General features: G+C 70.9%; 53 protein-coding genes, 1 tRNA gene and 5 pseudogenes (2 of these 59 cut by a window edge). 16 read left to right on the forward strand and 43 right to left on the reverse strand.

All coding sequences use genetic code 11. From position 1 onward, the window contains the following. From DE149_RS03155 to DE149_RS03185, 7 genes are all read right to left on the reverse strand, one after another. A protein-coding gene (locus DE149_RS03155) for a cation acetate symporter (RefSeq protein ID WP_041104224.1) crosses the window boundary here: on the reverse strand, window positions 1-148 show its 5' portion. It extends 1475 nt beyond the left edge of the window; only the first 148 of its 1623 coding nucleotides appear in the window; it begins with the start codon at window positions 146-148; the stop codon falls past the left edge of the window. Beyond that, complete coding sequence (locus DE149_RS03160) at window positions 145-519, reverse strand: DUF485 domain-containing protein (protein ID WP_041104222.1); 375 nt, start codon at window positions 517-519, stop codon at window positions 145-147. The genes DE149_RS03155 and DE149_RS03160 overlap by 4 nt, the downstream gene beginning before the upstream one ends. A 202-nt stretch (window positions 520-721) precedes the next feature. Beyond that, window positions 722-1600, reverse strand: coding sequence for a CoA ester lyase (locus tag DE149_RS03165; RefSeq protein WP_113913941.1), 879 nt, complete (start codon window positions 1598-1600; stop codon window positions 722-724). Continuing rightward, the gene (locus tag DE149_RS03170) at window positions 1597-2127 is read right to left on the reverse strand and encodes a MaoC family dehydratase (RefSeq protein WP_063190287.1); all 531 of its coding nucleotides are present in this window, start codon (window positions 2125-2127) and stop codon (window positions 1597-1599) included. The genes DE149_RS03165 and DE149_RS03170 overlap by 4 nt, the downstream gene beginning before the upstream one ends. A 1-nt stretch (window position 2128) precedes the next feature. Next, the gene (locus tag DE149_RS03175) at window positions 2129-3316 is read right to left on the reverse strand and encodes an acyl-CoA dehydrogenase family protein (RefSeq protein WP_113913942.1); all 1188 of its coding nucleotides are present in this window, start codon (window positions 3314-3316) and stop codon (window positions 2129-2131) included. Window positions 3317-3331: 15 nt separating this feature from the next. Then, window positions 3332-5467, reverse strand: a complete 2136-nt coding sequence (locus tag DE149_RS03180) for a biotin carboxylase N-terminal domain-containing protein (RefSeq protein ID WP_102708376.1) — start codon at window positions 5465-5467, stop codon at window positions 3332-3334. Between the two features lie 7 nt (window positions 5468-5474). Next, window positions 5475-7091 (reverse strand): carboxyl transferase domain-containing protein, encoded by a 1617-nt coding sequence (locus tag DE149_RS03185; protein WP_041104212.1) that lies wholly within the window; start codon window positions 7089-7091, stop codon window positions 5475-5477. Window positions 7092-7204: 113 nt separating this feature from the next. On the opposite strand from DE149_RS03185, the gene DE149_RS03190 reads away from it, so the two are divergent. Together DE149_RS03190 and DE149_RS03195 are read left to right on the forward strand one after the other, a co-directional pair. Continuing rightward, a complete protein-coding gene (locus tag DE149_RS03190) occupies window positions 7205-7852 on the forward strand; it encodes a TetR/AcrR family transcriptional regulator (RefSeq protein ID WP_044660003.1) in 648 nt (215 codons plus the stop codon). 104 nt (window positions 7853-7956) lie between these two features. Continuing rightward, entirely contained in the window at window positions 7957-8430 is a 474-nt protein-coding gene (locus tag DE149_RS03195; protein WP_044660004.1) for a GNAT family N-acetyltransferase, read from the forward strand. Window positions 8431-8535: 105 nt separating this feature from the next. Here the strand turns inward: DE149_RS03195 and DE149_RS03200 are convergent, their stop codons facing one another. The 9 genes from DE149_RS03200 to rpsB all read right to left on the reverse strand — a co-directional run bounded on the left by DE149_RS03200 (window position 8536) and on the right by rpsB (window position 17284). Then, window positions 8536-9963 (reverse strand): dihydrolipoamide acetyltransferase family protein, encoded by a 1428-nt coding sequence (locus DE149_RS03200; RefSeq protein WP_060974170.1) that lies wholly within the window; start codon window positions 9961-9963, stop codon window positions 8536-8538. Continuing rightward, complete coding sequence (locus DE149_RS03205) at window positions 9960-11015, reverse strand: alpha-ketoacid dehydrogenase subunit beta (protein WP_052520122.1); 1056 nt, start codon at window positions 11013-11015, stop codon at window positions 9960-9962. Before DE149_RS03205 ends, DE149_RS03200 begins: the two co-directional genes overlap by 4 nt. A gap of 8 nt (window positions 11016-11023) precedes the next feature. Further along, window positions 11024-12178, reverse strand: a complete 1155-nt coding sequence (pdhA, locus tag DE149_RS03210; protein WP_113913943.1) for a pyruvate dehydrogenase (acetyl-transferring) E1 component subunit alpha — start codon at window positions 12176-12178, stop codon at window positions 11024-11026. A 154-nt stretch (window positions 12179-12332) separates the two neighbouring features. Continuing rightward, window positions 12333-12932, reverse strand: a complete 600-nt coding sequence (locus DE149_RS03215; protein WP_113913944.1) for a DivIVA domain-containing protein — start codon at window positions 12930-12932, stop codon at window positions 12333-12335. Window positions 12933-12981: 49 nt separating this feature from the next. Next, window positions 12982-13818 carry a phosphatidate cytidylyltransferase gene (locus DE149_RS03220; RefSeq protein ID WP_100058556.1) on the reverse strand — a complete coding sequence of 279 codons (837 nt, stop codon included), beginning with the start codon at window positions 13816-13818 and terminating at the stop codon, window positions 12982-12984. Between the two features lie 36 nt (window positions 13819-13854). Further along, window positions 13855-14412, reverse strand: coding sequence for a ribosome recycling factor (gene frr, locus DE149_RS03225; RefSeq protein WP_036314042.1), 558 nt, complete (start codon window positions 14410-14412; stop codon window positions 13855-13857). Window positions 14413-14465: 53 nt separating this feature from the next. Continuing rightward, window positions 14466-15233 (reverse strand): UMP kinase, encoded by a 768-nt coding sequence (gene pyrH, locus DE149_RS03230; RefSeq protein ID WP_002857706.1) that lies wholly within the window; start codon window positions 15231-15233, stop codon window positions 14466-14468. Between the two features lie 208 nt (window positions 15234-15441). Next, window positions 15442-16278 (reverse strand): translation elongation factor Ts, encoded by an 837-nt coding sequence (gene tsf, locus DE149_RS03235; protein WP_010079157.1) that lies wholly within the window; start codon window positions 16276-16278, stop codon window positions 15442-15444. Between the two features lie 103 nt (window positions 16279-16381). Then, entirely contained in the window at window positions 16382-17284 is a 903-nt protein-coding gene (gene rpsB, locus DE149_RS03240; RefSeq protein WP_036382563.1) for a 30S ribosomal protein S2, read from the reverse strand. Window positions 17285-17688: 404 nt separating this feature from the next. Here rpsB and DE149_RS03245 point away from each other — a divergent pair, with 404 nt between their 5' ends. Next, the gene (locus DE149_RS03245; protein WP_041105090.1) at window positions 17689-18363 is read left to right on the forward strand and encodes a M23 family metallopeptidase; all 675 of its coding nucleotides are present in this window, start codon (window positions 17689-17691) and stop codon (window positions 18361-18363) included. Here the strand turns inward: DE149_RS03245 and DE149_RS03250 are convergent. Next, window positions 18299-19495 (reverse strand): glycosyltransferase, encoded by a 1197-nt coding sequence (locus tag DE149_RS03250; RefSeq protein WP_113913955.1) that lies wholly within the window; start codon window positions 19493-19495, stop codon window positions 18299-18301. The two genes, DE149_RS03245 and DE149_RS03250, sit on opposite strands and share 65 nt — an antisense overlap. Window positions 19496-19807: 312 nt before the next feature. On the opposite strand from DE149_RS03250, the gene DE149_RS03255 reads away from it, so the two are divergent. After that, window positions 19808-20692, forward strand: a complete 885-nt coding sequence (locus DE149_RS03255; RefSeq protein WP_113913945.1) for a peptidoglycan endopeptidase — start codon at window positions 19808-19810, stop codon at window positions 20690-20692. Between the two features lie 61 nt (window positions 20693-20753). On the opposite strand, the gene DE149_RS03260 is transcribed toward DE149_RS03255, so the two are convergent. The 9 genes from DE149_RS03260 to DE149_RS03300 all read right to left on the reverse strand — a co-directional run bounded on the left by DE149_RS03260 (window position 20754) and on the right by DE149_RS03300 (window position 28208). Beyond that, window positions 20754-20827: transfer RNA gene (locus DE149_RS03260), tRNA-Ile, on the reverse strand. A gap of 45 nt (window positions 20828-20872) precedes the next feature. Beyond that, window positions 20873-22093: a glycosyltransferase gene (locus DE149_RS03265; RefSeq protein WP_113913946.1), complete on the reverse strand. Its 1221-nt coding sequence runs from the start codon at window positions 22091-22093 to the stop codon at window positions 20873-20875. Window positions 22094-22219: 126 nt separating this feature from the next. After that, complete coding sequence (locus DE149_RS03270) at window positions 22220-22861, reverse strand: CDP-alcohol phosphatidyltransferase family protein (protein ID WP_020624488.1); 642 nt, start codon at window positions 22859-22861, stop codon at window positions 22220-22222. A gap of 153 nt (window positions 22862-23014) precedes the next feature. Beyond that, complete coding sequence (locus tag DE149_RS03275; protein ID WP_020624487.1) at window positions 23015-23938, reverse strand: phage holin family protein; 924 nt, start codon at window positions 23936-23938, stop codon at window positions 23015-23017. Between the two features lie 131 nt (window positions 23939-24069). After that, a complete protein-coding gene (locus DE149_RS03280; protein WP_020624486.1) occupies window positions 24070-24903 on the reverse strand; it encodes an aldo/keto reductase in 834 nt (277 codons plus the stop codon). An 80-nt stretch (window positions 24904-24983) separates the two neighbouring features. Then, the gene (locus DE149_RS03285; RefSeq protein ID WP_020624485.1) at window positions 24984-26054 is read right to left on the reverse strand and encodes a nucleoside hydrolase; all 1071 of its coding nucleotides are present in this window, start codon (window positions 26052-26054) and stop codon (window positions 24984-24986) included. Continuing rightward, window positions 26051-26989: an SDR family oxidoreductase gene (locus tag DE149_RS03290; protein ID WP_043278939.1), complete on the reverse strand. Its 939-nt coding sequence runs from the start codon at window positions 26987-26989 to the stop codon at window positions 26051-26053. The genes DE149_RS03285 and DE149_RS03290 overlap by 4 nt, the downstream gene beginning before the upstream one ends. A gap of 99 nt (window positions 26990-27088) precedes the next feature. Further along, window positions 27089-28045 carry a glutaminase A gene (gene glsA / locus DE149_RS03295; protein ID WP_073116916.1) on the reverse strand — a complete coding sequence of 319 codons (957 nt, stop codon included), beginning with the start codon at window positions 28043-28045 and terminating at the stop codon, window positions 27089-27091. A 61-nt stretch (window positions 28046-28106) separates the two neighbouring features. Beyond that, a complete protein-coding gene (locus DE149_RS03300) occupies window positions 28107-28208 on the reverse strand; it encodes an AbgT family transporter (RefSeq protein WP_199489685.1) in 102 nt (33 codons plus the stop codon). A gap of 132 nt (window positions 28209-28340) precedes the next feature. On the opposite strand from DE149_RS03300, the gene DE149_RS03305 reads away from it, so the two are divergent. Both DE149_RS03305 and DE149_RS03310 read left to right on the forward strand, forming a co-directional pair. Next, complete coding sequence (locus tag DE149_RS03305; protein WP_199489686.1) at window positions 28341-29087, forward strand: DUF72 domain-containing protein; 747 nt, start codon at window positions 28341-28343, stop codon at window positions 29085-29087. 87 nt (window positions 29088-29174) lie between these two features. Further along, window positions 29175-30020, forward strand: a complete 846-nt coding sequence (locus tag DE149_RS03310; protein ID WP_010079170.1) for an alpha/beta fold hydrolase — start codon at window positions 29175-29177, stop codon at window positions 30018-30020. Between the two features lie 476 nt (window positions 30021-30496). Here DE149_RS03310 and DE149_RS03320 read toward each other — a convergent pair. The 6 genes and pseudogenes from DE149_RS03320 to DE149_RS03345 form a co-directional block, all read right to left on the reverse strand. Beyond that, window positions 30497-30790: pseudogene (locus tag DE149_RS03320) on the reverse strand (IS3 family transposase); the annotation flags it as partial. A gap of 4 nt (window positions 30791-30794) precedes the next feature. Further along, a pseudogene (locus DE149_RS03325) lies at window positions 30795-31997 on the reverse strand (IS30 family transposase). A 205-nt stretch (window positions 31998-32202) separates the two neighbouring features. Further along, entirely contained in the window at window positions 32203-32886 is a 684-nt protein-coding gene (locus tag DE149_RS03330; protein ID WP_113913947.1) for a DDE-type integrase/transposase/recombinase, read from the reverse strand. Next, window positions 32883-33182, reverse strand: coding sequence for a transposase (locus DE149_RS03335; RefSeq protein ID WP_002854321.1), 300 nt, complete (start codon window positions 33180-33182; stop codon window positions 32883-32885). The genes DE149_RS03330 and DE149_RS03335 overlap by 4 nt, the downstream gene beginning before the upstream one ends. A 221-nt stretch (window positions 33183-33403) precedes the next feature. Next, window positions 33404-34969, reverse strand: a complete 1566-nt coding sequence (locus tag DE149_RS03340; RefSeq protein WP_113913948.1) for a multicopper oxidase family protein — start codon at window positions 34967-34969, stop codon at window positions 33404-33406. 612 nt (window positions 34970-35581) lie between these two features. Next, a complete protein-coding gene (locus tag DE149_RS03345) occupies window positions 35582-36448 on the reverse strand; it encodes a F510_1955 family glycosylhydrolase (RefSeq protein ID WP_060775534.1) in 867 nt (288 codons plus the stop codon). 157 nt (window positions 36449-36605) lie between these two features. Here DE149_RS03345 and DE149_RS03350 point away from each other — a divergent pair, with 157 nt between their 5' ends. The 6 genes and pseudogenes from DE149_RS03350 to DE149_RS03375 all read left to right on the forward strand — a co-directional run bounded on the left by DE149_RS03350 (window position 36606) and on the right by DE149_RS03375 (window position 43087). Next, window positions 36606-37331 (forward strand): response regulator transcription factor, encoded by a 726-nt coding sequence (locus DE149_RS03350; protein WP_017488138.1) that lies wholly within the window; start codon window positions 36606-36608, stop codon window positions 37329-37331. Next, window positions 37328-38470 (forward strand): cell wall metabolism sensor histidine kinase WalK, encoded by a 1143-nt coding sequence (locus DE149_RS03355; protein WP_113913949.1) that lies wholly within the window; start codon window positions 37328-37330, stop codon window positions 38468-38470. The genes DE149_RS03350 and DE149_RS03355 overlap by 4 nt, the downstream gene beginning before the upstream one ends. A gap of 97 nt (window positions 38471-38567) precedes the next feature. Further along, window positions 38568-38897 carry a heavy-metal-associated domain-containing protein gene (locus DE149_RS03360; protein ID WP_002854303.1) on the forward strand — a complete coding sequence of 110 codons (330 nt, stop codon included), beginning with the start codon at window positions 38568-38570 and terminating at the stop codon, window positions 38895-38897. A gap of 75 nt (window positions 38898-38972) precedes the next feature. Beyond that, window positions 38973-41210 (forward strand): copper-translocating P-type ATPase, encoded by a 2238-nt coding sequence (locus tag DE149_RS03365; protein WP_113913950.1) that lies wholly within the window; start codon window positions 38973-38975, stop codon window positions 41208-41210. 59 nt (window positions 41211-41269) lie between these two features. After that, window positions 41270-41944 carry a DUF305 domain-containing protein gene (locus DE149_RS03370; RefSeq protein WP_060974078.1) on the forward strand — a complete coding sequence of 225 codons (675 nt, stop codon included), beginning with the start codon at window positions 41270-41272 and terminating at the stop codon, window positions 41942-41944. Window positions 41945-42032: 88 nt separating this feature from the next. After that, window positions 42033-43087: pseudogene (locus tag DE149_RS03375) on the forward strand (type II glyceraldehyde-3-phosphate dehydrogenase). 106 nt (window positions 43088-43193) lie between these two features. Here the strand turns inward: DE149_RS03375 and DE149_RS03380 are convergent. Together DE149_RS03380 and DE149_RS03385 are read right to left on the reverse strand one after the other, a co-directional pair. Continuing rightward, window positions 43194-44078, reverse strand: a complete 885-nt coding sequence (locus DE149_RS03380) for a fructose bisphosphate aldolase (RefSeq protein WP_113913951.1) — start codon at window positions 44076-44078, stop codon at window positions 43194-43196. Between the two features lie 96 nt (window positions 44079-44174). Beyond that, window positions 44175-44585: a four-helix bundle copper-binding protein gene (locus DE149_RS03385; RefSeq protein WP_113913952.1), complete on the reverse strand. Its 411-nt coding sequence runs from the start codon at window positions 44583-44585 to the stop codon at window positions 44175-44177. Between the two features lie 340 nt (window positions 44586-44925). Here DE149_RS03385 and DE149_RS03390 point away from each other — a divergent pair. After that, window positions 44926-45237, forward strand: a pseudogene (locus tag DE149_RS03390) (transposase); the annotation flags it as partial. Window positions 45238-45736: 499 nt separating this feature from the next. On the opposite strand, the pseudogene DE149_RS11930 reads toward DE149_RS03390, so the two are convergent. Next, window positions 45737-45833 (reverse strand): annotated as a pseudogene (locus DE149_RS11930) (IS5/IS1182 family transposase); the annotation flags it as partial. 59 nt (window positions 45834-45892) lie between these two features. Between DE149_RS11930 and DE149_RS03400 the strand changes: the two are divergent. Together DE149_RS03400 and DE149_RS03405 are read left to right on the forward strand one after the other, a co-directional pair. Then, window positions 45893-46675 (forward strand): abortive infection family protein, encoded by a 783-nt coding sequence (locus tag DE149_RS03400; RefSeq protein WP_036314019.1) that lies wholly within the window; start codon window positions 45893-45895, stop codon window positions 46673-46675. Between the two features lie 57 nt (window positions 46676-46732). Continuing rightward, window positions 46733-49552, forward strand: coding sequence for a DNA methyltransferase (locus DE149_RS03405; RefSeq protein ID WP_113913953.1), 2820 nt, complete (start codon window positions 46733-46735; stop codon window positions 49550-49552). Between the two features lie 60 nt (window positions 49553-49612). Here DE149_RS03405 and DE149_RS03410 read toward each other — a convergent pair whose 3' ends face one another. The 8 genes from DE149_RS03410 to DE149_RS03440 all read right to left on the reverse strand — a co-directional run bounded on the left by DE149_RS03410 (window position 49613) and on the right by DE149_RS03440 (window position 55516). After that, window positions 49613-50716: an XRE family transcriptional regulator gene (locus tag DE149_RS03410; RefSeq protein WP_051995340.1), complete on the reverse strand. Its 1104-nt coding sequence runs from the start codon at window positions 50714-50716 to the stop codon at window positions 49613-49615. Continuing rightward, window positions 50713-51456, reverse strand: coding sequence for a hypothetical protein (locus tag DE149_RS03415; protein WP_129867028.1), 744 nt, complete (start codon window positions 51454-51456; stop codon window positions 50713-50715). Before DE149_RS03415 ends, DE149_RS03410 begins: the two co-directional genes overlap by 4 nt. 214 nt (window positions 51457-51670) lie before the next feature. Further along, window positions 51671-51988, reverse strand: coding sequence for a PIN domain-containing protein (locus DE149_RS11765; protein ID WP_223247556.1), 318 nt, complete (start codon window positions 51986-51988; stop codon window positions 51671-51673). Between the two features lie 24 nt (window positions 51989-52012). Next, a complete protein-coding gene (locus tag DE149_RS11770) occupies window positions 52013-52243 on the reverse strand; it encodes a PIN domain-containing protein (RefSeq protein WP_222427465.1) in 231 nt (76 codons plus the stop codon). Further along, window positions 52243-52755, reverse strand: a complete 513-nt coding sequence (locus DE149_RS03425) for a helix-turn-helix domain-containing protein (protein WP_036313340.1) — start codon at window positions 52753-52755, stop codon at window positions 52243-52245. The genes DE149_RS11770 and DE149_RS03425 overlap by 1 nt, the downstream gene beginning before the upstream one ends. A gap of 52 nt (window positions 52756-52807) precedes the next feature. Further along, window positions 52808-53386, reverse strand: a complete 579-nt coding sequence (locus DE149_RS03430; protein ID WP_036313342.1) for a recombinase family protein — start codon at window positions 53384-53386, stop codon at window positions 52808-52810. 158 nt (window positions 53387-53544) lie between these two features. Further along, window positions 53545-54216, reverse strand: a complete 672-nt coding sequence (locus DE149_RS03435; RefSeq protein WP_036317499.1) for a metal-dependent transcriptional regulator — start codon at window positions 54214-54216, stop codon at window positions 53545-53547. A 25-nt stretch (window positions 54217-54241) separates the two neighbouring features. Beyond that, window positions 54242-55516, reverse strand: coding sequence for an Nramp family divalent metal transporter (locus DE149_RS03440; protein WP_080694935.1), 1275 nt, complete (start codon window positions 55514-55516; stop codon window positions 54242-54244). A 190-nt stretch (window positions 55517-55706) separates the two neighbouring features. On the opposite strand from DE149_RS03440, the gene DE149_RS03445 reads away from it, so the two are divergent. Continuing rightward, on the forward strand, window positions 55707-56207 hold the 5' portion of the coding sequence (locus tag DE149_RS03445; RefSeq protein ID WP_036317467.1) for a hypothetical protein. The gene runs 96 nt beyond the window's last position; 501 of the gene's 597 nt are visible here — the first part of the coding sequence; the start codon lies at window positions 55707-55709; its stop codon lies off the right edge, out of view.

A 56207-nucleotide genomic window follows, 5' to 3' on the forward strand; every position in this document is an offset into this window, starting at 1 on the left:
AGTAGTCGGCCGAGGACGCGTTCGTCTTGGACGCGCGGATCACGATCACGAGGGTGACCACCACGAAGGCGACGAAGATGCCGATGTTCACGGCGGGGTTGCCGACCGTCTGCGGGGCGGCCTGGAGCAGGGGGGTGAGCGCGCTCATCGCGTGGCCTCCGGGTTCTCGTGGGCGCCGGCGGCCTCGCGCTCGAGGCGCTCACGCAGCGCGGTGGCGCGGGGGTCCAGGGTCCGGTTGGAGAAACGGACGTAGGCGAAGGTGATCAGGAACGTGGTGACGAACTGGAGCAGGCCGAGGATCAGGCCGAGGGTGATGTTGCCGCCGAGGCGGATCGCCATGAACTCGGGGAAGAACGCGCCGACGATCACGAACACCAGGTACCAGACGAAGAACGCCACGGTCATGGGGAAGGCGAAGGATCGGTGGGTGCGCCGGAGCTCGATGAACTCCTCGGACTGCTGCGCGGCGCGGAACTGCGCGGCCGTGGGGACCGGCGCCGTGGGCTCGCTGGATGACATGGGCCCTCCGGGGGTGCGTAGGACGGATCAGTGTGAGACAGATCACTGTGATGACAACCACACTCTGGCGGGCGGAGGGGTGCGCCGTCAAGCGCACCCCTGGGCCGTGCGCCCCTGTGACAGCCCCGGTGCGCAGCCGTGCGGACGCGGACGCGCCCCGACGGCACGGGGCCGCCGGGGCGCGGAGCCGCCGAGGAGCCGGTCAGGCGCTCGCCGGCCGGGGCGCGTCCGCGCGGCGCAGGACCGCGCGGGCCTGGGCGAGGACCACCTCGTCGACCATCGCCCCGTCCAGCTCGAAGGCCCCGTGTCGGCCCTCGGCCGCGGCGAGGACGCGCCGGGCGCGCTCGACGGCCTCCGGGGCGAGCGTGTAGGCGGAGCGCACGACGGGCACCTGGCGCGGGTGCAGGCACACGGTCGCGGTGCAGCCCAGGGCGACGGCGTCCTCGGCCTCGGCGGCCAGCCCGGCCTCGTCGCCGAGGTCCAGGTGGACGGCGTCCCATGCGGCCGCGCCGTGGGCGGCCGCCGCCAGCAGCACCGTCGCGCGGGCGTGCTGGACCACGGAGCGGTAGGCGCCCTCGGGGGTGCGGGAGGAGCTGCCGCCCATCGACGCCACGAGGTCCTCGGCGCCCCACATCAGCGCACCCACGTGCGGGTGGGCGGCCAGGTCGGCGGCGGCGAGGATCCCGGCCGCGGTCTCGCATAGGGCGACGACGCGGGTCTGCGGTCCGAGGGCGGCGACGACCCCGTCCACCTGCGCGGCGGACTCGGCCTTGGCGAGCATGAGCGTGCGCCAGCCCGTCCCGGCGAGCATGGCCAGGTCGGCGTCGTGGTCCGCGGTGCCCGCGGGGTTCACGCGGACCACCACGCGGTCCTCGTCCAGCGGGCCGCCGTCGACCCCGCCCGTCGCCCGCCCCGCCCAGGCCGCCGCGACGGCGTCCCGCGCGGTGGGCCGGGCGTCCGGGGTGACGGCGTCCTCGAGGTCGAGGATCACCGCGTCGGCGCGCTCGAGCGCCGTGGCGTACCGCTCGGGGCGGTCCGCCGGGGTGAACATGACGGCCGGTCCGAGGCTCAGCGCGCTCATGCCCGCTCCCCCGTGCCTGCGGCGTCGGCGGCCTTCGCCTTGGCCTCCGCGTGCGCCTGCGCGGTCCACATCAGACAGGTGCGCTGGGCGCGGACGACGACGTCGCCGTGCTGGTTCTCCCCCGTCATCGCGAACGTGACGACCCGCTGCCCCGGTCGCGAGGAGGACTCGCGGATCGCGGTGACCTCGGAGCGCCCGTAGAGCGTGTCCCCGTGGAAGACCGGCTTCGGGAACGCGATCTCCCCCAGGCCGAGCTGGGCCACGAGCGTGCCCTGCGTGGTCTGACCGACGGCGAGGCCCACCAGGGTGGACAGCGTCAGCATCGAGTTGACCAGTGGCCGGCCGAACGGCTGGGCCGCCGCGTACGCGTGGTCCAGGTGCAGGGCCTGCGGGTTCATGGTGAGGGTGGTGAACAGGACGTTGTCCGCCTCGGTGAGCGTGCGGCCGGGCCGGTGCAGGTAGACCTGGCCGACCGCCAGCTCGTCCGCGTAGCGGCCCCGCTGCTCGATCTCGACGCGCTCCGTCACGTCAGAGGCCCAGCTCGCGGGCGATCAGCATGAGCTGCACCTCGGTGGTGCCCTCGCCGACCTCGAGGATCTTGGAGTCGCGGTAGTGACGGGCCACGAGGGTCTCGTTCATGAAGCCGTAGCCGCCGAACACCTGGGTGGCGTCCCGGGCGTTGTCCATGGCGGCCTCGCCGGCGATCAGCTTGGCCATGGCGGCCTCGGTCTTGAACGGCTTGCCGGCCAGCATCTTCTGGGCGGCCTCGTAGTAGGCCAGGCGGGCGGCGTGCGCGCGGGCCTGCATGCGGGCGATCTTGAAGGACACGGCCTGGAACTGCCCGATCTTCTGGCCGAACGAGGTCCGCTGCTTGGCGTAGGCGACCGACTCGTCCACGCAGCCCTGGGCCGCGCCGGTGGCCAGGGCCGCGATGGCGATACGGCCCTCGTCGAGGATCTCGAGGAAGTGGGCGAAGCCGCGGCCGCGGGCGCCCAGCAGGTTCTCCTCCGGCACGCGCGCGTCCGTGAGGTGCAGGGCGTGGGTGTCCGAGGAGTTCCAGCCGACCTTGTCGTAGGCCTTGGCCACGGAGAAGCCCTCGGTGCCGGCGGGCACGAGGATTGTGGAGATCTCCTTGGCGGGGCGGCCGTCGTGGCCGGTCCTGCCCTCCACGGTGCCGGTCACGGCGGTGACGGTGACGAGCGAGGTGATGTCCGTGCCGGAGTTGGTGATGAACTCCTTGGCGCCGTTGATGCGCCACTGGCCGTCCTCGAGCGCGGCGGTGGTCTGGGTGCCGCCGGCGTCGGAGCCCGCGCCCGGCTCGGTGAGGCCGAAGCCGGCCAGGTGCGTGCCGGCCACGAGGTCCGGCAGCCAGCGCTGCTTCTGTTCCTCGGTGCCGAACTTCAGCAGCGGCATGGCGCCCAGGGAGACGCCGGCCTCGAGGGTGATGGCCACGGACTGGTTGACGCGGCCGAGCTGCTCGAGGGCCAGGGCCAGGGCGAAGTAGTCGCCGCCCATGCCGCCGTACTCCTCGGGGAACGGGAGGCCGAACAGGCCCATCTCGCCCATCTGGGCCACGATCTCGTACGGGAACTCGTGCTGGGCGTCCAGCTCGGCGGAGACCGGGGCCACGACCTCGTCGGCGAACTCGCGGACGGTGTCGGAGAGGACCTGGTAGTCCTCCTCGAGGGCGGGCAGGGTGCGGTGCTTGGTGCTCATGGTCCTCTCCTGTTCTCAGGTGTTCTCTGCGGGTGCTGCGTGCTCGGTGGGCTCGACGACGGCGATCAACGCCTGCGCGGCCACGGCGTCGCCCTCGGCGACGTGGACGGTCACGACGCCGGCGACGGCGGCCGTGACGGGGTGCTCCATCTTCATGGCCTCGACCACCGCCAGCTCCTGGCCCGCGGCCACGGTGTCCCCGGTGGCCACGGACACGGCGACGACGGTGCCCGGCATGGGCGTGCGGGCCTCGGGGGACGCTGCGCCGGCCGGGGCACGACGCGCGGCCGCGGCCGCGCGGGCGGCCTCGACCACCTCGGCCCGGGTGAGGCGGCGGACCTGCCACGCGGCGCCGTCGCGGTGCAGCCACGCTGAGCGCGGGTCCCGCGGGTCACCGGCCAGGAGGTTGACGCCCGCCAGGCCTCCGGCGTCCTCGTCCACCTCGGCGTCGGCGGCGGGGGCGGTGAGGATGCGGTCCTCGTCCCCGACCCGGACGCGCATCCCGGGCTGCGGGGCGCCCGCGCCGCGCCAGCCGTCCGCCCGGGCCCACGCGGTGCCGGCCGCGCGGTGCTCGGCGGCGGCCGCGTCCTCGGACACGTCGGCCAGGGCCTCGGCCGCGAGCGCGGCGAGGTCCTCGGGCAGCGCGGGGGCGGTCCACGCCTCGAGGCCGTCGATCAGCTCGGTGGTGAGCCGGCCGGTCCGCACGTCCTCGCGGGCCGCGAGCTCGCGCAGCCAGCCCAGGTTGGAGCGGACGCCGAACAGCACGGTGTCCGCGAGCGCGGCGTCGAGCCGGTCCAGGGCCTCGGCGCGGTCGGCGCCACGGGCGATGAGCTTGGCGATCATCGGGTCGTAGAAGCCGGTGATCTCGGGCTGTGCGCCGTCGACGTCCACGGGGTCCACGGCGCCGGCGGCGGGGCCAGTCTGCGGTCCGGAGCCGAACGCGCGCTCCTCGGCCGGCCGGGAGGGCAGCAGGAGGGTGTCGACGCGGACGCCCTCGCCGGCGGGCTCGCGCCAGCGCAGCACCGGCCCGGTGGAGGGCAGGAAGCCGTTCGCGGGGTCCTCCGCGTAGACGCGGGCCTCGACGGCGGCGCCGTCGAGGGTCACGTCCTCCTGGGCGAAGCCGAGCGGCCCCCCCGCGGCGATGCGCAGCTGCAGCTCCACGAAGTCCAGGCGCTGTCCGCGCACCCGGACGACCTCCTCGGAGACCGGGTGCTCCACCTGCAGGCGGGTGTTCATCTCCATGAAGAAGAACTCGTCCGGGTTCTCGTCCGAGACGAGGAACTCGACGGTGCCGGCACCGCGGTAGCCCACGGACACGGCCGCGTCCACGGCGGCCCGGCCCAGGCGCTCGCGGAGCTCGGCCCCGTGCGCCAGCCCGGTCAGCAGGGGCGCGGGGGCCTCCTCGATCACCTTCTGGTGGCGGCGCTGCAGGGAGCACTCGCGCTCACCCAGGTGCACGGTGGCGCCGTGGGCGTCCGCGAACACCTGCACCTCGACGTGCCGGGGCGCGGTGATGAGCCGCTCGAGCAGCAGCGTGTCGTCGCCGAACGCCGAGCGCGCCGTGCGCCGGGCCGAGGCGAGGGCGCCGGGCAGCTCCTCGGCGGCGCGCACGGCCACCATGCCCTTGCCGCCGCCGCCCGCGGAGGGCTTGATCAGCAGCGGGAAGCCGACGCGCTCGGCCTCGGCCGTGATCTGCTCGTCGGTGAGCGTGGGGTCCTGGATGCCGGGGACCACCGGCACGTCGTACGCGGCCACGGTCTCCTTCGCGCGGATCTTGTCCGCCATCGCGTCGAGCGAGGCCACGGGCGGGCCCACGAACACGATGCCGGCCGCCTCCAGCGCGCGGGCGAAGTCGGCGTTCTCGGACAGGAAGCCGTAGCCGGGGTGCACGGCCTGGGCGCCGGTGCGGCGCGCGGCGTCGACGACGGCGTCGATGTCCAGGTACGACTCGCGGGCCGGAGCCGGGCCGAGGCGGACCGCCGTGTCCGCCTCGCGGACGTGCCGCGCGTCGGCGTCGGCGTCGGAGTGCACGGCCACCGAGCGGATGCCGAGGCGGCGCAGGGTGCGGATGACGCGCACGGCGATCTCGCCGCGGTTGGCCACCAGCACGGTGTCGAACAGGGGCGTCCCCTGGGCGTGGTTCTCGGTCACTGGTGGCTCACATGCGGAACAGGCCGAACCGGGAGTCCGGCAGCGGGGAACGGGAGATGACGTCGAGGGCCAGGGAGAGCACCCGGCGGGTCTGGCCGGGGGTGATCACCCCGTCGTCCCAGAGGCGGGCGGTGGAGTACAGGGGGCTGCCCTGGTCCTCGTACTGCCGACGGACCGGCGCCTGGAAGGCCTCGACCTCCTCGGAGGACATCGGCTCCTCCCCCGCGGCGGCCCGCTGGTCCTGCTTGATCTGCGTGAGCACGGAGGAGGCCTGCGGGCCGCCCATCACGGAGATGCGCGCGTTCGGCCACATCCACAGGAAGCGGGGTGAGTAGGCGCGGCCGCACATCGCGTAGTTGCCGGCGCCGAACGAGCCGCCGATCACCACGGTCAGCTTGGGCACGCGGGCGGTCGCGACGGCGGTGACCATCTTGGCGCCGTCGCGCGCGATGCCGCCGGCCTCCGCGTCCCGACCCACCATGAAGCCGGAGATGTTCTGCAGGAACAGCAGCGGGATGCCGCGCTGGTCGCACAGTTCGATGAAGTGCGCGCCCTTGCGGGCGGAGTCTCCGAACAGGATGCCGTTGTTGGCGAGGACGCCCACGGGGTGGCCGTCGATCCGCGCGAACGCGGTGACCAGGGTGGTGCCGTAGAGGGGCTTGAACTCGTGGACGGAGCCGCCGTCCACGAGGCGGTCGATCACCTCGCGCACGTCGTAGGGGGTGTTCACGTCCACGGGCACGACGCTGGTCAGCTCGGCCGGGTCCTTGGCGGGCTCCGCGGCGGGGGCGACCTCCCAGGCCGGCGCCTCGGCCGGGGGCAGGGTGGCCACGATGTCCCGGAGGATCTGCATGGCGTGCAGGTCGTCGTCCGCCAGGTGGTCCGCGACGCCGGAGCGCTCGGCGTGCAGCCGGCCGCCGCCGAGGTCCTCGGGCGAGACGTCCTCCCCGATCGCGGCCTTCACGAGCGGGGGGCCGCCGAGGAAGATGGTGCCCTGCTCGCGCACGATCACGGTCTCGTCCGACATGGCCGGCACGTACGCGCCGCCCGCCGTGGAGGAGCCGCACACCGCGGCCAGCTGCGGGATGCGCTGCGAGGAGAGCAGCGCCTGGTTCCGGAAGATGCGGCCGAAGTGCTCGCGGTCCGGGAAGACCTCGTCCTGGCGGGGCAGGAACGCGCCGCCGGAGTCCACGAGGTAGATGCACGGCAGGCGGTTCTCCAGGGCGATCTCCTGGGCCCGCAGGTGCTTCTTCACCGTCATGGGGTAGTAGGTGCCGCCCTTCACGGTGGCGTCGTTGCCGACCACCATCACGAGGCGGCCGTGGACCAGGCCGATGCCCGCCACGACGCCGGCGGCGGGGCTGTCCCCGCCGTACAGGCCGTGCGCGGCCAGCGCGCCGACCTCGAGGAAGGGCGAGCCCTCGTCGAGCAGCGCGTCGATGCGGTCCCGCACCAGCAGCTTGCCGCGGCCGGTGTGGCGCTCGCGCGAGCGCTCGGGCCCGCCGAGCGACGTGCGGGCGACGAGGTCGGCGAGCTCCTGCTCGAGCCGAGCGTGGCCGGCCGCGTTGCGCTCGGCCACGGTGGGCGCGGACTGCGCGGCCGGGGCCGGGGTGCTGGCGGTCATGAGACCCCCTTCAGTGAATGACGACTAACTGAACCGAGCCTCAGTGTAGTGACGATCGTCACTGACGTCGACCGGGCGCCCGGCGCGCCTCGTCTCGTCCTACAGTGGAACCCATGCCCGCCGCCGATCCCGCGTCCCCCGCCGCCCCGGCGACCCCGCCGACCGCCCGGGAGGCCGCCAAGGCCCGACGCCGGGTGGACCTGCTCGCGGCCGCGGCGCGACTGTTCGCGGCCCGGGGCTTCGACGCGGTCCGCCTCGAGGACATCGGCGCCGCGGTCGGGATCAGCGGCCCCGCCATCTACCGCCACTTCGCCGGCAAGGCCGCCGTGCTCACGGCGATCCTCGACACGGCCTCGCAGGACCTGCTCGACGGCGGGCTGGCCGCCGAGGCGCAGCACGCGCCGGGGGCGGAGACCCTGCGGGCCCTCATCGGCTTCCAGGCGGACTTCGCCCTCGCCCAGCGCGACGTGATCCGTGTGCAGGACCGCGACATGTCCGCCCTGCCCGACGGCGCGCGCACGGCCATCACGCGCACCCAGCGCGCCTACATCGACGTGTGGGCGCGCCAGCTGCAGGTCGTCCACCCCCACGAGGACCAGGCCACCGCCGTGTTCCGCGCCCAGGCCGTGCTGGGCCTGCTCAACTCCACCCCCCGCTCGGTGCGGCGCACCGCGGCCGACCGCGCGGCCCGCCGTGCGACCCTCGTGGCCATGGCCTGGGCCGCGGCCACGGCCCCCGGACCGCTGTCCGGCGAGGACTGAGCGGACGGCACCGGCCCGGCGGGCCGACGTCGTGCCCGGTGGTACGGTGGCCGGTACCCGCGACGGCGGACGCCGTCGAACCCCGCCCCGAGAGGTCCACCGCCGTGCTTCTTCGTGACGTCCGACCCGAGGATCTGGACGAGTTCTTCCTCCACCAGCAGGACGAGCAGGCCAACCTGATGTCCGCCTTCGCCCCCCGCAACCCCCGGGACCGCGGTGTCTTCGACTACCACTGGGCCCACCTGCTCGGGGACGAGGACACCGTCGTGCGGACCATCGAGCACGAGGGCCGCGCCGTGGGTGCGCTCGTGTGCATCCAGCAGGACGGCGTGGGCGAGCTGTCCTTCTGGACCGCGCAGGACTACTGGGGCCTGGGGCTGACGACCGCGGCCGTGGACCGGTTCCTGGAGGAGCACACCGCCCGCCCGCTGCGGGCGCACGTCCCCGAGGACAATGTGGGCTCCGTGAAGGTGCTCTCCCGCCGCGGCTTCGAGACCGTCGGCGAGGAGAAGGTCTTCTCCAACGCCCGTGCCGAGGTCATCACCGAGCTCGTGATGGAGCTGCCCGCCGCCGACTGAGCGCGCCCCGCGGCCCCCGCCGTGCCGGCGGCCGCACCGGCCTGCCACGACGACGGCCCCGCCTCCCGGTGCCCGGGTGGCGGGGCCACGGCGCGTCCGGGGCCGTCAGACCATGGCCAGGGTCAGACCCGGGCGGCGCAGGATCGCGCCGACGTCCGCGAGGAAGCGCGAGCCCTGCTCGCCGTCCACGAAGCGGTGGTCGAACGAGAGGGACAGCGTCATGACGTCCCGCAGGGCGATCTCGCCGCGGTGCTCCCACGGCATCCTCCGGACCTGGCCGATCGCGATGATCGCCCCCTCACCCGGGTTGATGATCGGGGTGCCCGCGTCCACGCCGAACACCCCGACGTTCGTGAGCGTGAAGGTGCCGCCGGCCAGATCCGCCGGGGACAGCCGCCCCTCGCGGGCGAGGCCCGTGAGATCGCGGATGGCGTCGGCCAGCTCCCTCAGGCTCATCGCCTGGGCGTCCTTGACGTTCGGCACCATCAGCCCGCGGGGGGTGGCGGCGGCGAAACCGAGGTTCACGAAGTTCTGCTGGACGATCGTCCCGGCGGCCTCGTCCCACCGGGCGTTGACGTCCGGGGTGCGCTCCATCGCCACGAGGCACGCCTTGGCGGCGAGCGTCATGGGCGTGAGCTTGACGTCCCGGAACTCGCGGGAGGCCTTGAGCTCGGCGAGCAGCTCCATGGTCTCGGTGACGTCCACCTGCAGGAACTCGGTCACGTGCGGGGCGGTGAACGCGGACTGCACCATGGCCGCCGCGGTCGCCTTGCGCACGCCCTTGACCGGCACGGCCTCCGTGCGCGGGCGGCCGCCCAGGGTGCGGACGCCCCCGGTCGAGCCCGACTCGGCGCCGGACTGCGGCGGCGCCGCCGCGGCCGCGGGCTGCCCGCCCCCGGCCAGGAACGCCTCGACGTCCGCGCGGGTGATGACCCCGCCCACACCCGTGCCGGTGACCTGCTCCAGATCCACGCCCGCGCGGCGCGCGTACAGGCGCACGGGCGGAGTGCACCGGGGTCGCTCGCCCGGGGCCGGCTCGTGGGCCGCGTCCGCGCGGTCCGGCTCGGCGGCCTCGGGCTGCGGGCGCCCGGCGCCGGCGGGGGCCGCCTCCGACGTGGACGGCGCCTGTCCGCGGGCGGGCTCGCCCGCCGGGGCGGCCGACGTCGCCGGGGCCGCGGAGCCGCGCCGCGCACGGCGGCCGGGCTTGCCGGTGTCCGGCGCGGCGCCGTAGCCGACGAGGGTGGGCACGCGGCCGTCACCCTCGGCGGGCCCGCCGACGTCGGACTCGGCGCCCTCGAGGGTGAAGGTCACCAGGGGCGCACCGACCTCGAGGGTCTCACCCTCGGCGCCGTGCAGGGCCGCGACGACGCCCGCGAACGGGCTCGAGACCTCGACCACGGCCTTGGCCGTCTCGACGTCGGCGAGCACCTGGTTCACGGTCACCGCATCGCCCTCGGCCACGCGCCACGTCACGATCTCGGACTCGGTCAGGCCCTCGCCGAGGTCGGGCAGGCGGAAGGTCTTCTGGCTCATCGGGTCTCCTCCCCGGCGTTCTGGGCGGCGAGGAACTGCTCGGCGGTCTCGGGGGCGGCGAACGCGTCCACGGAGTCCAGCGAATTCGGCCGGCCCAGAGCACGGTCCAGGCCGTCGAGGATGCGGTCGAGGTCCGGCAGGTGCAGATGCTCGAGCTTGGACGGCGGGTAGGGCACGTCCATGCCGGTGACGCGCACCGGCGGGGCCTCGAGCCAGTGGAACGCGCGCTCGGCCACCGTGGCCACGAGCTCGGCGCCGAGGCCGCCGGTGCGGGACGCTTCGTGCGCCACGACGAGCCGGCCGGTGCGCCGCACCGAGGACTCGACGAGGCCGGTGTCCAGCGGAGACAGGCTGCGCAGGTCGACCACCTCGACCTCGACGCCCTCCTCGGCCGCCACCTCCGCGGCCTGCAGGGCGGTCTTCACGAGCGGGCCGTAGGCCACGAGCGTGGCGTCCCGGCCCTCGCGCAGGATGCGGGCGGGGCTCATCGGGGGGATCGCGACGTCCAGGTCCACGTCGCCCTTGTCGTGGTAGCGACGCTTGGGCTCGAGGTAGACCACCGGGTCCTCCGAGGCGATCGCGGCGCGGATGAGGTCGTACCCCTCCTGTGGGGAGGACGGGGAGACCACCCGCAGGCCCGCGGTGTGCAGGAAGTAGGCCTCGGGCGACTCGGAGTGGTGCTCCGGGGAGCCGATGCCGCCGCCGAAGGGGATGCGGATGGTCACCGGCATCGGCACGGCGCCGCGGGTGCGGGCGCGCAGCTTGGCCAGGTTCGCCACGATCTGGTCGAACGCCGGGTACACGAAGCCGTCGAACTGGATCTCGACGACGGGCCGGTAGCCGCGCATGGCCAGGCCGATGGCCGTGCCCACGATGCCGGACTCGGCCAGCGGGGTGTCGAGCACCCGGTCCTCGCCGAACTCGGCCTGCAGGCCGTCGGTGATGCGGAACACGCCGCCGAGGGCGCCGATGTCCTCGCCCATGAGCAGGACCTTGGGGTCGTCGGCCAGGGCACGGTGCAGGCCGCGGTTGATCGCCCGGCTGAAGGTCATGCGCTCGCTCACGCGCCCGCCTCCTCGTCGTCGAACTGCTGCAGGTAGAGGGCGTGCTCGCGGCGCTGCCGCTCGAGCTCCTGGTGGGGCTCGGCGTAGATCTCGTCGAAGAGCCTGTCCGCGCCGTCCTCCTCGAGCGCCTCGAGGGCGCGGCGGACCTCGGCCGCCAGCTCGTCGGCCTCGGCCTGGGCCTGTGCGAGCACGGCGTCCACGTCCACATCGAGGGTGCGCAGGTGCGCCTCCACGCGGGTCAGCGGGTCACGGGCCTTCCAGGCCTCGAGCTCGGCGTCGTCCCGGTAGCGGGTGGGGTCGTCCGCGGTGGTGTGCGGGCCCATGCGGTAGGTGACGGCCTCGATGAAGGTGGGACCGCCCCCGTCGGCCGCGCGCTCGACGGCGGCGCGGGTCGCGGCGAGCACGGCCAGGACGTCGTTGCCGTCCACGCGCATCGACGGGATGCCGAAGCCCCACGGGCGGTCCGCGATGCTGCGGCGGGTCTGCAGGCGCACGGGCTCGGAGATGGCCCAGTGGTTGTTCTGGCAGAAGAACACCACGGGCGACTGGTACGAGGCGCTGAAGACCATGGCTTCGTTGACGTCCCCCTGGCTCGTGGCGCCGTCGCCGAAGTAGACGATCGTGGCCACGTCCGCCTGGTCCCGCTGGACGCCCATCGCATAGCCGACGGCGTGCAGGGCCTGCGCGCCGATGATGATCTGCTGGGTGGCCACCCGCGCCTCGTTCGGGTCCCAGCTCGAGAACGTGGAGCCGCGCCACACCCGCAGCAGGTCCAGCGCGGGGACGCCGCGCAGCAGGGCCACGCCGTTCTCGCGGTAGGACGGGAAGACGAAGTCGTCCGGTCGCAGCGCGACGGCGGAGCCCACCTGGGCGGCCTCCTGGCCCAGCAGCGGGGGCCACAGGGCCAGCTCGCCCTGACGCTGCAGGTGCGTGGCCTCGACGTCGAGGCGCCGGACCACGGCCATCTGGCGGTACAGCGCGGAGAGGGCGTCGGCGTCGACGTCCTCGATCCACGGGTCGAGCTCCGGCTGCGGACGGCGGCGGCCCTCCGTGTCGAGCACCTGGAGCATCACGGCCTCGGCCGGGCCCGCCGGGGGCGGAGAGCCGGCGGACTGTCCGCCGGTGGGACGGGTGTGGTCCACGAGGGTCACTGGACTGCCTTCCGATCGACGCCCACGGTGCGGGGCGAGGGAGTTGTACGCATGCGCGAGCAGGGGTGGAGCGCGCGGCGTCTCGGTGGTGTGATTGTAATCACTTCAGTGTGATCTGCGCCACTCTCCCGGGCCGCCGCGCGAGGGCCGGGTGTCAGGCGCGGCGCAGCAGCACGTCGACGGCGGCGTCGAGGTAGGCGTCGACCTGGCCCTCCTCGTAGCCGGCGGCACCCTCCGCCTCGCCGAACGACGCGCGGCGCACGTCGTCCGCGGTCAGCCCGCCCTCGGCGTCGGGATCCGTCGAGCCCTCCGCACCGGCCAGGGTGATGCGCAGGCGGTCCACGAGCGCGTCCACCTGGTCCACGTCGTAGCTCACGGCGTCCGCGCGGGAGGGGCGGCGGAAGCGCTCCGCCGGGGCCCGGTCGGCGCGGGTCACGAGCTCGGCCACGCGCTCCTCGAGGTCTGCGGCCCAGTCCTCGTCCCCGCGCTCCGCGACGAAGGCCTGACGCTCGGCGGCGGCCAACTCCTCCTCCAGGCGGTCCAGCTCGTCGTCCACCTCGTCGGTGGCGTAGCCGCCGTTGACGGTCGCGAAGCGGGCCTGGCGCACCTCCTCCGCCGTCAGCGGGGCACCGCCGTCGCGCGCCTCACGGGCACGCGCCATGAAGGCGTCCACGTGGGTGGTCTCGTAGCCGATCTCGTCCTGCTCGACGAGCTCGAAGACCGGCTCGGTGTCCGGGGTGGTGCGGGGGGTCATGGGCGTCTCCTGCGGTGCGGGTCCCGGCCGTGCCGGGTCGAGGGGTGGATCAGGTCAGGGGCAGCGCCAGCACGGTGTAGGCCACCGGCGCGGCGAACACGAGGGAGTCCAGGCGGTCCATCACGCCGCCGTGGCCGGGCAGGGCGGAGGACATGTCCTTGATGCCGAGCTCACGCTTGACCATGGACTCAGAGAAGTCCCCCGAGGTGGCGGCGGCGACGGTGGTCACGCCGAGGACGGCGCCGACCCACCACGGCTGGCCGACCAGCAGGGGGACGGCGACGACGCCCACCAGCACCGAGCCCGCCAGGGAGCCGGCCAGGCCCTCCCAGGACTTCTTGGGGCTGATGCGCGGGGCGATCGGGGTGCGGCCGAAGCGGTAGCCCACGATGTAGCCGAACGTGTCGTTGGAGACCACCATCAGCAGCAGGACCGCCACCATGCGGTGCCCCAGCGGCTCGTCCAGGAGCGCCGCGGCGAAGGAGAGCAGGAACGGCGCCCACAGCACGATGAACACGCCCGCGAGCATGAACTGGCCCGCCGGACGCCGCCGCGTCAGCGCCGTCCACACGGCCACCAGCGCCAGGCATGCCACCAGGGCGATGAACAGCGCGGGCACCCCCCACCGCCACGCGGTGAGCGGCAGGACCGCCGCGGCCACCCAGAGCGGGGGCCGCGGCACGTCCAGGCCGATGCCGCGCACCACCGTCGCGATCTCGGACACCGCGCCGACCAGCAGGGCGACCACGAGGAGGACCAGCAGCCAGTCGAGCCAGAAGAGGCCGACCAGGGCCGTCGCCAGCAGCCCCACCCCCACGAGGACGGCGGACTTGAGGTCGCGGCCGCCGCGCGGAGGTGCGGGCGAGGTGGACACGGCGGAGGTCATGGGGAGGTCATGGGGCGAGCGCGGACGGCGGGAGGCTCAGACCTCCAGCAGCTCCTGCTCCTTGTTCTTGGCCATCTCGTCGATGAGCTCGACGTGGCGTTTGGTGAGCGCGTCCAGCTCCTTCTCGCCGCGGGCGCCCTCGTCCTCGCCGACCTCGCCGTCCTTGACGGCCTTGTCCATGGCCTCCTTGGCCTTGCGGCGGGCATTGCGCACGGAGATCTTGTGCTCCTCCGCCTTGGACTTGACCAGCTTCACGTACTCCTTGCGGCGCTCCTCGGTCAGCTCCGGCATCACGATGCGGATGACCTTGCCGTCGTTGGACGGGTTCGCGCCGACCTCGGACTCGGACAGCGCCTTCTCGATGTTGCGCAGGGCCGACTGGTCGAACGGGGTGATGAGCAGCGTGCGGGCGTCCGTGGTGGTGAAGGACGCCAGCTGCTGCAGCGGGGTGAACGAGCCGTAGTAGTCGACCATCACCTTGGAGTAGAGGCCCGGGTTGGCGCGGCCGGTGCGCACGGAGGCGAAGTCCTCACGCGTGGCCTCGATGGTGCGGTCCATCTGCTCTTCGGCGGACTGCAGGGTCTCCTGGATCACGGTGTCTCCTCGGTGTGGTGGAACAGGTCTGCCGCCATCCTACGCGGCGCGCCTCAGACGGTGACGGTGGTGCCGATCGGCTCGCCGAGCAGGGCGCGGGTCACGTTGCCCGGGCCCTCCATGCCGAACACGCGCATGTCCAGGTCGTTGTCCTTGCACATGGTCATGGCGGTCAGGTCCATCACGCGGATGTTCCGCAGCAGCGCCTCGTCGTAGGTCAGGTGCGTGAGACGCTCGGCGGTGGGGTCCTTCTTGGGGTCCGCGGTGTAGACGCCGTCCACGCCGGACTTGGCCATCAGGACCTCGTCCGCCCCGACCTCGAGGGCACGCTGGGCCGCCACGGTGTCCGTGGAGAAGTAGGGCAGGCCGGTGCCTGCGCCGAAGATCACGACGCGGCCCTTCTGCATGTGGCGGATGGCGCGCAGCGGGATGTAGGACTCCGCCACCTGCTCCATGTGGATGGCGGACTGCACGCGCGTGGTGACCCCGGCCTGGATGAGGAAGTCCTGCAGGGCCAGGCAGTTCATCACGGTGCCGAGCATGCCCATGTAGTCGGCCCGACGGCGGTCCATCCCGTTCTCGGACAGCTCGGCGCCACGGAAGAAGTTGCCGCCGCCGACGACGATCGCGATCTCCACCTGGTCCGCCGCGGCGGCGATCTGCTCGGCGATGCCGCGGACGGTCTCCGGGTCCACGCCGATCTTGCCGCCGCCGAACACCTCGCCCGAGAGCTTGAGGAGCACGCGACGGCGGCCGGTGTCGTCCGAGGTCTGCGGGGCGTGGGCGGTGGTCGGGTCCTCGGGGGCGCGGTTCGTCTCCATGGGAAGCATCTCCTGGTCGGTGGGGGGTCGGGCCGGGGACGGCCGTCCCGGGGGCGGACACGCGGACGGGGTGGCCGCCCGGTCGGGGCGGCCACCCCGTCATGCGATGGTCGTCGGCGCCATCCGGCGCCGGAGTGGACCTCGGGTCGCTCCCGATCCTACGCCCCCGCGGGGCGTGGACCGGGAGCGGCCGGTCCGGGTGCGGCGGTCAGTTGCCGACGCGGAAGCGGGCGAACCCGGTGACGTTGGTGCCGGCGTCGGAGGCGACCTTGCCGACGGTCTGCTTCGGGTCCTTCGCGAACGGCTGGTCCACGAGCACGATCTCCTTGAAGAAGCCGGTCAGGCGGCCCTCCACGATCTTCGGCAGGGCCTGCTCCGGCTTGCCCTCGGCACGGGCGGTCTCATCGGCGATGCGACGCTCGTTCTCGACGGTCTCGGCCGGCACGTCCTCACGGGTGAGGTACGTGGGCGAATAGGCCGCGGTGTGCACGGCGATGTCGTGCGCGGCGGTCTTGGCGTCGGCGGAGTCGGCGTCCACGGCGAGGAGCACGCCCACCTGGGCCGGCAGGTCCTTGGAGGTCTTGTGCAGGTAGGCGTCCACGAAGGCGCCCTCCACGCGGGCCAGGCGGCGCACGGCCACCTTCTCGCCCAGCAGGGCGCCCTCCTCGGTCACGTAGTCGCCCAGGGTGCGGCCCTCGTAGTCGGAGGCCAGCAGGCCGTCGACGTCGGTGGCGCCGGAGGCGACGGCGGCGCGCAGCACCACGTCGCCCAGGGCGATGAACTTGTCGGCCTTGGCCACGAAGTCGGTCTCGCAGTTGAGCTCGATCATGACGCCGACGCCGTTCTCGACGGTCGCGGCCACGAGGCCCTCGGCGGCGGAGCGGCCCTCGCGCTTGGTGGCGCCCTTGAGGCCCTTCACGCGGATGATCTCGATGGCCTTCTCGGCGTCGCCGTCGGCCTCGTCCAGAGCCTTCTTCACGTCCATCATGCCGGCGCCGGTGCGCTCGCGCAGGGCCTTGATGTCAGCAGCGGTGTAGTTCGCCATGCTCGTTCGGTCCTTCCCGTGGTGTGGGTTGTGCGGGATGTTCGGGGTCTGATCCGGTCCGTCGGCCCGGCCGGGTGGGGCCGGGCCGACGGGCCGGCCGGGATCACTCGCCCTGCGGGGCGGCCTCGGCGGCGGGGGCCTCGGCCTGCTCGGCCGGCGCCTCGGCGGCGGGGGCCTCGGCCTGCTCGGCCGGCGCCTCGGCGGCGGGGGCCTCGGCCTGCTCAGCCTGCTCGGCCTGCTGGGCGTTGTGCTGCTCGAGCAGCTCGCGCTCCCACTCGGCCATCGGCTCGGCGGCCGCCTGGCCGGACTTGCCGCCCTGACGGGCGATCAGGCCCTCGGCGACGGCGTCCGCGACCACGCGGGTCAGCAGGTTCACGGAGCGGATGGCGTCGTCGTTGCCCGGGATCGGGTAGGCGACCTCGTCCGGATCGCAGTTGGTGTCCAGGATGGCGACGACCGGGATGCCGAGCTTCTGGGCCTCGTCGACGGCCAGGTGCTCCTTCTTGGTGTCCACGACCCACACGGCGGAGGGGGTCTTGGCCATGTTGCGGATGCCGCCGAGGTTGGCCTGCAGCTTCTCGAGCTCACGGTTGAGCAGCAGCAGCTCCTTCTTGGTGAACTGCGAGCCGGCCACGTCCTCGAAGTCGATCTCCTCGAGCTCCTTCATGCGCTGCACGCGCTTGGAGACGGTGGAGAAGTTGGTCAGCATGCCGCCGAGCCAGCGGTGGTTCACGTAGGGCATGCCCACGCGACCGGCCTGCTCCGCGATGGCCTCCTGGGCCTGCTTCTTGGTGCCGACGAACAGGATGGTGCCGCCGTGGGCGACGGTCTCCTTGACGAACTCGTAGGCGCGGTCGATGTAGGACAGCGACTGCTGGAGGTCGATGATGTAGATGCCGTTGCGCTCGGTGAAGATGAAGCGCTTCATCTTGGGGTTCCAGCGGCGGGTCTGGTGGCCGAAGTGGACACCGGAGTCGAGGAGCTGGCGCATGGTCACGACGGGCATGACGTTCCCTTCTGTGGCAGCCGTGGCACCCCGCGCTTCACGCGCGGGCGGTCTGCCGGTCGATTTCTTGACGGTTGGCGGCCGGCCCGGTCGGGCGGCCCCTGGCACCACGACGGCGGGCTGCCGGGCCCCACGAGCACCCGCGCCGACGTCCTCTCCAGGAGGACGGCGGGGACGGGACCGAGCGTGGGGGCTGGGCCGCTGAAGCGACCCACCGCGATGCGCGGAGTCGGCGTCCGGGGCACAGCACAGGGCCGGCCACAGGACACCGCTGAGGTGAATCCTACCCCAGGTGGGCGCCCGCTCCCATCGCCGACTCCTGCACAGGGGCCGGTGCGGCGGGCGCTCTCCACGATGGGACTGCGGGCCTGCCACGCGGCCGCCCGGAACGCCAGGCTGACGCCATGACCCCTCGCACGCTCCTCCCCCGTCCGCTCCCGCGTCCGCGCATCGCGGGGTGCGTCGCGGCAGCCCTGCTCGCCTGGCTCGTCCTCGCCCTGGGGATGGGCGACCTCGGCCCCGTGTCCCGGGCCACGCCCGCACCGTCCACGCGTGACGCGCTGCTCCTCGTCGCGGCGTCCCCGGCAGGTCCGGGCGCGACGGCCGCGCCGGTCGCGTGGCACCCGCCCGTCGCCGGCGCCGCCCCGGATGACGTGCTCCGCGCGTTCGTCGCACCCGAGCGACCGTGGAGTCGGGGGCACCGGGGCGTGGACCTCGCCGTGCAGACCGGGGCTCCGATCCAGGCGCCGGCGGCGGGCCGGGTCGTGTTCGCCGGGGTCGTGGTCGACCGCCCCGTGCTGACCCTGGAGCACGAGGACGGGACCCGCAGCTCGCTCGAGCCGGTGGAGGCGGATGTCGCCGTGGGGGCCGTCGTCGCCGCGGGCGACCCGGTGGGGCGACTGGCCGGGGCGCCACCGCACTGCACGCGCGCGTGCGTGCACTGGGGCGTGCGGGAGCCCGACGGCTGGCGTGTGGGGGAGGCGGCCTTCGACCGCTACCTCGACCCGCTGGTGCTCATCGGGTGGAGCGGCCCGTCCGTGCTCTGGCCGCACGCCGCGCCACACCCAGCGCGGCCGTGAGGTCCAGGAGCCGGCGGGCGGACTCGTCCCAGCTGAACCGGGCCGCCTGGGCGACGCTCGCCCGGGAGGCCACGGCGAACTCGGCGGGATCCTCGAGCTCCCGCACGCGGGCGGCGAGCGCGGCCGCCCGGTCCCCCTCGAGCGGGACACCCCGGAAGGACGGGGTGCCCGCGCCGGCGATCTCGCGGAAGATCGGCAGGTCCGAGCACACCACCGGCGTGCCATGGGCCATCGCCTCGGCCACGGGCAGGCCGAAGCCCTCGGCGCGGGAGAGGGTGACGGCCGCGGTGGCCCGGCGGAGCAGGCGCACGTACTCGGCCTCGTCGGTGCCGTCGTGGAACACCACGTCTGCGCCGTCGGCCCCTGCGACGGCGCGACGCTCGGCCAACCGGTCCTCGAGCTGCCCGCGGCGCTCCGGGCTGATGCGGGAGAGCAGGTGCAGCGTGTAGCCCGGCAGCAGCGGCGCGGCGGCCACGAGGGACTCGACGTCCTTGTAGTCCATGAACGAGCCCATGTAGAGCAGCGTGCGCTCCGGGGTCTCGTCCGGGTCCCGCGGCTCCGGGACCGCCTGCGCCGCGTTCGCGACGACGTGGACCGGACGCCGGGTGAGGCGGTGCCGGGCGATGAGCTCCGCCGTCGTCCGGGAGACCGTGGCGACCGCGTCCGCGCGGTCGAGCAGGAGCCGCTGCGGGATCTTGGTCAGGTGATAGGCCCGCCAGAGCCAGCGGATCGGCTCGGACAGGTTCCGCGGCGGGGTGCGGTGCTCGTAGTAGATGAGGTCGTGGAGCGTGAGGATCAGGGCGTAGTCCCGCCCCCACGACCCCATGGTCTGCATGGGCGAGAAGACGACGTCCGGTCGCAGACGCGCGACCTGACGGGCCACGAACGGCTCGCGTGGGGAGGTGGGGCCGGAGACGAGGTGCCACGGCACGCCGTCCGGGAGCAGGGCAAGCTGTCGTTCGTCCGAGATCAGCATCGCGACCTCGACGTCGACCCCCGCCGGGCCCGGTGCGGCGGCCCGGCGGGCGACCGCCTCGAGGAGGCTCGCGCCGTAGCGGGAGATGCCGTCGTGGAAGTCGGTGCGGGTGTAGCGGGCGTCCATCAGCAGGCGCAGGGGGCGGGAGGGGCTCACCCGGACCACGCTAGCGCCGCGCCGGAGCGGGGCCCGGGCAGCCACGCACGGAGGGTGCCGAGCGGGGGGTGTCGAGCACCGAGCGGCCACCTGGGCGTCATCCGAATTTCTGATTGCGTTTCGATAACGATCGTGTATCTTGATCACGGATCGGTTACGACTGGTCCGCCACACCGGGGCTTCCTCCGCATCCTCGCGTACCCGGTCATCCGCACTGCTCGTCAACTCGCACCCGCGGTCCGGCCTCGTTCCGGGCACCGCCCCGAGGCACCACCCTCACGGGCCGCAGGTCCTGTCCGGGAAGAAGATCTGATGTCTGTGACCTCCCCGCACGCCGCCGCGCGTCGCGCCCCCCGCACCGCCGCCGCCTCCGTGGCGCTCGCCCTGGGCGCCGCCGCCCTGACCGGCGTCGGCACCGTGTCCGTCGCCGAGACCGCCCAGGCCGCCGAGACCACCTACACCGTCCGCTCCGGCGACGGCTGGTGGATCATCGCCCAGCGCACCGGCGTCTCCATGTCCACGCTGCAGTCGCTCAACGGCATGACCGCCGCGACCGTGCTGCACCCCGGCATGGTCCTCAAGACCTCCGGCACCGCCACCCCGGCCCCGGCCCCGGCGCCGTCCACCTCGGGCTCGACCTACACCGTGCTGGCCGGCGACGGCTGGTGGATCATCTCCTACCGCACGGGGGTGTCCGCCTCGATCCTGCAGTCCATCAACGGCATGACCTCCTCGACCATGCTCCACCCGGGGATGGTCCTGAAGACCACCTCGGTCTCCACCTCCAGCACCCCCGCCGTCGCCCCTGCGCCGGCACCCGCGTCCAAGCAGGCCGCCGTCGACTACGTGCGCGCCGCCGTCCGGAACCCGTCCTCCTATTACGTGTGGGGCGGCAACGGCCCCTCCGGCTTCGACTGCTCCGGCCTCACCCAGCAGGCCATGGCCCAGGCCGGCATCTCCATCCCGCGCCGCGCCGGCGACCAGTACCTCGCCGCGAAGTCCTACGTGCCGATCTCCCAGGCCCAGCCCGGCGACCTCGTGTTCTACGCGAACCAGTCCACCGGCCGCATCTACCACACGGCCATGTACATGGGCGGCGGCCAGCTCGCCCATGCCCTCAACGAGGACGCGGGCCTGCTGTTCACCTCCACGACGATCATGAAGTCCGACATGCTCGCGGTGGCCGCCCGCTACTGAGCACCGGCACGACGACGGCCCCCGGCCTGCGCCATACCGCGCGGCCGGGGGCCGTTCCTCGTAGGGCGTGCGGGACTTGAACCCGCGACCCAGGGATTATGAGTCCCCTGCTCTGACCGACTGAGCTAACGCCCCTCCCCCGCGGCATCGCGCGGGACCCGCCCATCCTACCGACGGGGCTCAGAGCAGCGCACGGACCTCGGCGGCCGTCGCGCCGCGGTAGAGGCGCTCGAAGATGTCCACCGTCTTCTGGGCGGAATGGTGCAGGGCCTTCGCGTGGGATGCCTCGCCCATGGCGGCGCGGTCCGCGTCCGAGAGGTCGAGGATCCGGGCGATCCGCTCGGCCAGGGCCACGTGGTCCCCGGGCGGGAAGAGGTGGCCGTTGACGCCCTCGTCCACGAGGTGGGGCAACGCGAGGGCGTCCGCGAGGACCACCGGGGTGGACGCGCTGAGCGCCTCGAGGGTCACGAGGGACTGCAGCTCCGCCGTGCCCGGCTGGCAGAACACGTCGGCGCGCAGGTAGGCCGCCCGCAGCTCCTCCTCGGAGACGTGGCCGCGCAGCAGGACGCGGTCGGCCGCCCCCTCCTCGTCCACCGTGGCACGGATGCGGTCGCGCTGCTCGCCGTCGCCGACGATCTCGGCGTGCACGTCCAGGTCGGGACGGGTGCGGGCCAGGTGCGCGATCGCACGGATCAGCACCTCCACGTTCTTCTCCACGGCCAGCCGCCCCACGAAGAGCACGACCGGATGGCCGGGATGGTCCACCCTCTCCCCCGGCTGCAGCTCGTAGGCGCTCGCGTCGATGCCGTTGGAGACCGGGAGGACGTTGTCCAGGCCAGCGTGCTCGGCCATGGCCTGCGCGGCGAGGGCCGTGGGGGTGGTGACCACCGCGCCCTTGCCCATGAGTCGACCCATGTCCTTCCACGACACCCGGGAGACGATGTCCAGGAACCACTGCGGGAACGGCAGGAACGGCTCGAGGTTCTCCGGCATGAAGTGGTTCGTGGAGACGATCCGGATGCGGCGCCGCTCGGCCTCGTTGATGGCGGCCTCGCCGATCATGTAGTGGCACTGGGCGTGCACGACGTCCGGCTGGACCTCGCGGTAGATGCGGCGGAAGGAGATCTTGGCATGCCGCGGGAGCACCACACGGTAGTACTCGTGCGTCGGCGCCGGCAGGGAGCGCAGCAGGTGCACGGTGGCCTCCGGCCGGTGCTCCACGGTGTCCGGGCCGGCGTCACTGCGCGGCATCACGACGTGGACCTCGTGGCCGCGCGCGTGCAGCGCCGTGGCGAGGCGGTGGCCGAAGGTGGCGGCCCCGTTGACGTGCGGCGGATAGGTGTCTGCGGCGATCAGCACCTTCAGGGGGCGGTCGGCGGCGATCCCGGGACGGTCGGACACGGCGGTCCCTCTCTGTGGTGGCGATGGCACGACGGCGCCCGGCCCGTGCCGTGAGGATCGGCCGCGGGCACGGCGCGCGTCCCACGGTAGCAACCGTCGGCGCCGGCACGAGGATGCGCGAGGGGGTCAGCCCCGGCGGGACGGGTGCTCGCGCGGGTCCTGACCGTCCGCCCGCAGGCCGCGGGCCTTGCCCACCGCGCGCACGAGGTAGTCCCCCGCGGCGAGGATGTGCAGCAGGCAACCGGCGCCGACCAGAGCCAGGGCCACGCCGCTCCACGGGCCGCCGTCGACCCCCGGCACACGGGCGAGCAGCAGCAGGGGCGTGCCCACCAGCAGCAGCGCGGTGCGCACCTTGCCCAGGACCGTGACCGGCAGATCCGGGCTGCCGCCGAACAGCCACAGGCACACGGCGGCGAGCACGAGGTCCGGGATCGCGATGGCCAGGGCGAGCCAGAGCGGGGCGATGCCGGTGGCCACGAACGTCACGGCCACCACCAGCAGGGAGAGGCGGTCCGCCACCGGGTCGAGCCACCGCCCGACCGTGGAGATCATGTCGAACCGGCGCGCCACGTAGCCGTCCACCCAGTCCGTGCCGGAGAGCACCGCCAGGATCACGAACGCGTCCAGGTGCCGGCCGTCGACGGTGAGCCACACGAACACCGGGACCAGGGCGAAGCGGGCCAGGGTGATGAGGTTCGGCACGGTCAGCCAGGTGTCGCGGACGCGGTACTCGTGGCCCTCGCGCAGGCCGACGTCGATCACACGCATGGGTCGCTCCTCCAGGGTCCGCGGGCGGACGCCCCCGCCGGGCGCCCCACACGCCCAGCCTACCGACGCCGTCGCCCCTCCCCGCAGACGACGAGGCCCCGATCCGTGGGGATCGGGGCCTCAGGGGCCGGGGAGGGCGGGCACCCCCCCGGGTCAGCGGCGGCGCAGGCGGCCGGCGAGCGCCACGAACGCGGCGGAGGAGGCGCCGAGCAGCGCGAGCGGCTGCCAGTTGTCCTTCACGTAGTCCTCGGCCTCGGCGGTCCGCTCCCCCGCGCGGGCGGCACCGGTGAACGGCGCGGTCTGCTCGGTGGCGTGTGCGGTCTCGGGGGTGACGCCGCGACCCTTGCGCTGCGCGGCGAAGGCCGCGAGCTGGCCCTTCACGCTGGTCTTCTCGTCCAGGCCGGAGCGGATGTCGCCCAGGTGGCGGCGGCGCAGGTCGGCACGGCGACGGATCTCCGCCTCGCTGGCGTCGGCGCGGTCCGGATGGGGAGCGGCCTCGCCGTTCTTGCGGGCCTTCTTGTTCTCCTTCTTCTCCACCTTCTTCCGCTCGGCCTCGCGGGCGGCCTCGACACGCTTGGCCTCGGCGCGCTCCGCCTTGAGGCGGTCGTACTCGGCCGGATCGAAGGCGTTGCCCTCCTTGAGGTAGCCGAGGTCGTACTCGAGGTTGCGCACGATCTCCTGCGGCACGAGCGGCATGGCGCCCTTGACCATCATGAGGCCGACGCCGGCGAAGATCAGGCCGAGCACGAGGAACGCCAGCGCCACCATCAGCGCCGGGAACCAGAAGGTCGGGTCGGCGAAGGCGCCGATCAGGGTCACCACGAGGGCGACCACCATGAGTGCGAGGAAGAACAGGCCCACCACCGCGATGCCGGCGCCGATGCCGGCCTTCTTGCCCTTCGCGGCCACGTGCCTCTTGGCGAGCTCGAGCTCGTCCTTCATCTGCAGGGGCAACAGGCGCACGACGGCGCCGAGCAGGTCGGTCAGCGAGCTCGCGCGGGTCTGCGGGGTCACCGGGACGGCGGTCCGCGGCGCGCGGACCTTCGACGCATCGGCGGGGGGAGCCTGGTGGGACATGGTGCATGCCTTCCGTGGAGTGCCTGGACAGATGCGCCCGGGCGGCGCGGCGGTCGCCGGGCATTCTCGAGCAAAGCTATCACCGGCCCGCCCCCAGGGGGACGGGCCGGGTGCGCGCGATGGCGGCTGGATCAGAAGTCGATGACCGCCGGGTCGGGGCCGAGACGGCCGTCCTCGCGGTCCAGCGCGTCGATCCGGGCGACGTCGTCGTCGGTCAGCTCCACCCCCGCGGCCTCGAGGTTCGAGACGATGCGCTCGGGCGTCACGGACTTGGGGATGACCACGAAGCCCTGGGCGAGGTGCCACGCGATGACCACCTGGGCCGGCGTCGCGCCGCGGACCTCGGCGATCTCCGTGACCACGGGGTCGGCGAGGAGGTCGCCGCCCTGACCGAGCGGGGACCAGGACTCGTGGACGATGCCGTGGCGGCCCTCGACCTCGCGTAGCTCGCGCTGCTGCCAGTACGGGTGGGTCTCGACCTGGTGGATCACGGGCACCACGCCGGTGGCCTCGATGATCTCCTCGAGCTGGGCGGCCGGGAAGTTGGAGACGCCGATCGAGCGCACCTTGCCCCGCTTCTGCGCCTCGATCAGGGCCTTCCAGGTGTCCAGGTACTTCCCCTGCGCCGGCTTGGCCCAGTGGATGAGGTAGAGGTCGACGTAGTCGGTGCCGAGCTTGTCGAGCGAGACGTCGAGGGCGGCGAGCGCCTCCTCGTAGCCCTGGTCCGAGTTCCACACCTTGGTGGTGAGGAACAGCTCCTCGCGGGCGACGCCGGACGCGGCGATGCCGCGGCCCACGCCCTCCTCGTTCCCGTAGATCGCGGCGGTGTCGATGTGGCGGTAGCCGGCGCGGATCGCCTGCTCGACGACGTCGGCCGCGACGTCGTCCTCGACCTGCCACACGCCGAGCCCGAGCTGCGGGATCTGCTGGCCGTCGTGGAAGGGGACGGTGGGAACGTCGGTCATGAGGGAGCTCCTGGAGGGTCGGGGTCTGGCGGATGCCTCGGGTGCAACCGCACGCGGACGGGGGGCATTCCCGACGGCGGTCACCGGGCCGGGGAACCGCCGTCGAGCGTGCGCTCCCCCGCGACGACGGCGCCCACCGCGCGGGCGAAGGCCGCGAACACCTCCGCGGGGTCGTTGGCCGTGACGAGCTGGGCGTTGGGGCGCATGCCCCAGATGTCCCGCGTGTCGTGGACGGTGGTGCCGCGCAGCAGCTCCGAGTCCGCCTCGACATCGACGACGGTGGCCCGCGTGGCGATGCGGGCCTGGCCCGCGGCCACCTGGGCGGCGAAGAGGTCGTGCAGGTGGGCGATGTAGCCCTGGTCGTAGTCGTGGTGGAACTCGAAGTAGAAGCGCAGTGCGTCGGCGAGCACGTCCAGGACGGGGCTGCCGGTGGCGGCGTCCGGCCCGGCGACCCGCGGCCGGTCCGCGGACCAGCCGACGGGGCGGGCCCCGGCGTCGGCCAAGAGGCCGTCCAGCAGGGCCGGCGTGTACTCGATCCGCTCCGTGGTCTCGAGCGCGCAGACGATCGGCAGGCGGTCCTCGGGCAGGCCCTCGACGGCCGCGAACACCTCCTTCGCGGCGTCCGGGTCCACCCAGGTGTTCCACTCGGCGGTGGGCGTGGTGTTGCCCGGATGATAGAAGGAGCCGCCCATGATCACGATGCCGCGGGCGAGGAACGGCAGGCGCGGCTCGGTGCGCAGGGCGAGGGCCAGGTTCGTCAGCGGCGCGGTGCAGAGGATCGTCGTCTCCCCGGGGTGGGCCCGCAGCTCGTCCAGCCACACGTCCACGGCGGGCCGGGACGAGAGCCGCTCGGGGCGCCGAACGATCCGGGCATGGCCGAGACCGCCGTCGCCGTGGGTCTCCGGGGTGGTGACCGCAGGGCGGCGCAGCGGGGTCTCGGCACCGACGGCCACCTCGACGTCGGCCCGACCGGCCAGGTCCAGCACCGCGGCGGTGTTGAGGGCGCAGTCCCGGGCGGTCGCGTTGCCGCCCGTAGTGGTGACGGCCGCGAGCTCGGGGCCGACACCGAGGCGGTGGGCGCCCACGAGGTGGAGCAGGGCGCAGGCATCGTCGATGCCGGTGTCGACGTCGGCGAGGAGGCGGGCGGTCACGGGGTGGGCGTGCCGCCGTTGGCGTTGAGGGTCTCGCCGTTGACGTAGCTGGACTCGCCCGAGGCAAGGAACACGTAGGCGGGCGCCATCTCCACGGGCTGGCCGGCGCGGCCGATGGGGGTGCTGTGGCCGAACTCGGGCAGCTTCTCCTCGGGCTCACCGTAGGACACGTGCTGCACCGTCCAGATGGGCCCGGGCGCCACCGCGTTGACACGGATGCCCTTCGGGCCGAGCTGCTCGGCCAGGCCCTTGGTGAAGTTGTTGATGGCGCCCTTGGTGGCCGCGTAGTCGAGGAGCCTCGGGTTGGGGTTGTAGGCCTGCACCGAGGTGGTGTTCACGATCGTGCTGCCCGGGCCCATGTGCTTCAGCGCGGCGCGGCTGAGCGTGAACATGGACATGATGTTGATCTGGAACGTCTCGTGGACCTGCTCGTCGGTGAGATCGGTCAGGTCATCGGAGATGAACTGCTTGCCCGCGTTGTTCACGAGGATGTCCAGGCCGCCGAGGCGCTGCGCGGCCTCGTCCACGAGGGAGGCACGGTAGTCGGCGTCCATCAGGTCGCCCGGCAACGCGACGGCGGTGCGCCCGGCCGCCTCGATCGCCGCCAGGACGCGGTCGGCGTCGGGCTGCTCCTGAGGCAGGTAGGCGATGGCGACGTCCGCGCCCTCACGGGCGTAGGCGATGGCGACCGCGGCACCGATGCCGGAGTCGCCGCCGGTGATCAGGGCCTTGCGGCCGGTCAGCCGACCCATCCCCCGGTACGAGTCCAGACCGATGTCCGGGACGGGATCCGTCTTCACGTCCAGGCCCGGCTCGGGCTGGCGCTGCTTGGCGATGCGGAGCTTCGGGTGGCGGGTGCGCGGGTCGTCGTGGGCCAGCTGGGAGTCCTGCACGGGGATCGCGGGGGCGTCGTCCTTCTTCTCTGGAGTGGTCATGGGCCGGATGCTACGCGGCGCGCGTCAGAGGGTGACAAGGGACGGGGCGCGGCGTCGTCGGCGTGGCCCTCGCGACGGCGGCGCGGCGGCGGCCAGGCGTCAGCGGGGCCCGCTGAGGCCGCGCAGGGCGCCACGGTGCTGGAGCACGTGCAGGTCCCAGCGCGCGCTGAGCCCCTCGAACAACCCGATGCCACGCCGGGAGTTACCTTGCTCATCCAGGCGCGGCGACCACGTGGCGAGGCCCAGGGCCCCGGGCACGGCGCCGAGCAGCGCGCCCGAGACGCCGGACTTCGCGGGCACGCCGACCTCGGCCACCCACTGGCCGCTGGCGTCGTACATGCCGCAGGTGAGCATCACGGACATCGCCTGCTGCGCCACCCACTCGTCCAGCACCCGCTCCCCCGTCACGGGGTTCGTGCCGCCAGCGGCGAGGGTGGCGCCCATGACGGCCAGCTGGGGTGCGGTGACCAGGACCGAGCACTGCGCGAGGTACCCGGCCACGGCCTCGCGGGCCGAGATGGGCAGCCGGCCGGCGTCGGCGAGCAGGTGGGCCAGGCCCAGGTTGCGGTCGGCACGGGTGCGCTCGGCGTCGAGGACGTCCTCGCAGACCTCCAGCTCGACGCCGGCCAGCGCGCTGTAGCGGCGCAGCAGCAGGGCCGTCCGCTCATCCTCGTCCCCGGCGGGCAGGAGGGAGTGGACCAGGATGGCGCCGGCGTTGATCAGCGGGTTGCACGGCCGGCCGTCGTCGTGCAGGGACAGGTGGTTGAACGACTCACCGGAGGGCTCGACGCCCACGTCCTCCAGCACGTGGTCCAGGCCGATCTCCTGCAGCACCACCGCGTAGGTGAGGGCCTTGGAGACCGACTGCAGCGCGAAGGCGTGCTCGGTCTCCCCGGCGGCGGCCTGGTGGCCGTCCACCGTGCACACCGCCACGGCGAGGCCGTCCACATGCTGGCCGGCGACGTCCTCGAGGTAGTCGGAGGGCTCGCCGCGGCGGTCGGACTCCACCTCGTCGAGCATCGCGCGCAGGTCGTCGTCGAATCGCGTCGTGTCCATTCCTGTCACAGTAGTGGGCGGGCGCCCGGGTCGCGGGCGGGTGCCGGGCCGGTCACGGCGTTCACTGGACCGGGGCATTCGGGCCCAGCGGCAGGTCCAGCCACATCCAGCCGATGACCATGCCGGTCCACGCGGGCAGGAAGGCGATCGAGGACGGGAGCATCGTGGCGATCAGGGAGCCATGCCCATCTTCCGGTCGTACCTCTGAGCCACCGCGATGATCAGCGGGACGCTACGCCTGCCGCGGCGAGTCAAGGCAAGACCCGGGGACCCGGGCCGGGGCTATCGTCGGGGGATGGACGTGCGGATCGGGACCTCCGGCTGGACCTACAGGCACTGGCGCGGGACCTTCTACCCGCAGGGGCTGCGGATCGCCGATCAGCTCGACCACTACACGGAGCGCTTCGGCACGGTCGAGCTCAACGGCTCCCACTATCGCTGGCCGGCGGACAGCACCGTCGAGGCATGGCGCGAGCGCCTGCCCGCCGGCTTCGAGATGGCCGTCAAGGCCTCCCGCTACCTCACCCACTACCGCAAGCTCAACGAGCCGCAGGACTGGGTGGCGCGCATCGTGCACACCCTGGACCTGCTCGGTGACCACGCCGGGCCGCTGCTGCTGCAGCTGCCGGTCAACCTGCACCGCGACGACGACCGACTCGCCGGGTTCCTCGGCCTGCTGCCCGAGCGGGTGCGCGTGGCGGTGGAGGTCCAGCACGAGTCCTGGCTGGACGAGGACGTGTTCGACCTCCTCGACCGGCACGGGGCGGGGTTCGTGGTCTCGGTGATCGCCGGGCGGGAGCCGGTGCTGCGCGCGACCGGCCGCCTCGCCTACGTGCGCTTCCACAACGCGGACCCGGACTGGCGCTACGGCGGATCGTTCTCCGACGCCGAGCTCTCCCCCTGGGTGAAGCGGCTGCGGGAGCTGACCGGCGCGGACGCGGCGGGCGCGCGCCCCGCCTACGTCTACTTCAACAACGACAACCACGGCCACGCCGCGTTCAACGCGCTGACGCTGCGCAGGATGGCGGAGACCGAAGCCTGACACGTGCCGAGCGCGTGCCTAGCGTGAGGAGGAAGCGGCGGCCGAGCGCCGCCGTCGTCCCCCGAGAGCACAGGAAGGCAGACGCACATGACCCTCATGCAGATCCCCACGGACCACGGCACGATCGGGCTGAACGTGGAGGAGGCCGGCCACGGGCGTCCCGTCGTCCTCATCCACGGCTGGCCGCTGACCCTCGACTCGTGGAAGGACCAGGTCGCAGCCCTGTCCCCGCACTACCGCGTGATCACCTATGACCGGCGCGGCTTCGGCGCCTCGGAGAAGCCCGCCGGCGGCTACGACTACGACACGATGACCGCCGACCTGCACGGTTTGCTCACCGAGCTCGACCTGCGTGACGTGACGCTCGTGGGCTTCTCGATGGGCGGTGGCGAGGTGGCGCGCTACATGTCCCGGTTCGGCGCGGACCGGATCCACTCGGTGGTGTTCGCCGGCGCGGTGCCCCCGTACCTGCTGAAGACCGACGACAACCCCGACGGCCCGCTGACCGAGAAGCAGGCCGCCGAGATGCGGGCGGGCCTCGAGAAGGACCGCGAGTCGTTCTTCGACGACTTCACGACGACGTTCTTCTCCACCCCCAAGCTGGCCGGTCTGACCAGCAGCCTCAAGGTCACCGAGGAGCAGCGCCAGGAGGCCATCCGGATGGCGCTGCAGTCCGACCAGACGGCGGCGCTGGCCTGCATGGACGCGTTCGGGGCCACCGACTTCCGCCGCGACCTGCCGGCAGTGACCGTGCCGGCCCTGGTCCTGCACGGCGACGCCGACCAGATCGTGCCGTTCAAGGGCTCCGGCAAGCGGACGCACAAGGCGATCGACGGCAGCCGCGTCGAACTCGTCAAGGATGCCCCGCACGGCTTCAGCATCAGCCACTCCGAGGAGTTCAACCGGATCCTGCTGGAATTCCTGGCGGAGTGAGGGGGCAGGTAGGCCCTCCAGAGTGCTGAACGCGACACGGCGCTCGTGGGGGTGGTGCATGCCATCCACCACGGCGCCGACGCTGACCTGTCAGGCTCGATCCGACGCCGTGATCACCCGGAGCGCGGGATCAGGCCGACCGGCCGGCAGAACCGCGCGTCAGGACGTCGAGTACGAAGCCGATCGGCCCATGACGGGTGCGCGTCCTGAAATAGGCCAGATCGGAACTGCGAGCCCCGGTCCTCGTGCACCAGGCACCCAGCCACCACGGCTGCACCGCCGCGGCCTGCGACGGCCTTGTTCGCGCAGAGACAGAGCTTCTCCTCAGCCGTGAAGTGCTTCCTGATGTCGGTCAGTCAGAGCCTGCGCGGCGCTTCTGGAGCGGGCTGGCGCACAGACCGAGGTGCTGTCGATCCATGACGGCGAGATTCAGGCGCGTGAGAAGGGTCTGCCATGAGTTTGCTTGACACGAGTTATCAGGCGGCGGCAGCCGCCTGGACTGATTGAACCATCTCGAACTCGACAGGGGTGAGCTTCCCGAGACGGGCCTGCCTACGACGGCGGTGATAGGTCCGCTCGATCCAGCTCACGATCGCGAGCCGGAGCTGGTCGAAGGACTGCCAGCGACGCCGGTTCAGCACGTTCTTCTGCAACAACGCGAAGAAGGATTCCATTGCCGCGTTGTCCCCAGCAGCACCGACCCTGCCCATCGACCCGACCAGGCCGTTGACCCGGAGCGTCTCCACGAACCGCCTGGCTCGAAATTGGGCGGGTTCAACCGGTCGTTGCAACACCGTGCGTTGAGAGCGAGCGTAGCTGCTCGGCGAAGACCTCCGCGGGAGTCTTCCAGTCCAGGACCTTCCTGGGCCTGTTGTTCAGCGTGTACGCGACTGCTGCGAGGTCCTCGGCCGACCATCTCGACAGGTCCGTGCCCTTGGGGAAGTACTGCCGCAGCACCCCGTTCGTGTTCTCGTTCGTCGGCCGCTGCCACGGCGAGTGGGGGTCAGCGAAGAACACTCTCGTGCCCGTGGCCATCGTGAACTGGACATGCCCGGCCAGCTCCTTGCCCCGATCCCACGTCAAGCTCTGACGCAGCTGCTCCGGCACCGTCGTCATCGCCTTAGTCAGGGCCGCGGTCATCGCCTCGGCCCCGTACCCGCCCAGCGACGGCCCGTTCTTCACCGGCGGCTGCTCACCCCATCCCTGCAGGCGGGGAAGGTGGACCAGAAGCGTGGCCCGGCTCTTCCGCTCGGCCAGAGTCCCGATCGCTGAACGCTCGGTCCCGATAATCAGGTCCCCTTCCCAGTGCCCGGGCACAGCACGATCAGCGGCCTCAGGTGGGCGCTTGCTGAACACCACGTCCTCGGTGACGTGGCCCTGGGGCTTGTTCCGGGTACGTGCCCGCGGCTCGCGCAGAGCCCGTCCGGTGCGTAGGCACCCGACGAGTTCGCGTTTGAGTGCGCCCCGTCCCTCGACGAACAGGGACTGATAGATCGCCTCGTGAGAGATCCGCATGGACACATCATCCGGGAACTCCAGGCGCAGCCGGTGGCTGATCTGCTCAGGGCTCCACGCCGTGGATCACCGCCGGTCCGCCCGGCGCGGTTTCATCTTCCGCCCCTTGAAACCGGGCCCGACCGGTCCCGGCACGGCCACGCCATCGGGGCCCAGGACCACCCCGTTCAGGCGTGCCTGGACGTAGTCGTGCAGTCGCTGGTTCGTGGCCAGCTTCGCCGGCTTGGGCCGCCTGGCAGCTTCCTGGGCCTTCCACTGCGCCACCGTGGCCCGGTACTCCTGCTTCCCGGAACGAGTGGCGCAGTTACGGCGCAGCTCACGGCTGATCGTGCCGGGATCACGTCCCAGCGTGCGTGCGATCTGACGGACCCCCTGGCCCTGGGCATGGAGGATCGCGAGCTCCTCACGCTCAGCGAAGGACAGGTACCGGCCGGTGGGCTCGGCTAAGGACAGCGGGGTCATCCCGCCAGCGTGACGGAACCAGCGCGCCCCGACGGGCCAGGACACGCCCACAGTCAGGGATGCCTCGACCGTGGTGACACCGGTGGCGATCACACGCCAGAACTGGCGTTGGACCTCCCGTGAGGGCTGCGGCCTGCCAGGAGAGCGCATCGGGGCCCGCAAGGCCCGATCCGCTCTCCACTGCCGACGTGTCCCCTCGGGCACGTCACTGATCTTCCTCGCCCAGTCCTTGCTTGCCATCGCCCATACCTCCAGTGATTCCGAGAGGGTGTTGCGACGACCGATTGAATCCACCTTGCGATCCTCGATCCGAATGCACCCGGCAACCCTGCACCTCGGCCTTGCCTCCACGCCGGCCCAGAGCCATCTGCAGGGCGTCCACGGCCAGCTGCGAGCTCATCCGCCGATTGATCGAGTAGCCCACGATCCGGTTCGAGAACACGTCCTTGACCGCGCAGAGATAGAGCTTGGAATCCCCGGCCCAATGCTCTGAGATGTCCGTGAGCCACAGCTGGTTCGGCTTCTCAGCGGCGAACTCACGACGAACCAGATCATCATGAACGGCAGGGCCAGGACGCTTGCCCGAGCCGCGACGGATCGAGTGGCAGCAGCGGACCTTCACGAGCCGACAGGCCTTCAACACCTGATGGTCCGACACGGCCAGGCCACGGCCGCGGAGCTCATCAGCCAGGAACCGGTATCCGAACTCCGGGTCATCGGCATGGGCATCGAGGACGGCGTTGGCGGCATGCGCGTCGGACCATTCCCGCTCGCTGACAGGTTCGGCCAGCCACTGGTAGTAGGCCTGACGGGAGAACCCGAGGACCCGGCAGGAGAGTTTCACGGGAATCCCGTCGCGGGCCAGGTCCTTCACGACGGGATAGGTCATTTTGGGGACTGACCCAATTTCAGGTTCGCCTGGGACAGATACGCGGCCGCACGCCGTAGGACCTCGTTCTCCATCTCCAACTCGCGGTTGCGGCGCTTGAGAGCCTTCAGCTCCTCGTTCTCAGCCTTGGTGATGCCGGGCCGGATCCCGGCCTCGACATCATCCTGGGCCAGCCAGCGCCGTAGGCAGGACTCGGCGATGCCGAAGTCCTTCGCGACCTGCGCGATCGGCATCTGACCCTTACGGGCGATCGCGACCACGTCCTGGCGGAACTCTCGGGGGTATGCAGCGGGCATGGGGTCATCCTTCCAGCAGTCCCTCCCGGGACCACAGATCAGATGTCAACCAAACTCACGGCAGACCCTTTCCTCCTACGGGTCAGGACGGGGGTGCCGGGCCAGAGGTCTCGGGCGGGCTGGGCACGGTGGGTGGGGGTGAGCGATAAAGGCATGTTCTTTCCTGGGCGGCCACCGTGCGATGCCCCCGTGGATGGAGGGGTGTGGGCCGGGCGGGAGGGTCAGTGGATGTAGGAGAAGACGCCCATCATCCCGGCCTCGGCGTGGTAGGCGTTGTGGCAGTGGGTTAGCCACTGGCCCGGGTTGTCCGCCTCGAAGTCGAAGACGATGGTTTGCCGGGGTTTGATGATGACCGTGTCCTTGCGGGCGCCATGGTCGGCCAGCTGGAAGGTGTGGCCGTGCAGGTGCATGGGGTGCCACATGTCGGTGTCGTTGGTCATCGTGACCCGCACGCGTTCGTCCAACCGGAGTTCGAAGGCGCCCTCGAAGGGGTTGGCCGGGTCGAAGCGTCGCCCGTTGATGCCCCAGTCGTACTCCATCATCGATCCGGTGAGGCGTACCTCGTGGGTCCTGGTCGGGTCCTTGGGTGGGAGCAGGACGGATTCGTGTGCCTTCAGTCGGCTGCCATCGAGCACGGTTCCGCCCAGGGTCTGCGGGAGCCGACCGGAGAGCGTGGTCTTTGGACCGGCTGCGATGATGCCGTAGGCGTGGCCGGTCTTGCCCTCGGGCAGGGCCAGTACGGGCACCGCCTGGTCGCCGAGGGTGATCAGCACGTCCAGGCGTTCGCCCATCCCCAGGACGACGGCATCGGCCTGGCGGGGCTGGACCGGGAACCCGTCGGTGTGGGTGATGGTCAGTTCCTGGCCGGGGATCCCGACCCGGTAGGCGGTGTCTCCGGCCGCGTTGATCAAGCGCAGGCGGATCCGGTTGCCCGGGGTGCTGGAGAAGGTGTCCGGGTCGGATGGGGGGCGGCCGTTGAACAGGTGCACGGGGATCTTCACGTCGCCGGCGTCCCCGCCCAGATAGTCGCTCTCAGCGCCCATGAGCATGTGCTTCATGGGCATGCCCGAGGAGCTGTCCTGGCTCATGGACCCGTGGTCCATGCCCGCCATGCCGGCCATGCCCTCCATGTCGCCGGACATGTCCATCCCGGCGGAGAGTTCCTCGACGACGTCCTGCGGTGTTCCGGTGATCCCGTCGAGCCAGTCGTCCAGGATCACGACCCATTCCTGGTCGTAGCTGAGGGGCTCGTTGGGGTCCTCGACGATCAGGGCCCCGTACAGGGCGCGTTCGCGCTGGGTGTCGAAGTGGGAGTGGTACCAGTACGTGCCCGGATGGGACAGCCGGAAGCCGTACGTATAGCGTCCTCCGGCGGCGATGGGGTCCTGGGTCACCCCCTGGACTCCGTCGGCGTCGTTGCGCAGGGCCAGCCCGTGCCAGTGCACGCTCGTGTCCTCGGGCAGGTCGTTGGCGACGCTGACCTTGAGCAGGTCCCCGGTCTGGGCGCGCAGCAGCGGCCCGTTGAGGCCGTCGTTGTATCCCCAGGTGGTCAGGCCCCGACCCTGGAGGGAGGTCTCGAGGGGTGCGGCGGAGAGCCGGTGGGTGACGGTGGTGCCCGAGGCGGCGCGTCGTTTCTCGTACTCGGCGACCAGCGGGTCGGTGGGCAGGATGCGCCCTGACGGTTGGGGGCTGATGACGGGATCGGCGCAGGCGGCCAGCCCGGCCAGCGCCAGGGCCCCGACGGAGGCGCCCAGGAAGGTGCGGCGGGTGGTCAGTGAGGAGGTCATCGGTTCTTCTTTCCGTCATCCGGCCCCGTGTCGCAGGCGGGCGCGACGGGGCCGGGCATGGCTGATCAGTTGCTGGGTGAGGCCGGTGGCGTACCGGGGCTGCGTGCCGCTGTCACCCGGAGGTATTGGCGGACCCTGCGCTCACCGGTGGGGCGCGGCCGGGGGCTTTAGGTGCGGCTGACGGCCAGTTGAGCCAGTGAAGGGTCCACGGGGGCCGGAAATGGGCAACCCAGGGCAGGGGTGGTGCGGTCAGTCCCCCACCGGGGCTAGGCAGGAGGGCCCGGGAGGCCAAGTGGGACACGACAGGTGCCTTGGTCAGGGCCGAGGCGCAGGTATCGTCCACGGCCTCCAGGGCACAGACCGGCAGCCCGGGGTCGGCTGCCTCATCCCCGGCAGGCTCGGCCGGGAGCACGACCTCAGGCACCATGCCGGCCGGACCGATGGCGCCCGGCCCGAGGTGATGAACAGTTGTGGCGGCGGCCGTAGCGGTGGCGGCCCAAGCCGCGCTGGTGCCCGTACCAGCGTGCATCCCGAGCAGGCCCAGGATCAACACGAGGGTGCCCAGAACGGTTCGAAGGGCGGGCCAGCCGGACAGGGGGCGGCGGGGGGAGGTCACAGCAGCTGTTCGGTGGTGTTCCCGCCGTCGGTGGTGGACAGCACGGTCGAACCGATGACCAGCAGTGCTTCGGTCTGCCCGTCGTCGGTGATGCCGGCGCCCAGGGCGGAGGCCGTGCCGACCGGGCGGTCGCTGGCGGTCCAGGTGTCGCCGGCGTCGGTGCTGGTCAGCAGGTGTCCCTCGGTGCCGGCGCCCACGGCGGTGGTGTCATCGGCCCAGGCGACCAGGTGCATCAGCTGGGGGGTGTCCAGGGTGGTCCAGGTCGCGCCGTGGTCGGTCGAGCGCAACATGCCGGTTTCGGTGGTGGCCAGCACGGTCCCGGTTTGGGGGGAGATCGCCAGCGATGCCGGGGCGACGGGGATCTCAAGGCTCTGCCAGGTGAGGCCGTCGGTGCTGGCGCGCAGTTGCCCATCGAAGCCGAGGACCCCGTTCGGGCCGGCGGCCAGGGCGTGGAAATCGGATGCGCCGCCGCGGGAGAGCACCGTCCAGCTCTGGCCCCGGTCGGTGGACTCGGCCAGGCCCAGCGGCTCGGGCAGGTCGGTGCGCGGCGCGGGGTGACCCGAGGCCAGGTAGCGGCCCTCGGGAGTCAGGGTGAAACCCATGAAGTCCACGACCGGACCGACCTGGGTCAGCTCCCCGTCCTGGAGCCGGAACAGGCCCTGGTGGGTGGCCAGCAGCACCTCACCGGACTCGGGGTCCCGGGTGAGGGCATGGACGTGGGTGATGGCCGTGCCGGTGCCCTGCGTGCCGGTGCCGGCCGCCGGGGATGTCGCGGGGTTCGGCGCGGCGCAGGCGGTGAGGGTGCCAGCGCCGAGCAGGGTCAGCCCGCCGGCGATCAGGGTTCTGCGGGTCAGGGGGGTCATGGAGCCTTTCCGCCCCGGGCCAAAAGGCGGGGCCATCTACCATTGTCGGCCGGTGACGCGCCGGGATGGGGCGGTTTGCCTTGAAGATTCGATGAAGATTCCCCGCCCCGGCACCGTTCTGAGCCGCCGGGGCGCGAGACAGAGCGAGACTGGACCCATGAACTCTGGCACTGGCACTGGGACTGACACTGGGACTGGTCCGGCGGCCGGCCGGGTGTTGGTGGTCGATGACGAGAAGCCGCTGGCGCGCATGGTGGCCACCTACCTGGAGCGGGCCGGCTACGAGGTGGCCCTCACCCACACCGGCCCGGCCGCAGTGCAGGCCGCCCGGGTTCACGAGCCCGACGTGATGGTCCTGGACCTGGGCCTGCCCGGGCTGGACGGGATCGAGGTGTGCCGGCGGGTGCGGGCCTTCTCCGAGTGCTATGTGCTGATGCTCACCGCCCGCGGCGATGAGCACCACCGGTTGGAGGGATTGGCGGTGGGGGCCGATGACTACATCACCAAACCCTTCAGCGTCCGGGAGCTGGTCGCCCGGGTGGGGGCGGTCATGCGCCGGCCGCGCACAACGGTGTCAGCCCCCGAACCGGAACGGGTCTGCGGTGACCTGGTCATCGACCTGGCCGCCCACGAGGCCCGCGTGTCGGGCCAGGTGGTGCAACTAACGCGCACGGAGTTCGACCTGCTGGCCGCCTTGTCGGGGCGCCCGCACCAGGCCTTCTCCCGGCGCCAGCTGATCGATATCGTCTGGGACCCGGCCTGGGTGGGCGATGAACGGCTCGTGGACGTGCACATCAAGAACCTGCGCCGCAAGCTCGACGCGGACCCGGCCCGCTATATCGACACCGTCCGCGGGGTCGGCTACCGGATGGCGGAGCAATGACCGGCCGGCGGCGCTACCAAGGATTAGCGGCCCGGTTCTTCCTCGCCCAGCTGCTGGTGGTGGGGGCCAGCGTGCTGGCCGCGGTGGTGGTGGCCTCCCTGGCCGGCCCACCACTGTTCCACGAGCACCTGGAACAGGCCGGGGCCGGACACGATGCAGCCCAGGTGCTGCACGTGGAGCAGGCCTACCGGGACGCCAATTTCTGGACTCTGGGCGTGGCCCTGGCCACGGCCTTGATCTGTTGTCTGGCATTGACCTGGCATGTCGCCCGCCGGATCCAGAGTCCGATCAACGCCCTGACCCAGGCGGCCAAGGCCATGGCCGGTGGACGGTACGACACCCGCGTGCCGGCCATGGGCGCCGGCACCGAGGTGGAGGAGCTGGCAGGGTCTTTCAACACCATGGCCGCACGGCTTCAGCGCACCGAGGACACCCGGCGACGGATGCTCTCGGACCTGGCCCACGAGCTGCGCACCCCCGTCTCCGTGCTGACCGTCTACCACGAGGCCCTGCAAGACGGGGTGTCCCACTGGGACGAGCCCACCGGTGAGCTGATGGGCGAGCAGCTGGCCCGGTTGACCCGGCTGGTGGAGGACATCAACGACGTCTCCCGCGCCGAGGAGGGCCGGATCGAACTGGACCGCAGCCCCCAAGGGGTCAGCGGGCTGCTGCATGCCGCGACCGAGGCCCACAAGGAGGCCTACGCCACCAAGGGCGTGGCCCTGACCATGGACGCCGATCCGGGCCTGGCCGTGGACGTGGACCGCCAGCGCATGGGCCAGGTCCTGGGCAACCTGCTCACCAACGCCCTGCGCCACACCCCGGCCGGGGGCCGGGTCACCCTCGAGGCCCGACAAAGCCCGTCCGGGGTCACGCTCAGCGTCACCGACACCGGGGAGGGGATCTCTCCCGAGCACCTGCCGCACGTCTTCGAACGCTTCTACCGCGGGGACACCGCCCGCGACCGTGACCACGGCGGCTCCGGGGTCGGCCTGGCCATCTCCCGAGCTCTCATCCAGACCCACGGCGGCACCTTGAGCGCCACCTCCACCACGGCCGGGGCGACGTTCACCATCGACCTGCCCACCAAGCAGCCCCCGACCAGCCCACCTACCGGCGCACCCGTTTATCCACCGTGAACACCGGCGCTCCACCCCTTGAATGATACCCCCGGGGGGTATATACCAAGAGGAGAGGCGCCGTCCGGCGCCGCCCTCAGACCTGAAGGAGACCGTCATGACCGAATCCGCCCGCACCCCGCTGCCGGGGGCCACCAACGGCTGCTCGTGCTGCGCCCCAGCCGCCGACGCCACCGCCCCCGCCGGGCACCAGAGTGCCGACCCAACCGGGACGAGCGCCGGCGACGCGACCTACCAGGTGGAGGGCATGACCTGCGGACACTGCGTGGGCTCCGTCGCCGAGGCCGTGAGCGCCCTGGACGGGGTGGACGATGTCCGGGTCGAACTGGTCGCCGGCGGGGCCTCCCCCGTCACCGTGACCGGGCCCGCCTCCGCGGACTCCGTGCGGACGGCCATCGAAGCGGCCGGCTACCGCGTCCGGATCTAACCGACCCATCCCCTCGAGGTCGGCGCCCCACCGCCGAGCCGGTCGCCGAACAGACCGCCGAGCAGAAGGAACACCATGAGCACCCCGCACCACCACGATCACCCCACCGACCAGACCGCCGAACACCCAGACCCGAACCCCCACGCCGGCCACGCCAACCACACCGACCATGCCGCCCACCACCCCGCGGACGCGGCCACCCACGGGCAGGCCATGCCCCAGGGCCACGCCCACTCGGCCCTGGACGAGGACCACCAGGTCCACGACCACGGTCAGCACGCCGGGCATTCCACCGCGATGTTCAAGAACCGGTTCTGGGTCTCACTGGTGCTCTCCATCCCGGTGGTGTTCTTCAGCCACATGGTCGGGCAGCTGCTGGGCTACCACGTCCCCGAGTTCCCGGGCTCGGCGTGGATCGCCCCGGTGCTGGGCACCGTGATCTACCTCTATGGCGGCATGCCCTTCCTGAAGGGCGGGCTGACCGAGTTGCGCGCCCGCCAGCCCGGGATGATGCTGCTGATCGCGATGGCCATCACGGTGGCCTTCGTCGCCTCCTGGGTCACGACCCTGGGCATCGGGGACCTAATGCTGGACTTCTGGTGGGAGCTGGCGCTGCTGGTGGTCATCATGCTGCTGGGCCACTGGATGGAGATGCGCGCCCTGGGCGCGGCCTCCTCCGCCTTGGACGCGCTGGCGGCGCTGCTGCCGGAGGAGGCCGAGAAGGTCGTGGACGGTGACACCATCACCGTGCCGATCACCGAGTTGGCCGTGGGCGATGTGGTGCTAGTGCGGGCCGGGGCCCGGGTGCCGGCCGACGGGACCATCCTCGAGGGCGCCGCGGAGTTCGACGAGGCGATGATCACCGGGGAGTCGAAGCCCGTGCTGCGCCAGGCCGGGGACACGGTGGTCGCTGGGACCGTGGCCACCGACAACACCGTGCGGGTGAAGGTGGCCGCCGTCGGGACCGACACGACCCTGGCCGGGATCCAGCGGATGGTCGCCGACGCCCAGGAATCCTCCTCCCGCGCCCAGGCGTTGGCCGACCGGGCGGCGGCCCTGCTGTTCTGGTTCGCCCTGGTTGCGGCGATCATCACCGCGATCGTGTGGACCGCGATCGGCCAGCCCACCGACGCGGTCACCCGCACCGTGACCGTGCTGGTGATCGCCTGCCCGCACGCCCTGGGCCTGGCCATCCCGCTGGTGATCGCCCTCTCCACGGAGAAGGCCGCCAAGTCCGGGGTCCTGATCAAGGACCGGATGGCCCTGGAGCGGATGCGCACCATCGACGTGGTCCTGTTCGACAAGACCGGCACCCTGACCGAGGGCGCCCACGTCGTCACCGCCGTCACCGCGATGCCCGGCGTGTCCGAGGCAGAACTGCTGGCGGTGGCCGCCGCGGCCGAGGCTGACAGCGAGCACCCCGTGGCCCGGGCCATCGTCACCGCCGCCGGGCAGCACCCGCAGGCCAGCACGTTGCGCAAGCGCGGCACGGACTTCAGTGCTGCCATGGGCCGCGGGGTGCGCGCCACCGTGGACGGCTCCGAGATCCTCGTCGGGGGCCCGAACATGCTGCGCGAGCTTAACCTGACCATGCCGGCGGAGATCACTGAGCACACCGCCTCCTGGACCGCGCGCGGGGCCGGGGTGTTGCACGTGCTGCGCGAGGGGTCCGTTATCGGCGCGGTCGCCGTGGAGGACAAGGTCCGCCCCGAGTCCCGGGCCGCCGTGGCCGCCCTGCACGCCCGCGGCATCAAGGTCGCGATGATCACCGGCGATGCCCGCCAGGTCGCCGAGGCCGTCGGGGCGGACCTGGGCATCGACGAGGTCTTCGCCGAGGTCCTCCCCCAGGACAAGGACACCAAGGTCACCGAGTTGCAGTCCCGGGGACTGTCCGTGGCCATGGTGGGCGACGGCGTCAACGACGCCCCGGCGCTGGCGCGGGCCGAGGTCGGCATCGCCATCGGCGCCGGCACCGACGTGGCCATGGAGTCCGCCGGCGTTGTGCTCGCCAGCAACGACCCCCGCGCGGTGCTGTCGATGATCGAGCTCTCCCAGGCCAGCTACACCAAGATGATCCAGAACCTGGTGTGGGCCACCGGCTACAACGTGCTCGCCGTGCCGCTGGCCGCCGGCGTGCTCGCCCCGATCGGGTTCGTGCTCTCCCCCGCGGTGGGCGCGATCCTGATGTCCGTCTCCACCATCGTGGTGGCCCTCAACGCCCAGCTGCTGCGCCGGATCGACCTGGACCCGGAGCACCTGGCTCCTCTCGAGCGCCCCCGGTCGCAGGCTGCCCTTCAACCCGCGACCTCCTGATCGCGCCTCTTGGCGCTAACTCTGATATGAACCCTCAACCCACTGTGGAAGGACCCACCATGAAACGCACCATGACGCTGACCGCCCTGGCCCTGGCCTCCGCCCTGACCTTGACCGCCTGCGGCACCGGCGCCCAGGACGAGAACGCCGGCGCTGAGGCCTCGGCCACCGCGACCAGCTCCGCCCCCGCCGCCACCCCTGCGGCCACGGCCACCGCGACACCGTCCACCACGGCGACCGGTTCGGCCGAGGAGGTCTCCGCCGAGCACAACGACGCGGACGTGATGTTCGCCCAAATGATGATCCCGCACCACCAGCAGGCCGTTGAGATGAGCGAGATGCTGCTGGCCAAGGATGACGTCCCGGCGGAGGTGGCCGCGTTCGCCCAGAAGGTCATCGACGCCCAGGGCCCGGAGATCGAGCGCATGAACGCCATGCTCACCGCCTGGGGCCAAGACCCCGTGGACACGGACGGTATGGAGGGCATGGACCACGGCGGGATGTCCGGGATGATGTCCGAGGAGGACATGGCCGCCCTGGAGCAGGCCCAGGGCACCGAGGCCGCCCGGTTGTACCTGGAGCAGATGACCGCCCACCACAAGGGCGCCGTGGACATGGCCAAGGACGAGGTCGAGGACGGCCAGAACCCGCAGGCCGTGCAGCTCGCCGAGCAGGTCATCGCCGACCAGGAGGCCGAGATCACCGAAATGCAACAGATGCTCGACAAGCTCTGAGCACCGTCGTCCGCTGCGGGCATCCGGTGAGACGCGGCTGGCGATAGACCCCGAAACCGGAACGGGTCCTCCAGGAAAGGAGACGAGCATGCAGGACAAGATCAAGGTCGCGGTGAACGGGTACGGGGTCATCGGCAAACGCGTCGCCGACGCGGTCCGGGCCCAGGAGGACATGGCGCTGGTCGGAGTCAGTGACGTCATCGCTGACTACCGGATCGCGACTGCGGCCGGGAAGGGTATCCCCGTCTACGCCTCTACCGAGCAGGCCCTACCGGTGATGGCGGATGCCGGCCTTCCCGTCGTCGGAGGCCTGCACGACCTGCTCGAGAACGTTGACGTCGTGGTGGACTGCACCCCGGCCCAGGTGGGCGCCGGCAACCTGGAGCTCTACCGTGCCCACGGGGTCAAATCCGTGTTCCAGGGCGGGGAGAAGCACGATCTCACCGGCCACTCCTTCGTCGCCCACGCCAACTACGCCACCGCCCTGGGCCGGGACAGCACCCGGGTGGTGTCCTGCAATACCACCGCCACCGTCCGGGCCCTTACCGCGCTGAAGGACGTCGGACTGCTGTCCAAGGCCCGGGGGTGCTCATCCGCCGGGCCACCGATCCGTGGGAATCGGACCATTCCGGGATCATGAACACCATCGTCCCCGAGGGCCGAATCCCCAGCCATCAGGGGCCCGACGCCCAGTCGGTGGTCCCGGACCTGGACGTGGTCACCATGGCCGCCAAGGGAGCCCACACTCAGAACCACCTGCACTACTGGACGATCGAGCTCACCCGCCCGGCCGAGAAGCAGGAGGTGTTGGAGGCGTTCCGGGCGATGCCGCGGATCGCCTTCGTCCGGCGCTCGGACGGCGTCGTGGCGGTCAATAGCACCGTGGAACTCATGGAGGACCTGGGCCGGCCCCGGGGTGATATGTATGAGGTGGCCCTCTGGGAAGACATCCTCACCGTGGACGGCAACGAGCTGTACTACACCTACACGGTGGACAACCAGGCGATCGTCGTCCCCGAGAACATCGACGCGATCCGGGCCCTCACCGGAACCGTCGACGACGGCGGCGAGTCCATCCGGCGCACCGACCGCGCCTTGGGGGTGCGCCAGGACTTCGTGCGCTCCTCGGTGGCTGCCCGTTGAACTGCGCGGCAGACGCCGCTGAGGCGGTGCCCGGCCCCAGGAATGGGGGGTGGTCGGACACCGCTTCGGCGGCCGCGGACTACCGCAGCGGTCCTATGGCCTCCGGTCAGGTGCGAGAGGCCGTCGCGATCGCGTTGATGGCCTCATCCAACACCGCATTGAACTGCGCTGGGCTCTGGGCCGTACTCAGCCCTTCGGTCAGGGCGCGGGAGAAGCTGGCGATCACGCCGTGGTTGCGGGCCAGCAGGGTGGTGGCCTGGGCCCGGGTATAGCCGCCCGACAGGGCCAGGACGCGGATCACTCGGGGATGGTCCACGAACTCGCGGTAGAAGTCCGCCCGCTCCGGCAGCGTCACTTTGAGGATGACCGACTGGTCGTCTCCGAGCTTGTCCAGTTGGGCGAGGATTGCCGCCTTGAACTGGTCCTCCACCTCGGCCTTGCGGGGGCTGCGGATATCCACCTCGGGCTCGATGATGGGCACCAGCCCGGTAACGAGGATCTGACGGGCGAGCCCGAACTGCTGCTCCACGACGGAGCCCACCCCGTCCCCGGGCAGCTTGATGACCGAGCGCATCTTCGTCCCGAACATGTGCTTTTCGACGGCTCGAGACAGTAAGTCATCCAGGTGCGGGATGGGTTTCATGAGCTGGGCGCCTTGCTGTTCCGGGGCCAAGCCCTGGTCGATTTTGAGGAAGGGCACGATGCCTTTGCTGTTCCACAGGTAGTCGCCCGTGGGGGAACCCTCCACCTGGCGGTTCATTGTGTTCTCGAACAGGATGGCCCCCATGACGCGCTCACCGTCGAAGCTGGGGCTGGTGATGATACGTGTGCGCACCTGGTGTACCAGGTCGAACATCTCCTCTGGGCCGGAGTAGGCATCCTTGTCGATCCCATAGAGGTGCAAGGCCGCCGGGGTGCTGCCCCCGCTCTGGTCCAGCGCCGCGACGAATCCGACACCGTTCCTGACCCTCTGATACTTCTCCGAGTGCATGGGAGCCTTCCGCGGCGAGGGAGCACGGTGGTCCGGGTTCCCTGCGCGCGTCATGGACGACTGGCCGCCCTCAAGGGGGAACGGTCATCAGCAGGCTCAACCCAGGGTGACGAGCAGGTCCGCGCAGGCCTGCTCACACCGGCGGCAGGCCTCGGCACACACCTTGCAGTGCTCGTGCATCTGGGCGTGGCTCTCGCATTCGTCCCCGCACGTCTTGCAGGCGGCCCGGCAGGCCTCGAGCAGGGCGCGGGTGGTCTCGACGTTGTTGCCGGTCTGCCGGGACAGCATCCGGCCTGTGGCGGCGCACACATCGGCGCAGTCCAGGTTCAACCGGATGCACTGCCTCAGGTCGGCCACCATGTCCTCGGCCAGGCAGGCGTCCGCGCAGGCGGTGCACGTCTGGGCGCACTCGAAGCAGGCCTGGATGCATTCGGCCAGTTTCTGCCGATCGATGTTCCCCACCTCCTTCGGGTAGGTCTCCAGCATGGCGCTCACGTGATGGGTCATGATGTGCTCCTTCGTCGATCTGATCCGACGCACCGGCCTTCGCCGGCCCGCCCTGCCATCGACCGTAGACCGCCCCGCCGACGCGGGTGAAGGGCTCAACCTTGAAGGTTCCGTGAAGATCGCCGGCCACGGAGGCCCGCGGACTCCTTTACGGGCAGGGATGACGAAGGTGTGACCAGCCGCCCCTCAGCCCGGCCGACGGCCCTGAGGACCACGCCGACGGGGAGGACCAGCAGGGCTCGCCTCAACGTGGATCCTGTCGGACCGGACGGTCGGTGTCGGGAAGAGCGCTTATGCGATCCGACCAGGGGCGTCGAGGCCGCCGGTGCAGGGTTGCCGGGTGCATTCGGATCGAGGATCGCAATTTCGAGCCAGGCGGTTCGTGGAGACGCTCCGGGTCAACGGCCTGGTCGGGTCGATGGGCAGGGTCGGTGCTGCTGGGGACAACGCGGCAATGGAATCCTTCTTCGCGTTGTTGCAGAAGAACGTGCTGAACCGGCGTCGCTGGCAGTCCTTCGACCAGCTCCGGCTCGCGATCGTGAGCTGGATCGAGCGGACCTATCACCGCCGTCGTAGGCAGGCCCGTCTCGGGAAGCTCACCCCTGTCGAGTTCGAGATGGTTCAATCAGTCCAGGCGGCTGCCGCCGCCTGATAACTCGTGTCAAGCAAACTCATGGCAGACCCCGGGCACCGATGGGACCTGTCAGGTCAGTACCGCGTCACGGTCAGCGTTGTGGTGGTGCACAAGGCGACCCTCTTCAGGGGGGGCGCCTTAGGATGCCGCCAAGGTCCCCAACATGAGCCCAGTTGCTGGTCGTTAGGGGTACCTCGTGTCCCGCGCGGCCGACGCTACCGGCGTTTCAGGCGTCGGCGGCTGCCTAACTTCCCAGACCGACCCAGCTGAGCACGATGGTGGCCAGGAGGGTGAGCACAGCCACTAGGGCGTGTCTGACAATCGTTTGGATTACGCGAGCACCGCCCGCGTCCGCTGCGGCGATCAGCATCTGAAGCACCCGATCCCAGGTGCCTTCTTCGGCCATGCGTCGATACCAGGTCCACACTTCTCTGCCGCGGCCAGAAGACCTTGGGCAGATCGCGCTAGGCGATCCCGCACCGGTACCGGTAGATGATGGCCTCGATCATCATCCGCGCATCCGAGAAGGGCCTGCCGGGCCGGCCCGTGTGAGTAGGCAGCATCGGGGCGATCAGCTCCCACTGGGCATCGGAGAGCATCTGGAAACGGGACATGCCTTCCAAGGTGCCAGTGGGCCCCTAGACTGTTTGTCAGACACGCCCTAGGAGCGTATATGGCCTCTACCTCTCCAACGCTTTTGCCGTTCCGGATCGATTCTCTAGCCACCTCGCTCTTCGCCAAGGAGACAGGCTTCAGCGGCCCCCATCTCCATGACTTCTTCGCTCGTTACACCGACATGCTGGGCCCCTATCGGTGGAACGGGAGCCCCTCCCGATGGCAGATCTTCCAGACCGGGTTGCATTCTCTTCCGCTGCCTCAACAACGCGCCGTGCTACTGGAGTTGTGTTCCTACGACGGCGAGTTCAAAAACGGCCGCCCCCCTGAAGGGGAGCTCACCCGGCTACGGGGCATGCTCCTCTCCGCCGGCACCCCCGGCGCGCACGCAGCACAGGAGTCCCTGCAGAAGCTCGAGGACTGGGAGGCCGTCAACAGGTCCTGGCAGGCCGCGCTGACCAAAGTCCAGGACGACCCCGACGGAGCTATCACCGCGACCCGCACCACCATCGAGAGCGTGTGCAAGCACATCTGCGATGAACGCGGAGTGAAGTACGAAGACGGGTGGGATCTCGCTCGGCTCTACAAGGCCACCTCAAGTGCGATGCAGGTGGCACCGGATCAGCACAGCGAACAGATCATCAAGCAGATCCTCAGTGGGGCGGCAACGCTTGTTGGAGGACTGGCCGCGATGAGGAATGCCCTCAGCGACGCCCACGGTCGAGGCAAGCGCTCTGTGGGGCCGGCACCTCGCCATGCCAAGCTCGCGGTCAACGCGGGGTTCGCCATCGCCGGCTTCCTCATCGACACCCACGTAGAGAAACCGCCCGTTTCCAGCTGACCCTCTCGGCCCCGATTCTTAGGTTTAGAACGGCAGGGCCCCGTGTACGTTGTGCCTGTGGAGCAACTTGCAGATCGCGGCGTCATCCGCGCAGCCCTGGACGACTTCGGACATGCCTGGGGTCAGCGCATCGACCGCTGGCGGACCGATGGACAAACCCACACGGAGAAGTCCTTCGCCCAGCAGTTCTGGTCCGACCTGCTGCGCGCTTTCGGGGTGATCCCCGAGCGCATCGACCTGTTCGAGCGCGGGGCCGCGCGCGCCTCCACCGGTGGGGCCGGCTACATCGACTTCTTCTGGTCCGGCGTCGCCCTGGGCGAGGCCAAGTCCCTGGACGCCGACCTCGATGTCGCCCACGCCCAGGCGTTGGACTACCTGGCCGGCGGGTCCATCGGTCAGCACGAGTGGCCCAAGTACGTGCTCGTCACCGACTTCGCCCGCATCCGTGTCGAACGTCTGGGCGAGGCCGGCTGGGTGTCCGAGTTCGCGGTGCAGGACGCCGCCGATCACGTGGACGAGCTGATGTTCCTGGCTGGCCGGGACACCGTGACCAAGGCCGAGGAGCAAGAGGCCTCCATCGCGGCCGCGCAGCTGATGGCCTCCATGTTCACCGCCCTCGTCGGGGACGAGGTGGATGTGCCTGTCGGCGAGGAGGCCCCCGAGGACGCCGAGGAGGAGGAGTTCGCCACCCAGCAGGCCTCGATCCTGCTCACCCGGCTGCTGTTCCTGCTCTACGGAGACGACGCCGGCCTGTGGGAGGCCGACCTGTTCCAGCGTTGGGTGGAGTGGGACACCACCGCCGACAACCTCGGCCCCCAGCTCGACGCCCTCTTCCGGGTGCTCAACACCCCCGAGAACCGGCGCCGCGGCGTGCCGGACTCCCTGGCCCGCTTCCCCTACGTCAACGGCGGCATCTTCGACGGCACCTCCACCGCCGGGTTCCTCACCAACAACTTCCGGGACGCGCTCGTGGCCGCCTGCCGGTTCCGGTGGACCCAGATCTCCCCGGCCGTGTTCGGCTCCATGTTCCAACTGGTCAAGTCCAAGCAGGCCCGCCGCGGGGATGGGGAGCACTACACCTCCGAGGAGAACATCCTCAAGACCATCGGCCCGCTCTTCCTGGACGAGTACCGCGCCCGAGCGGACCGACTCATCCAGAACAAGACCACCACCCGGCGTGAGGTGATCGGCCTGATCGAGGAGATGGCCGCCAACATCTACGTCGACCCGGCCTGCGGGGCCGGCAACTTCTTGAACCTGGCCTACGCCAAGCTGCGCGAGATCGAGACGGACCTGCTGGCCGACCAGCGCCGCCGCACCGGATCTCAGGACCTCTCCCTAGACGTGAGCTTGGATCAGCGGATCCACATCGACCGGTTCTACGGAATCGAGATCAACTGGTGGCCGGCCAAGATCGCCGAGACCGCCATGTTCCTCGTGGACCACCAGGCCAACCGGCAGCTGGCCGCCGCGCTCGGCCAGGCCCCGGTGCGTCTGCCGATCAAGATCACCGCAACGATCTACCAGCACGACGCGCTGACCCTCGACTGGTCTCAGGCACTGCCGAAACCGGCCGGGCGCACGTTCGTGTTCGGCAACCCCCCGTTCCTGGGTGACCACACCCGCACGGCTGCCCAGCTGGCGCTGATGCAGGCGGCCTGGGGTGAAGGCAAGCAGCTCTCGCGCTTGGACTTCGTGACCTCCTGGCACGCGCTTACCCTGCGTCTCCTGGCCGAGCGGGATGGGGAGTGGGCGTTCGTGACCACGAACTCCATCGTCCAGGGCGACCAGCCCGCCCGCCTGTTCGCCCCGATCTTCGCCGCCGGCTGGCGCATCAAGTTCGCCCACCGCACCTTCGCGTGGGACTCCCAGGCCCCCGGCAAGGCCGCGGTGCACTGCGTGATCATCGGCTTCACCCGCGACCCCGGCACCAAGGCGCGCCTGTTCAAGTACGAGCATGCACGAGGCGAGGCCCGCGAGGTGCCCGGGGTGAAGACCATCAACGCCTACCTCGTGGACGGACCCAACGTCCTCGTGGACAAGCGAAGCACCCCCCTCGCCCCCGACCTTCCGGAGGTCACCTACGGATCCAAGCCTGCCGATGCCGGCAACCTCGTGGTCACCGCAGAGCAGTACCAGGCCGTGATGGCCGATCCGGTCATGGCCCCCTACGTGCGCCCTTACGTCGGCGCGGTCGAGTTGATCCGCGGCCAGCAGCGCTGGTGCCTCTGGCTGGCCGACATGGACCCGGATGCGCCCTCCCACTCCCCCGAGCTCAAGCGCCGCCTCGAGGGTGTCGCCGCCGAACGGGCCAAGTCCAAGGCCGCCTCCACCCGGGACTGGGCACGTTTCCCCCACCTGTTCCGTCAGCGGGGCCTCGTCTCCGACGTGCCGTTCGTCGGTATCCCCGAGGTCAGCAGCGAAGCACGCGCCTACCTGCCCGTGGCTCACTTCGAACCCGACGTCATCATCTCCAACAAGGTCTACGGCGCCCTGGACCCCGATGGCATCGTGTTCGCTGTGGCCTCCTCCTCGATGTTCATCACCTGGATGAAGACCGTCGGAGGACGCATGAAGTCCGACCTGTCCTTCTCCAGCACAATCACCTGGAACGGCTTCCCCCTGCCCGCCCTGACCGACAAGGACCGCGCCGCCCTGGCCCGCGCCGCCGAGAAGGTCCTCGAAGCCCGAGCCCTACATCCCAGGCGGTCCCTTGCCCAGCACTACGCCCCGCTGGGCATGGACCCGGCCCTGGTCAAGGCCCACGACGGGCTGGACGCGGTGATGGACAAGATCATGGGAGCACCCCGCCGGTGCCGCACCGAGCTGGAGCGTCAGGAGCTACTCTTCGCCCGTTATGCCCAGCTGACTTCGTAGCAGCGCGCCATATGGAGAAGGCGTAGAAGCACCGGCACTGGTGGCAGAGATCGGACCGTGTCAGATGACGAACCGCAGCTTCGGTCGGACGGTCGAGGCGGCATCCATGACCGCTTCGGCCACCTCGGGAGCGATACGGCCAGCGGCCATGATGCCCTCGAAGTCGTATCCGCCATCGGTGATCAACTGACGAGCAATCCCGAGCACCTGTGGCGATTCCGCCGGGCCAAGGGGCCCGGGCTCCGGATGCCCCCAGGCGGATAGTTGCTGATTGGCGCGCCTGTACGAGGCCTCGGAGAGCCGTCCCAGTGAGTGGGCACGGTAAACCAGGGCACGCAGACTGACCCCCCAGTGGCGCTTGAGCTCATGGAACGCCGGCCAGTTAATGCGCCGGGGCAGGTCTTCAATGATCTCGTCTCGAGGCATGAGGAACTCAGCGGCGAACTGGTGGGCCTGCTGCTCCACTAGCTTCGACCCCGGTTCGGTGTCGGGGTGCAGAACCAGGTGGCCCAACTCATGGGCCGCGTCGAACCGGCTACGCGCTTTGTCATCCTTGGTTGGGGAGAGAAAAACCAGTGGCCGTGCTCCGGAGTACGTCGAGAACGCGTCTACAGCCGCGTCCGTCTCCACCGGCAGGCGCAACGCGATGATCCCGTGGGCTTCCAGCGTCTGGACCACTGAGGGCAGAGGACCTGGCGCGATGCCCCAGGTCGAACGAGTAAGCCGAGCCGCCTCAACGATGGCCTCATCGGTCAGCTCCTCGGGCAGCTCCAGCTCGGGCAGCGACACCGGGGGAAGATCGACGTAGGCACCGATCAGATCAACCAGCTCCAGGCACAACTCGCCGTAGGCCAGCGCCTGCTCCCTGGAGGTAGCGGACGTAGAGCGCAACGAGCGGAAGTGCGCCCCGGACGCAGGCAAGAGCGCAAGAGGTCGTCCGGCGCCGAAGAATTCTCGAGGCAAGCCCAGCTGCAAGCAAAGTCGGGCCAGGACACTTTGAGTCGGCTTCGAGAGGTTCTTCTCAAACTGCGCGATGGCGGTCGGGGTGACTCCTACTTCTCGGGCGAGGGTGGCCTTGGTCTTTCGGCGCAGCCTCCTGGCCACGGTGAGCCGAGTGCCATCGAAGTCCGTGCCCGCAGCCGAGAGAGGTGAAATGCGGGTCACGCCTGACCTTCCTGGGGCCGCTGCTTCAGAGCCATCGAGAGGGCTGCCGCGGGCCTCTCGTCGAAGTTCGGGCCACGATCAGGCATGGGCGTCTGCGTGACCTGCGCGTCACGGTCGGCATCCCACCAGAGCCTCTCGTGGGCGATGAAGGGCCTCTCACCGAGCACGGGAACGGCCAGCCAGCCCGCGGTCAGTGGAGTCTTGGCTTCCCCGCCCCACAGGAGCATGAAGTTCTGTACAGTTCCGGGCGACCCTGGGTGCGCGAAGAGCGACGCAGCTCCGGCGGCAGGGGTCCGATACTGCAGAACCTCGGAGTTCTCTGCGGCGATTGCCGCCCTGACCTGGCTATCTTGATGAGCCCAGTCGACGCCCCCACCCCAGTTCGGATTGCGCCCTTGCCCGTAGGGAACCTTCATCGTTACGAAGCGTGCGCCCGCGAACTCGAAGGTGAGGACGCCTCCTGGGGTCGCCACGTGGAGCCCCGAGATACGCCAATGCGCATCGGAATGTTCGCGCACATCATGGTGAGCTCGACGAGGCGCCCTCTCCTTCAGGTTCTCGTAGCACTGAAAACCGAAGGACCTAGGGGTGTCACCGAGCTCGTCGGGCTCGTAACGGTCAAGGTTGGTCGTATAGACCTCCTGCACCAGCCCCCGCAAGGCATCGGTCAGGCCGCTCTCGGCGCACTCGTTGACGACAGTATGCAACGCCCTCTGGGCTGCTTCTTCGGCTCGATCCACTCACACAGTAAAGCACAGATGCTCGATCACGGCTACAACTCAAGTCGGGGTGCATAAAAACTTGCCAAGACTGAAGTAGCGCTGTCCAAGCTAAACCTCGACGCTAGGACGGTGGCGTCCGGCCAGCCAACGGGGGCATCAGTCGGATGACATAGCCCCCTTCTGCGTCCGCGTGCGACGACATGCCCGTGCAGCTTCCTTCCGCCCGCCCGTTCTACAGCCGCCAGGTCTGGCCGCGGGCTGCCTCGGCGAACATTCCCGCCCCGCACCGCTCCAGGCTCGCCAGGACGGCGGCCACCGTGAGAGGCGGATTACGGGTGGCCGCCGCCTGCACCTGAACAGAGCGCATCACCTGGGCCGGGTCCAGGTCGAGCTGGTTCATGAAGAACTCGTCCGGATCCTGGGCCTGCAGGTTGAACCGGCCGAGCACCTCGGCAGGGAAGTCCTTGAGGTTGGCCGTCACGATCAGATCCGCCCGCCCCTGGACCGCGGCGGCCACCACATGCCGATCATCCGGGTCGGGAAGATCGATGGCCCCAACGAGCTGCTCCCACCCTTACACGCACGCGTCGTCGAAGGCCTGGTTCATCACCGCGGCCCGGCGTCGGGCCGCCCCGGTCTCCCGCATGTCCGGGTGGATGGTCTCCAACGCACGGATGGTCTCCTCGAGGATCCGCTCACTCCACAAGGGCCGGTAGAGGCCGGCCTCGGCCATGTAGAGCAGGGTGTCCGCCTGCGCGATGGGCACCAGCACGCATGCATCGAGCACGGCACTGAAGCGGGCCACTACCGGGCCTGCCGCCCCAGGTCGCGGCGGGCCTGACGCAGAGCCTGCCGGTACCGATCCGCGTCCTCGTCGTAGAGACCCGCCTCGGAGGCCGAACCGGTCAGGTCTTCCAGGGCGGCGCGGCGGTCCCGACGCTTGGCCTCTTGGTACTGCACCACATCCTGCAGGCGCACCCGCCGGTGGCGGCCACCGGAGGTCAGCTCATGGGCAAGCTCGCCGCCCTCGAGCAGCTTCACGAGCGTGGGGCGGCTGATGCCCAAGAAGTTCGCCGCCTCCTGGGTGGTGAGCATCTGATCCACCGGGGCCACGGTGATGGCCTTGCCCACCTGCATGGCCTCGACCACCTCCCGCAGGACGTTGAACGCCTCTAAGGGAAGGGGAACAGTCTGCCCGTCCGGACCGAGCAACGCGGCCGGCTGCGTCAGGGCCCCCAGGAACCTGCTCAGATCGAGCATCTCCTCCAGGTCTGCAGGCGGCAGCACCGTGCGCGTGGCGTTGGGCTTGGTCTCCATGCACGCAGTATGAGACTTCAAACGAAAAAATCGCAACCCCGTGCGGTCGGGCTCACCCCTCAGCTCCAGCACCACGAGACAACGACGTGTAGAGCGTCTGCCGGCTGACCCCGAACGTGCGCGCCACCTCGGCCTTCGGGATGCCCATGTCGATCATCACGCGTGCCTGCTCCACGTCCGCGCCCGAGAGCTTCGGGGCCTGCACGTACTTGCCGCGGGCCTTGGCCAGGGCGATGCCCTCGGCCTGACGTTCCTTGATCCGTCGGCGCTCGAACTCAGCGAACGCCGCCAGGATCCCCAGCATGAGCCCGTCCACCGGGGAGGTGCCGGACTTGTCCACGGTGATCCGCTCGGACACGAATTGCACCGCACATCCCTTGTCCGTGAGCTCGTCCACGATCGCGTACAAGTCCCGGGTGTCCCGGCCCAGGCGATCCATGGAGGCGACCTTCACCAGGTCCCCCTCCCGCACGTACCCGATCAGCTCGGCCAGGCCCGCGCGCTTCGCACGTGAGCTGCCGGAGATCTTGTCTTCGAAGATCCGGTCGCACTCCCCCACCGCCTCGAGCTGACGATCCAGGTTCTGCTCGGCCGAGCTCACCCGCACATAGGCCACCGTCTGTCCAACCACGTCTAAGACCCTCCGTCAGATGTGTCCAACGGGTCCGAACTGAACCCACTCTGACGTGATGATCTCGTAGGGCCGGGGGGTGTGTAAAGGGGTATACCCCCTTGGACAGCCTGCTTCTCGACGGGGCGGCACCGCTGCGCAATGAAGGTGGGGACGATTCATCCTCGAGTCGAGCTCGGCACCAGCCAGATGGCAGCCGCATCCGTCTCGATGAGTTCCACGGGCCCGACTGCGACCACGCGCAGTCGGAAGTGGCCGGCCTCGGCCACCTCGACGACACTGTCGGGAACGATTCCGGCCTGCTGGAAGCGGATCAGACGCTGCGGGTCGGCGTCGGAGATGCGTAGGACCCGGTAGAACCCCGGCTCGGCTGCATCCAGGCGGACCGCGTGGGCCGGCCGCTCCCGCTGCCCTACGGGAGTGGGGATGGGGTCGCCGTGGGGATCGTGCGTGGGGTGGCCCAGCATCTGATCGATCCGCTCGATCAGCTCGTCGGAGGCGGCGTGCTCGAGTCGTTCGGCTTCCGCGTGGACCTCGTCCCAGGAGTAGCCTAGGCTCGCGGCGAGGAAGCTTTCCAGCAGCCGGTGCCGGCGGACCATCGCGATCGCGTGCTCGCATCCCTTCCCGGTGAGGGTCACGGGCTTGTAGGGCTGGTACTCGACCAGGCCCTGGGCTGCCAGGCGCTTGACCGTCTCGGTGACGTTGGGCGCGGTGGTGCCCATGCGTGCGGCCAGGCTCTTCGTGCTCAGCGGCGCGTCTCCCCACTCCGTGGCGGACCAGATCGCCTTGAGGTAGTCCTGGGCCACCGGAGTGATCTCGTCGAGGCTCATGGCCTGCACGATAGCGGGACCTCCTTCACCCCTGCCCGGTCAACGTCAGCCACAGCAGCACGGCGTTCAGGGCCACGATCAGAGCCACGACCACCCATGCCACCGTCTGCAGGGGCGTGGAGTTCGCGTGTCGGCCCATCACGGCCCGGGCACCGGTCAGTCGGACCAGGGGGATCATGGCAAAGGGGATGCCGATACTGAGCAGCACCTGGGAGAGGACGAGCGCCCAGGTGGGGTCCACCCCGGAGGCGATGACCAGCAGCGCGGGGATCAGCGTGAGCACCCGCCGCAGCATCTGAGGGATGCGCCAGCGCAGCAGCCCGCCCATGATCTCCGACCCCGCATAGGAGCCCACCGCGGTGGAGGCCAGCCCGGAGGCCAACAGGCCGACGCCGAAGAGCACGCCCACCGCCGGCCCCAGTGCGGTCGTGATCGCCGCGTGGGCGCCTTCGATGCTGTCCGTCCCGGAGACCCCGGAGAGATTGGCCGCCGCCAGCAGCAGCATCGCGATGTTCACCGACCCTGCCACCAGAAGCGACAGCCCCACATCCCACCGGGTGGCCCGCAGCAGCCTGCCAAGGGTGCCCGGATGAGCGTGGGCCCCCTGATGGCGGTCACGCGCCAGAGCTGAGTGCACATAGATCGCGTGGGGCATCACCGTGGCCCCCAACATGCCGGCCGCCAGGAGCACCGTCTGGGTTCCCTCGAACCGGGGGACCATGCCCGCCACGGCCTCACCCCAGGAGATGGGCCCGTAGAACAGTCCCGAGACGAACCCGAGGGTGATCACGGCCAGCAGGCCCACGACGACGAACTCGAAGGGCTGCTGCCCGCGCCGGGACTGCACACCCAACAGGATCATCGAGACCACCCCGACGATCACCCCGCCGGCCAGCAGGGGGATACCGAAGAGGATGTGCAGGGCAATGGCCCCTCCGATCACCTCGGCCAGATCCGTGGCGGCGGCCACGATCTCCGCCTGCACCCAGTACGCCAAACGCCGCCCGCGCGGCAACCGGTGCCCCAGCAGCTCCGGAAGCGAGCGGCCGGTGACGAGCCCGAGCTTCGCCGAGAGGTACTGCACGAGCATGGCCATCAGGTTCGCTGCGACCAGCACCCAGACCAGCAGGTACCCGTACTGGGCCCCCGCCGTCAGGTTCGCAGCCACATTGCCGGGGTCCACATAGGCCACCGCCGCCACGAAGGCCGGCCCCAGCAGCCGCATTCCCCGACGACCGGGGCGATCCACCCTCTCCACGGCGACCTTGCCATCCGCCGGCCGATCCACACCGGCGGTCATCCGAGGCTCCAATGGCGATGCATGCATGAGATTTAACATACCTGAACTCTGAGGAGACAGGTGGTCTGACCACACCCCGGCACCCCGGCAGTCTCAGATGCACCGACGGCCGTAGCCGAACACTCCTGCTTTCACGAACCTAATCGTGTGCACCTGAATTCTTTTGTGTGCCCTAACTGGAGTACCCCTCATGGAAATCTCCCGCCGTTCAGTAGCCACCGGCCTCGCCTGGGCCGTGCCGGCCGTGGCCGCATCGACGGCCGCGCCCGCCATGGCCGCCTCCTCCTGCGCGGGGTACACCGCAGGCAAGCCCCTCCCAGCCTCGGCGTTCACCCTGACCTACCTGCGCATCACCAACGAGACGCTCGGCAGGCTGTCCAACAAGCAGGTGGCCCTCGATTTCGACTTCCGCCTCAGCGACGAGGCCGCGGCCTGCGGGGTGCGCACCGGATCCGTCTCCTCCACCAGCAACGGCGGCACCTCCCGGATCGCCTTGAACAACGGGAAGACCTACAACGCGACCAACGGCCTCGCCGTCCCGGCCAACGGATCCGTAGGACGCACCGACGGTACCTGCCGGCTCGGCCTGGACCGCACTGAGGCCTGCGGCACCACGGGGCAGTCCCCCTACAGCGTCGCCGGGTCCACGGGCGCCAGCTCGACCGCCGTCACGGCCATCTCCCTCTACCGG

Origin of the sequence: Micrococcus sp. KT16 (genome assembly GCF_003315015.1) — a bacterium.
Taxonomy (GTDB): domain Bacteria; phylum Actinomycetota; class Actinomycetes; order Actinomycetales; family Micrococcaceae; genus Micrococcus; species Micrococcus luteus.

Coding starts and splice junctions, on each gene's coding strand:
- DE149_RS03215 (WP_113913944.1), bottom strand. CDS start 12,932: ATGACCCCCCGCACCACCCCGGACACCGAGCCGGTCTTCGAGCTCGTC.
- DE149_RS03205 (WP_052520122.1), bottom strand. CDS start 11,015: ATGACCTTCAGCCGGGCGATCAACCGCGGCCTGCACCGTGCCCTGGCC.
- DE149_RS03365 (WP_113913950.1), top strand. CDS start 38,973: ATGAGCACCCCGCACCACCACGATCACCCCACCGACCAGACCGCCGAA.
- DE149_RS03335 (WP_002854321.1), bottom strand. CDS start 33,182: ATGCCCGCTGCATACCCCCGAGAGTTCCGCCAGGACGTGGTCGCGATC.
- DE149_RS03435 (WP_036317499.1), bottom strand. CDS start 54,216: ATGAGCCTCGACGAGATCACTCCGGTGGCCCAGGACTACCTCAAGGCG.
- DE149_RS03310 (WP_010079170.1), top strand. CDS start 29,175: ATGACCCTCATGCAGATCCCCACGGACCACGGCACGATCGGGCTGAAC.
- rpsB (WP_036382563.1), bottom strand. CDS start 17,284: ATGCCCGTCGTGACCATGCGCCAGCTCCTCGACTCCGGTGTCCACTTC.
- DE149_RS03200 (WP_060974170.1), bottom strand. CDS start 9,963: ATGAGCCAGAAGACCTTCCGCCTGCCCGACCTCGGCGAGGGCCTGACC.
- DE149_RS03330 (WP_113913947.1), bottom strand. CDS start 32,886: ATGACCTATCCCGTCGTGAAGGACCTGGCCCGCGACGGGATTCCCGTG.
- DE149_RS03220 (WP_100058556.1), bottom strand. CDS start 13,818: ATGACCTCCGCCGTGTCCACCTCGCCCGCACCTCCGCGCGGCGGCCGC.
- DE149_RS03190 (WP_044660003.1), top strand. CDS start 7,205: ATGCCCGCCGCCGATCCCGCGTCCCCCGCCGCCCCGGCGACCCCGCCG.
- glsA (WP_073116916.1), bottom strand. CDS start 28,045: ATGGACACGACGCGATTCGACGACGACCTGCGCGCGATGCTCGACGAG.
- DE149_RS03275 (WP_020624487.1), bottom strand. CDS start 23,938: ATGTCCCACCAGGCTCCCCCCGCCGATGCGTCGAAGGTCCGCGCGCCG.
- DE149_RS03270 (WP_020624488.1), bottom strand. CDS start 22,861: ATGCGTGTGATCGACGTCGGCCTGCGCGAGGGCCACGAGTACCGCGTC.
- DE149_RS03165 (WP_113913941.1), bottom strand. CDS start 1,600: ATGAGCGCGCTGAGCCTCGGACCGGCCGTCATGTTCACCCCGGCGGAC.
- DE149_RS03345 (WP_060775534.1), bottom strand. CDS start 36,448: ATGACCCCCCTGACCCGCAGAACCCTGATCGCCGGCGGGCTGACCCTG.
- DE149_RS03425 (WP_036313340.1), bottom strand. CDS start 52,755: ATGGAGACCAAGCCCAACGCCACGCGCACGGTGCTGCCGCCTGCAGAC.
- DE149_RS03340 (WP_113913948.1), bottom strand. CDS start 34,969: ATGACCTCCTCACTGACCACCCGCCGCACCTTCCTGGGCGCCTCCGTC.
- DE149_RS03360 (WP_002854303.1), top strand. CDS start 38,568: ATGACCGAATCCGCCCGCACCCCGCTGCCGGGGGCCACCAACGGCTGC.
- DE149_RS03300 (WP_199489685.1), bottom strand. CDS start 28,208: ATGCTCCCGTCCTCGATCGCCTTCCTGCCCGCGTGGACCGGCATGGTC.
- DE149_RS03255 (WP_113913945.1), top strand. CDS start 19,808: ATGTCTGTGACCTCCCCGCACGCCGCCGCGCGTCGCGCCCCCCGCACC.
- DE149_RS03440 (WP_080694935.1), bottom strand. CDS start 55,516: ATGACCGCCGGTGTGGATCGGCCGGCGGATGGCAAGGTCGCCGTGGAG.
- DE149_RS03290 (WP_043278939.1), bottom strand. CDS start 26,989: ATGACCACTCCAGAGAAGAAGGACGACGCCCCCGCGATCCCCGTGCAG.
- DE149_RS03370 (WP_060974078.1), top strand. CDS start 41,270: ATGAAACGCACCATGACGCTGACCGCCCTGGCCCTGGCCTCCGCCCTG.
- DE149_RS03350 (WP_017488138.1), top strand. CDS start 36,606: ATGAACTCTGGCACTGGCACTGGGACTGACACTGGGACTGGTCCGGCG.
- DE149_RS03280 (WP_020624486.1), bottom strand. CDS start 24,903: ATGACCGACGTTCCCACCGTCCCCTTCCACGACGGCCAGCAGATCCCG.
- DE149_RS03160 (WP_041104222.1), bottom strand. CDS start 519: ATGTCATCCAGCGAGCCCACGGCGCCGGTCCCCACGGCCGCGCAGTTC.
- DE149_RS03400 (WP_036314019.1), top strand. CDS start 45,893: ATGGCCTCTACCTCTCCAACGCTTTTGCCGTTCCGGATCGATTCTCTA.
- pyrH (WP_002857706.1), bottom strand. CDS start 15,233: ATGGAGACGAACCGCGCCCCCGAGGACCCGACCACCGCCCACGCCCCG.
- DE149_RS03245 (WP_041105090.1), top strand. CDS start 17,689: ATGACCCCTCGCACGCTCCTCCCCCGTCCGCTCCCGCGTCCGCGCATC.
- DE149_RS03175 (WP_113913942.1), bottom strand. CDS start 3,316: ATGAGCACCAAGCACCGCACCCTGCCCGCCCTCGAGGAGGACTACCAG.
- DE149_RS03355 (WP_113913949.1), top strand. CDS start 37,328: ATGACCGGCCGGCGGCGCTACCAAGGATTAGCGGCCCGGTTCTTCCTC.
- DE149_RS03385 (WP_113913952.1), bottom strand. CDS start 44,585: ATGACCCATCACGTGAGCGCCATGCTGGAGACCTACCCGAAGGAGGTG.
- tsf (WP_010079157.1), bottom strand. CDS start 16,278: ATGGCGAACTACACCGCTGCTGACATCAAGGCCCTGCGCGAGCGCACC.
- DE149_RS03380 (WP_113913951.1), bottom strand. CDS start 44,078: ATGCACTCGGAGAAGTATCAGAGGGTCAGGAACGGTGTCGGATTCGTC.
- DE149_RS03185 (WP_041104212.1), bottom strand. CDS start 7,091: ATGACCGCCAGCACCCCGGCCCCGGCCGCGCAGTCCGCGCCCACCGTG.
- DE149_RS03305 (WP_199489686.1), top strand. CDS start 28,341: ATGGACGTGCGGATCGGGACCTCCGGCTGGACCTACAGGCACTGGCGC.